The 54,933-nt window shown below is 64.7% G+C and carries 60 protein-coding genes, 1 tRNA gene and 1 pseudogene (1 of these 62 only partly in view); 25 read left to right on the top strand and 37 right to left on the bottom strand.

Annotated features, from left to right (window positions below; translation table 11 throughout):
- Window positions 1-530, bottom strand: partial view of a prenyltransferase gene (locus QA600_RS16760; protein WP_278293087.1) — the 5' portion only. It extends 355 nt beyond the left edge of the window; 530 of the gene's 885 nt are visible here — the first part of the coding sequence; the start codon lies at window positions 528-530; its stop codon lies off the left edge, out of view.
- A 37-nt stretch (window positions 531-567) separates the two neighbouring features.
- Window positions 568-2,049 (bottom strand): phytoene desaturase family protein, encoded by a 1,482-nt coding sequence (gene crtI / locus QA600_RS16755; protein WP_278293086.1) that lies wholly within the window; start codon window positions 2,047-2,049, stop codon window positions 568-570.
- 110 nt (window positions 2,050-2,159) lie between these two features.
- Here crtI and QA600_RS16750 point away from each other — a divergent pair, with 110 nt between their 5' ends.
- A complete protein-coding gene (locus tag QA600_RS16750; RefSeq protein ID WP_278293085.1) occupies window positions 2,160-2,858 on the top strand; it encodes an SDR family oxidoreductase in 699 nt (232 codons plus the stop codon).
- On the opposite strand, the gene QA600_RS16745 is transcribed toward QA600_RS16750, so the two are convergent.
- The 6 genes from QA600_RS16745 to QA600_RS16720 form a co-directional block, all read right to left on the bottom strand.
- A complete protein-coding gene (locus tag QA600_RS16745) occupies window positions 2,859-3,158 on the bottom strand; it encodes a hypothetical protein (RefSeq protein WP_278293084.1) in 300 nt (99 codons plus the stop codon). It lies immediately after the preceding gene.
- Window positions 3,159-3,296: 138 nt separating this feature from the next.
- Window positions 3,297-3,581, bottom strand: coding sequence for a translation initiation factor eIF-1A (locus QA600_RS16740; protein ID WP_083909307.1), 285 nt, complete (start codon window positions 3,579-3,581; stop codon window positions 3,297-3,299).
- Window positions 3,582-3,644: 63 nt separating this feature from the next.
- Window positions 3,645-4,157 (bottom strand): hypothetical protein, encoded by a 513-nt coding sequence (locus QA600_RS16735; protein WP_278293083.1) that lies wholly within the window; start codon window positions 4,155-4,157, stop codon window positions 3,645-3,647.
- Window positions 4,158-4,198: 41 nt separating this feature from the next.
- A complete protein-coding gene (locus QA600_RS16730) occupies window positions 4,199-5,110 on the bottom strand; it encodes a plastocyanin/azurin family copper-binding protein (protein ID WP_278293082.1) in 912 nt (303 codons plus the stop codon).
- A 6-nt stretch (window positions 5,111-5,116) separates the two neighbouring features.
- Complete coding sequence (locus QA600_RS16725) at window positions 5,117-6,229, bottom strand: hypothetical protein (RefSeq protein ID WP_278293081.1); 1,113 nt, start codon at window positions 6,227-6,229, stop codon at window positions 5,117-5,119.
- Between the two features lie 257 nt (window positions 6,230-6,486).
- Window positions 6,487-7,443, bottom strand: a complete 957-nt coding sequence (locus QA600_RS16720; RefSeq protein ID WP_278293080.1) for a succinylglutamate desuccinylase/aspartoacylase family protein — start codon at window positions 7,441-7,443, stop codon at window positions 6,487-6,489.
- Between the two features lie 117 nt (window positions 7,444-7,560).
- On the opposite strand from QA600_RS16720, the gene QA600_RS16715 reads away from it, so the two are divergent.
- The gene (locus QA600_RS16715; protein ID WP_278293079.1) at window positions 7,561-7,941 is read left to right on the top strand and encodes a Rid family detoxifying hydrolase; all 381 of its coding nucleotides are present in this window, start codon (window positions 7,561-7,563) and stop codon (window positions 7,939-7,941) included.
- A 234-nt stretch (window positions 7,942-8,175) separates the two neighbouring features.
- Here QA600_RS16715 and QA600_RS16710 read toward each other — a convergent pair whose 3' ends face one another.
- On the bottom strand, window positions 8,176-9,384 hold the full coding sequence (locus QA600_RS16710; RefSeq protein WP_278293078.1) for a DHHA1 domain-containing protein: 1,209 nt from the start codon (window positions 9,382-9,384) through the stop codon (window positions 8,176-8,178).
- 82 nt (window positions 9,385-9,466) lie between these two features.
- Here QA600_RS16710 and folP point away from each other — a divergent pair, with 82 nt between their 5' ends.
- Both folP and QA600_RS16700 read left to right on the top strand, forming a co-directional pair.
- On the top strand, window positions 9,467-11,887 hold the full coding sequence (gene folP, locus QA600_RS16705) for a dihydropteroate synthase (protein ID WP_278293077.1): 2,421 nt from the start codon (window positions 9,467-9,469) through the stop codon (window positions 11,885-11,887).
- 167 nt (window positions 11,888-12,054) lie between these two features.
- Entirely contained in the window at window positions 12,055-12,714 is a 660-nt protein-coding gene (locus tag QA600_RS16700) for a helix-turn-helix domain-containing protein (protein ID WP_278293076.1), read from the top strand.
- A gap of 39 nt (window positions 12,715-12,753) precedes the next feature.
- Here the strand turns inward: QA600_RS16700 and QA600_RS16695 are convergent, their stop codons facing one another.
- Window positions 12,754-13,476, bottom strand: coding sequence for a fumarylacetoacetate hydrolase family protein (locus QA600_RS16695; protein ID WP_278293075.1), 723 nt, complete (start codon window positions 13,474-13,476; stop codon window positions 12,754-12,756).
- 106 nt (window positions 13,477-13,582) lie between these two features.
- Between QA600_RS16695 and QA600_RS16690 the strand changes: the two genes are divergently transcribed.
- From QA600_RS16690 to QA600_RS22830, 3 genes and pseudogenes are all read left to right on the top strand, one after another.
- Window positions 13,583-14,470, top strand: a complete 888-nt coding sequence (locus QA600_RS16690) for a sulfurtransferase (protein WP_278293074.1) — start codon at window positions 13,583-13,585, stop codon at window positions 14,468-14,470.
- Between the two features lie 242 nt (window positions 14,471-14,712).
- Window positions 14,713-15,081, top strand: coding sequence for a UPF0175 family protein (locus QA600_RS16685; protein ID WP_278293073.1), 369 nt, complete (start codon window positions 14,713-14,715; stop codon window positions 15,079-15,081).
- A pseudogene (locus QA600_RS22830) lies at window positions 15,078-15,584 on the top strand (twitching motility protein PilT). The gene QA600_RS16685 and the pseudogene QA600_RS22830 overlap by 4 nt, the downstream one beginning before the upstream one ends.
- Before the next feature lie 104 nt (window positions 15,585-15,688).
- Here the strand turns inward: QA600_RS22830 and QA600_RS16675 are convergent.
- Both QA600_RS16675 and QA600_RS16670 read right to left on the bottom strand, forming a co-directional pair.
- On the bottom strand, window positions 15,689-15,949 hold the full coding sequence (locus tag QA600_RS16675) for an amphi-Trp domain-containing protein (RefSeq protein WP_278293071.1): 261 nt from the start codon (window positions 15,947-15,949) through the stop codon (window positions 15,689-15,691).
- Window positions 15,950-16,015: 66 nt separating this feature from the next.
- Window positions 16,016-17,143 (bottom strand): amidohydrolase family protein, encoded by a 1,128-nt coding sequence (locus QA600_RS16670; protein ID WP_278293070.1) that lies wholly within the window; start codon window positions 17,141-17,143, stop codon window positions 16,016-16,018.
- Between the two features lie 127 nt (window positions 17,144-17,270).
- On the opposite strand from QA600_RS16670, the gene QA600_RS16665 reads away from it, so the two are divergent.
- From QA600_RS16665 to dhaM, 5 genes are all read left to right on the top strand, one after another.
- Window positions 17,271-17,801 carry an NTPase gene (locus QA600_RS16665; RefSeq protein ID WP_278293069.1) on the top strand — a complete coding sequence of 177 codons (531 nt, stop codon included), beginning with the start codon at window positions 17,271-17,273 and terminating at the stop codon, window positions 17,799-17,801.
- A gap of 457 nt (window positions 17,802-18,258) precedes the next feature.
- Window positions 18,259-19,422, top strand: coding sequence for a hypothetical protein (locus tag QA600_RS16660; RefSeq protein ID WP_278293068.1), 1,164 nt, complete (start codon window positions 18,259-18,261; stop codon window positions 19,420-19,422).
- Between the two features lie 133 nt (window positions 19,423-19,555).
- A complete protein-coding gene (gene dhaK, locus QA600_RS16655; RefSeq protein WP_278293067.1) occupies window positions 19,556-20,560 on the top strand; it encodes a dihydroxyacetone kinase subunit DhaK in 1,005 nt (334 codons plus the stop codon).
- 8 nt (window positions 20,561-20,568) lie between these two features.
- Complete coding sequence (gene dhaL / locus QA600_RS16650; protein WP_278293066.1) at window positions 20,569-21,315, top strand: dihydroxyacetone kinase subunit DhaL; 747 nt, start codon at window positions 20,569-20,571, stop codon at window positions 21,313-21,315.
- Complete coding sequence (gene dhaM / locus QA600_RS16645) at window positions 21,315-21,701, top strand: dihydroxyacetone kinase phosphoryl donor subunit DhaM (RefSeq protein ID WP_278293065.1); 387 nt, start codon at window positions 21,315-21,317, stop codon at window positions 21,699-21,701. The genes dhaL and dhaM overlap by 1 nt, the downstream gene beginning before the upstream one ends.
- 31 nt (window positions 21,702-21,732) lie before the next feature.
- On the opposite strand, the gene QA600_RS16640 is transcribed toward dhaM, so the two are convergent.
- Both QA600_RS16640 and QA600_RS16635 read right to left on the bottom strand, forming a co-directional pair.
- Window positions 21,733-21,942 carry a hypothetical protein gene (locus tag QA600_RS16640; RefSeq protein ID WP_005556624.1) on the bottom strand — a complete coding sequence of 70 codons (210 nt, stop codon included), beginning with the start codon at window positions 21,940-21,942 and terminating at the stop codon, window positions 21,733-21,735.
- Between the two features lie 101 nt (window positions 21,943-22,043).
- Window positions 22,044-22,460 carry a hypothetical protein gene (locus tag QA600_RS16635; protein WP_278293064.1) on the bottom strand — a complete coding sequence of 139 codons (417 nt, stop codon included), beginning with the start codon at window positions 22,458-22,460 and terminating at the stop codon, window positions 22,044-22,046.
- 134 nt (window positions 22,461-22,594) lie between these two features.
- Here QA600_RS16635 and QA600_RS16630 point away from each other — a divergent pair, with 134 nt between their 5' ends.
- The 3 genes from QA600_RS16630 to QA600_RS16620 all read left to right on the top strand — a co-directional run bounded on the left by QA600_RS16630 (window position 22,595) and on the right by QA600_RS16620 (window position 26,646).
- Window positions 22,595-24,694, top strand: a complete 2,100-nt coding sequence (locus QA600_RS16630) for a cation:proton antiporter (RefSeq protein WP_278293063.1) — start codon at window positions 22,595-22,597, stop codon at window positions 24,692-24,694.
- A 197-nt stretch (window positions 24,695-24,891) separates the two neighbouring features.
- On the top strand, window positions 24,892-25,680 hold the full coding sequence (locus QA600_RS16625) for a hypothetical protein (protein ID WP_278293062.1): 789 nt from the start codon (window positions 24,892-24,894) through the stop codon (window positions 25,678-25,680).
- Window positions 25,681-25,797: 117 nt separating this feature from the next.
- Window positions 25,798-26,646, top strand: coding sequence for a hypothetical protein (locus QA600_RS16620; RefSeq protein WP_278293061.1), 849 nt, complete (start codon window positions 25,798-25,800; stop codon window positions 26,644-26,646).
- A gap of 11 nt (window positions 26,647-26,657) precedes the next feature.
- On the opposite strand, the gene QA600_RS16615 is transcribed toward QA600_RS16620, so the two are convergent.
- From QA600_RS16615 to QA600_RS16570, 10 genes are all read right to left on the bottom strand, one after another.
- Complete coding sequence (locus QA600_RS16615; RefSeq protein ID WP_278293060.1) at window positions 26,658-27,437, bottom strand: adenosylcobinamide amidohydrolase; 780 nt, start codon at window positions 27,435-27,437, stop codon at window positions 26,658-26,660.
- Entirely contained in the window at window positions 27,425-28,453 is a 1,029-nt protein-coding gene (locus QA600_RS16610) for a threonine-phosphate decarboxylase (RefSeq protein WP_278293059.1), read from the bottom strand. Before QA600_RS16610 ends, QA600_RS16615 begins: the two co-directional genes overlap by 13 nt.
- On the bottom strand, window positions 28,443-29,486 hold the full coding sequence (cobT, locus tag QA600_RS16605; RefSeq protein WP_278293058.1) for a nicotinate mononucleotide-dependent phosphoribosyltransferase CobT: 1,044 nt from the start codon (window positions 29,484-29,486) through the stop codon (window positions 28,443-28,445). Before cobT ends, QA600_RS16610 begins: the two co-directional genes overlap by 11 nt.
- A complete protein-coding gene (locus QA600_RS16600; protein WP_278293164.1) occupies window positions 29,477-30,037 on the bottom strand; it encodes an NTP transferase domain-containing protein in 561 nt (186 codons plus the stop codon). Before QA600_RS16600 ends, cobT begins: the two co-directional genes overlap by 10 nt.
- A complete protein-coding gene (gene cobS, locus QA600_RS16595; protein ID WP_278293057.1) occupies window positions 30,037-30,792 on the bottom strand; it encodes an adenosylcobinamide-GDP ribazoletransferase in 756 nt (251 codons plus the stop codon). The genes QA600_RS16600 and cobS overlap by 1 nt, the downstream gene beginning before the upstream one ends.
- On the bottom strand, window positions 30,789-31,739 hold the full coding sequence (cbiB, locus tag QA600_RS16590) for an adenosylcobinamide-phosphate synthase CbiB (protein ID WP_278293056.1): 951 nt from the start codon (window positions 31,737-31,739) through the stop codon (window positions 30,789-30,791). Before cbiB ends, cobS begins: the two co-directional genes overlap by 4 nt.
- A gap of 55 nt (window positions 31,740-31,794) precedes the next feature.
- A complete protein-coding gene (locus QA600_RS16585) occupies window positions 31,795-32,433 on the bottom strand; it encodes an HAD family hydrolase (protein WP_278293055.1) in 639 nt (212 codons plus the stop codon).
- A gap of 69 nt (window positions 32,434-32,502) precedes the next feature.
- Window positions 32,503-33,702, bottom strand: a complete 1,200-nt coding sequence (locus QA600_RS16580; RefSeq protein ID WP_278293054.1) for a Xaa-Pro peptidase family protein — start codon at window positions 33,700-33,702, stop codon at window positions 32,503-32,505.
- A gap of 51 nt (window positions 33,703-33,753) precedes the next feature.
- Window positions 33,754-34,365 carry a translation initiation factor IF-2 subunit beta gene (locus QA600_RS16575; protein WP_005556647.1) on the bottom strand — a complete coding sequence of 204 codons (612 nt, stop codon included), beginning with the start codon at window positions 34,363-34,365 and terminating at the stop codon, window positions 33,754-33,756.
- 66 nt (window positions 34,366-34,431) lie between these two features.
- The gene (locus QA600_RS16570; protein ID WP_278293053.1) at window positions 34,432-34,818 is read right to left on the bottom strand and encodes a hypothetical protein; all 387 of its coding nucleotides are present in this window, start codon (window positions 34,816-34,818) and stop codon (window positions 34,432-34,434) included.
- A 412-nt stretch (window positions 34,819-35,230) separates the two neighbouring features.
- Between QA600_RS16570 and QA600_RS16565 the strand changes: the two genes are divergently transcribed.
- Both QA600_RS16565 and QA600_RS16560 read left to right on the top strand, forming a co-directional pair.
- On the top strand, window positions 35,231-35,905 hold the full coding sequence (locus tag QA600_RS16565) for an HAD family hydrolase (protein WP_278293052.1): 675 nt from the start codon (window positions 35,231-35,233) through the stop codon (window positions 35,903-35,905).
- A complete protein-coding gene (locus QA600_RS16560; RefSeq protein WP_278293051.1) occupies window positions 35,898-36,881 on the top strand; it encodes a phosphotransferase in 984 nt (327 codons plus the stop codon). Before QA600_RS16565 ends, QA600_RS16560 begins: the two co-directional genes overlap by 8 nt.
- Before the next feature lie 444 nt (window positions 36,882-37,325).
- Here QA600_RS16560 and QA600_RS16555 read toward each other — a convergent pair.
- Window positions 37,326-37,399: transfer RNA gene (locus QA600_RS16555), tRNA-Tyr, on the bottom strand.
- A gap of 112 nt (window positions 37,400-37,511) precedes the next feature.
- On the opposite strand from QA600_RS16555, the gene QA600_RS16550 reads away from it, so the two are divergent.
- The 3 genes from QA600_RS16550 to ftsZ all read left to right on the top strand — a co-directional run bounded on the left by QA600_RS16550 (window position 37,512) and on the right by ftsZ (window position 39,587).
- Window positions 37,512-38,033 carry a zinc ribbon domain-containing protein gene (locus QA600_RS16550; protein ID WP_278293050.1) on the top strand — a complete coding sequence of 174 codons (522 nt, stop codon included), beginning with the start codon at window positions 37,512-37,514 and terminating at the stop codon, window positions 38,031-38,033.
- A gap of 199 nt (window positions 38,034-38,232) precedes the next feature.
- Window positions 38,233-38,412, top strand: coding sequence for a ribbon-helix-helix domain-containing protein (locus QA600_RS16545; RefSeq protein WP_005556653.1), 180 nt, complete (start codon window positions 38,233-38,235; stop codon window positions 38,410-38,412).
- 2 nt (window positions 38,413-38,414) lie between these two features.
- Window positions 38,415-39,587 carry a cell division protein FtsZ gene (gene ftsZ / locus QA600_RS16540; protein WP_278293049.1) on the top strand — a complete coding sequence of 391 codons (1,173 nt, stop codon included), beginning with the start codon at window positions 38,415-38,417 and terminating at the stop codon, window positions 39,585-39,587.
- 331 nt (window positions 39,588-39,918) lie between these two features.
- Here ftsZ and QA600_RS16535 read toward each other — a convergent pair whose 3' ends face one another.
- A complete protein-coding gene (locus QA600_RS16535) occupies window positions 39,919-40,893 on the bottom strand; it encodes a TIGR00269 family protein (protein ID WP_278293048.1) in 975 nt (324 codons plus the stop codon).
- A gap of 51 nt (window positions 40,894-40,944) precedes the next feature.
- Window positions 40,945-41,664 carry an alpha/beta hydrolase gene (locus QA600_RS16530; RefSeq protein WP_278293047.1) on the bottom strand — a complete coding sequence of 240 codons (720 nt, stop codon included), beginning with the start codon at window positions 41,662-41,664 and terminating at the stop codon, window positions 40,945-40,947.
- Window positions 41,665-41,843: 179 nt separating this feature from the next.
- On the opposite strand from QA600_RS16530, the gene QA600_RS16525 reads away from it, so the two are divergent.
- The 3 genes from QA600_RS16525 (at window position 41,844) to QA600_RS16515 (ending at window position 43,293) form a co-directional block, all read left to right on the top strand.
- Window positions 41,844-42,317, top strand: a complete 474-nt coding sequence (locus tag QA600_RS16525) for a DUF4442 domain-containing protein (protein WP_278293046.1) — start codon at window positions 41,844-41,846, stop codon at window positions 42,315-42,317.
- Between the two features lie 84 nt (window positions 42,318-42,401).
- Window positions 42,402-43,052 (top strand): hypothetical protein, encoded by a 651-nt coding sequence (locus QA600_RS16520; RefSeq protein ID WP_278293045.1) that lies wholly within the window; start codon window positions 42,402-42,404, stop codon window positions 43,050-43,052.
- Window positions 43,053-43,098: 46 nt separating this feature from the next.
- The gene (locus QA600_RS16515; protein ID WP_005556664.1) at window positions 43,099-43,293 is read left to right on the top strand and encodes a hypothetical protein; all 195 of its coding nucleotides are present in this window, start codon (window positions 43,099-43,101) and stop codon (window positions 43,291-43,293) included.
- A gap of 271 nt (window positions 43,294-43,564) precedes the next feature.
- Here the strand turns inward: QA600_RS16515 and QA600_RS16510 are convergent, their stop codons facing one another.
- The 6 genes from QA600_RS16510 to QA600_RS16485 all read right to left on the bottom strand — a co-directional run bounded on the left by QA600_RS16510 (window position 43,565) and on the right by QA600_RS16485 (window position 50,337).
- Window positions 43,565-44,371, bottom strand: a complete 807-nt coding sequence (locus QA600_RS16510; RefSeq protein ID WP_278293044.1) for a class I SAM-dependent methyltransferase — start codon at window positions 44,369-44,371, stop codon at window positions 43,565-43,567.
- Between the two features lie 63 nt (window positions 44,372-44,434).
- Complete coding sequence (locus QA600_RS16505; RefSeq protein ID WP_278293043.1) at window positions 44,435-45,307, bottom strand: deoxyribonuclease IV; 873 nt, start codon at window positions 45,305-45,307, stop codon at window positions 44,435-44,437.
- 45 nt (window positions 45,308-45,352) lie between these two features.
- Complete coding sequence (locus QA600_RS16500) at window positions 45,353-46,189, bottom strand: M48 family metalloprotease (protein WP_278293042.1); 837 nt, start codon at window positions 46,187-46,189, stop codon at window positions 45,353-45,355.
- Between the two features lie 64 nt (window positions 46,190-46,253).
- Complete coding sequence (locus QA600_RS16495; RefSeq protein WP_278293041.1) at window positions 46,254-47,090, bottom strand: biotin/lipoate A/B protein ligase family protein; 837 nt, start codon at window positions 47,088-47,090, stop codon at window positions 46,254-46,256.
- 236 nt (window positions 47,091-47,326) lie between these two features.
- Window positions 47,327-49,072 carry a transposase gene (locus QA600_RS16490; RefSeq protein ID WP_278293040.1) on the bottom strand — a complete coding sequence of 582 codons (1,746 nt, stop codon included), beginning with the start codon at window positions 49,070-49,072 and terminating at the stop codon, window positions 47,327-47,329.
- A gap of 128 nt (window positions 49,073-49,200) precedes the next feature.
- Window positions 49,201-50,337, bottom strand: coding sequence for a hypothetical protein (locus QA600_RS16485; protein WP_278293039.1), 1,137 nt, complete (start codon window positions 50,335-50,337; stop codon window positions 49,201-49,203).
- 222 nt (window positions 50,338-50,559) lie between these two features.
- Here QA600_RS16485 and QA600_RS16480 point away from each other — a divergent pair, with 222 nt between their 5' ends.
- Window positions 50,560-51,039, top strand: a complete 480-nt coding sequence (locus QA600_RS16480; RefSeq protein ID WP_278293038.1) for a winged helix-turn-helix transcriptional regulator — start codon at window positions 50,560-50,562, stop codon at window positions 51,037-51,039.
- Between the two features lie 100 nt (window positions 51,040-51,139).
- Here QA600_RS16480 and QA600_RS16475 read toward each other — a convergent pair whose 3' ends face one another.
- The 4 genes from QA600_RS16475 to QA600_RS16460 form a co-directional block, all read right to left on the bottom strand.
- Window positions 51,140-51,361, bottom strand: a complete 222-nt coding sequence (locus QA600_RS16475) for a hypothetical protein (protein ID WP_278293037.1) — start codon at window positions 51,359-51,361, stop codon at window positions 51,140-51,142.
- A gap of 119 nt (window positions 51,362-51,480) precedes the next feature.
- Window positions 51,481-51,885, bottom strand: a complete 405-nt coding sequence (locus QA600_RS16470) for a MarR family transcriptional regulator (RefSeq protein WP_278293036.1) — start codon at window positions 51,883-51,885, stop codon at window positions 51,481-51,483.
- Window positions 51,886-51,969: 84 nt separating this feature from the next.
- The gene (locus QA600_RS16465; RefSeq protein WP_278293035.1) at window positions 51,970-53,112 is read right to left on the bottom strand and encodes a PD-(D/E)XK nuclease family protein; all 1,143 of its coding nucleotides are present in this window, start codon (window positions 53,110-53,112) and stop codon (window positions 51,970-51,972) included.
- A gap of 75 nt (window positions 53,113-53,187) precedes the next feature.
- Window positions 53,188-54,195: a Cdc6/Cdc18 family protein gene (locus tag QA600_RS16460; protein WP_278293034.1), complete on the bottom strand. Its 1,008-nt coding sequence runs from the start codon at window positions 54,193-54,195 to the stop codon at window positions 53,188-53,190.
- A 330-nt stretch (window positions 54,196-54,525) separates the two neighbouring features.
- Between QA600_RS16460 and QA600_RS16455 the strand changes: the two genes are divergently transcribed.
- Window positions 54,526-54,933: inorganic phosphate transporter (locus tag QA600_RS16455; protein WP_278293033.1), on the top strand; the 408-nt coding region annotated here is incomplete at its 3' end.

The following is a 54,933-nucleotide window of genomic DNA, read 5'->3' as shown; positions in this document are numbered from 1 at the left end:
TGCGAGCCCGCGACGGCGGCGTACGCCGCGGCTCCGGGCATGATGTAGAGCCCGTTCGAAACCGAATCCAGTAGCGGGGTCGTCTTGAACCGCAGCGGCGGGGCGCTGTAAGCCGCGCCGAGGACGAGAAACCCCGCGATCCAGGGCCAGGCCGCCCGCGGGACGAGCGGGAACAGCGCGAGTCCGAGTCCGCCCGTCAGCGCGACCGCGGGCGGGACCGTCCGCTGACCGCGATAGCGCGCCTCGCGGTCCTCCTTCTTCGGGTTCGCCGCGTCGATCTCGCGGTCGAAGATGTCGTTGACGCCGTAGAGGAAGACGTTCGCCGGCACCAGGAAGTACAGGAAGAGGGCGATCGCAGCGGGGTCGAGCAGCTCCCCGACCGACGAGGCGCCGTAGGCGACCCCGACCAGTACGGGCCCGGCCAGGTAGAGCCAGAACCGGGGCCGCGAGAGGACGAACAGGTACGACAGCTCGTCGACGGCACCCCCGTTCGTGCCGGTCCCGCCGGCGGGGTTCGAATCGTCGGTCATCACTGCGGCGTCCCCCCTGCGACGTCTCGCATTCGGCTCACCCGTGGTCCTCGAGGACCGCCTCGGCGGTCAGTTCGCCGCTGATAAGACACATCGGGACGCCGATCCCCGGCGTCGTGTCACCGCCGACCATGTAGAGCCCGTCGACCCGCTTGGCGCGGTGGGGCGGGCGAAAGAGGGCCGTCTGCCGGAGCGTGTGCGCGAGTCCCAGTGCCGTCCCATTGTAGCTGTTGTACCGGTTCGCGAAGTCCTCGATACAGAACCGTTCCTCGAGGACGATCCGGTCCCGGAGGTCGGTCCCAGTGTGTTCGGCGAGATCGTCGAGAACCAGGTCGCGGTACTGTTCTCGCTGTTCGGGAGTGTCCTCGAGTCCGGGCGCGATCGGGACGAGCACAAACAGATTGCTGTGGCCGTCGGGGGCGACGTCGTCGTCGGTCTCGGAGGGAACACAGCAGTAGTAGGCTGGATCGTCGGGCCAGGCGGGCTCCTCGAAGATCTGATCGAAATGTTCCTCCCAGTCGGTCGGGAGAACGAGGGTGTGGTGGGCCAGCTCGTCGACGTCGCCCTCGATACCCAGGTACAGCAGGAACGCGGAGGGGGCGTACGTGCGCGACTCCCAGTAGTCGGCGTCGTACCCCTGCCGTTCCTCCGGAAGCAGCTCCTGATCGGTGTGGGGGTAGTCGGCGTTGCTGACGACCAGATCCGGTCGCAGCGGGCCCTCCGGGGTCTCGACGAGGAAGGCGCCCTCCCGGCCCTTGATCCCGGTCGCGGGGCGGTTCGTCTCGTACTCGACGCCCAGCTCCCGGCCCAGCTCGACGATCCCGTCGATGACGCCGCCAACCCCGTCCTCGGGGTACCAGACGCCGAGGTTGAAGTCGACGTGGCTCATCAGGTTGTACAGGGCAGGGGTGTTCTTCGGCGACCCCCCGAGGAAGACCAGCGTGTACTGCATGATCTGTTGCAGCTTGGGATGGTCGAAGTAGTCCTCGACGTGACCCTGCATCGACCCCAGAAGCGACAGTCCTCGAGCCTGTCTGGCGACGTCGAGATCGAGGTAGTCCCGGAGCTTCGAGCGGTCCTCGTAGACGAAATGTTCCATCCCGACCTCGTAGTTCTCGCGGGACTTCTCGAGGTAGCGCTCGAGGGCCTCGCCGGCGCCGTCCTCGTAGCTTTCGAAAACCCGCTTGGTTCGCTCGAGCTCGGGCGTGACGTCGACCTCGTCCCCGTCTTTGAAGAAGATCCGGTAGTGTGGATCGAGGTGGGTCAGCCCGTAGTAGTCGGTCGGCGTTCGGTCGAAGTGGTCGAAAAAGCGCTCGAAGACGTCGGGCATCAGGTACCACGAGGGGCCCATGTCGAACCGGAACCCGTCGCGCTCGAGCCGGCTCGCGCGTCCACCGAGCTGTTCGTTCTTCTCGATGACCTGCACGTCGGCGCCCGCATCGGCCAGATAGCAGGCCGTCGAGAGCCCGCCGACCCCAGCGCCGATCACGACGATCGACTCTCCGTCAAGCGATTGCATACATTCCCTGAACGTCGGCCCGAGTATAAACGTACGTCATCCCTGCTCGGATTTCCGGACTCGAAGGCGGTCGTCGATGGGTTCCTGTAGCTGCGCTCCATACGCCAGCCATGGACGAGCTGATAGTTCTCGTAACCGGTGGCACGCGCGGGATCGGACGGGCCGTCGCCGGCGCGTTCGCGGACAGGGGTGCGACCGTGGTCGTCGGCGCTCGGGACGGTGATGCGGTCGAGGAGACCGTCGAGGCCCTCGAGGAGCGCGGGGCGACGGCCACGGGCGTCCGGACGGACGTCCGCGACGAGTTCGACGTCGAACGGCTGGTCGAGACGGCCTCGCGGACGGGGCCGGAGGGCGGGATCGACGTGGTCGTCGCCGCGGCCGGCGTCTACCACGGCGAGGCTGGCGCAACGCCGACCGATCGGGAGTCGTACGCGGCGTTCGACGACCACTGGCGGAGCAACGGTCGAGGCGTGTTCGCGACGATCCGCGAGGCACTCCCGCATCTCAACGAGGAAGCGCGGGTGCTCGTGCCGACCGGGGCGGTCGCGCGGGAAGGCAAACCGGGGTACGGCTCGTACGCGATCTCGAAGGCGACGACGGAGGCCGTCGCACGCGGGTTCGCGGCCGACACCGACTACGTCGTGGGCTGTCTCGACCCGGGGCAGGTCGCGACCCGGCTCTCGGGTGGAAGCGGACGGGATCCCGACGACGTCGCGGAAATGTTCGTCTGGGGCGCGACCGACGCGCCAGCCGACGACCTCGACGGGGCCGTCCTCGGTCTTCGGGAGTGGAAGCAGGCGACGCGGTAGCTACTCGGCGTTCTCGTCGTCACGGGTGTGTTCCCGGCCGAACTCCGACAGCGACTCCCAGCCGAGCTCGTCGCCCAGCGTCTCGATCGCCTCGCCGACGGACGCCCGGTCCTCGAGTTCGCGCTCGGTTTCAGGGCGATCGACGATCGTTTCCTCGTCGTCGTACTCGCCCTCGAAGACGGACCGACTCGCCGTGTCGAAAAACATCGGCGTCCCCTCCGTCGTCGAGCCGACGTACTCGACGTCGTCCTCGTTGTGTTCGTCGAACTTCGCTCTCGCGCTCCCGTCCCTAATATACATACACTAACAGTTATGATCAAAACGCACAACCGTTGGCGTTGCACGGGCAAGTCGAGACGGAGCTACCGCTCGAAACCCCGGCGGCGAGGGGTGCGGCGACGCCACTGGGAGGCGGGAGGGAACTCCGCGATTAAAATTTCAGTCGATGTGACCTTCGCGGCGAAGCTGATCGGCGTCCTGGCTGGTGTAGCGCCACTCGATGGTCGCCTTTTCGTCCTGCCAGTCCCAGGGTTCGGCGACGACGATATCGTCTTGCTCGATCCAGGTTCGGTACTTCATTCGTCCCGGAATGCGGCCGAGCCGTTCCTCGCCGTCGGCACACTGGAGCTGGACGTGGTTGCCCCCGAGGTGTTCGGTCACAACCGCGAATACTTCATCGTCGTTGGGCATACGGAGGTTCCGTCGCCCGGAGTTTTCTGACACAGGCTATCTACGACGGCCATACGTTTAAATGATTGGCGAGACGCAGTGTCGTGGGTCCGAGTCTCACAGCTCTCGCTTGGAATCGGGGTTCTCGAGGTCCCACAGCAGCTCCGGCAGGAAGGCGTCGAGGTTGTCGATCACGACCCGATCGCTGACGTTCAACCCCTCACAGTGGTCGTGTGCGGAGTCACGAACGTCGACGTGGAGGTCGCCGTCCTCGCGCCAGACGCCGAGGGGAAAGACCGAACACCGGGTCGGTTTCCAGTCCTCCTCGAGGTGCAGCGAACACAGGCCGTCCTCCCGGAGGAACGCACAGGCACAGCCGTCGTCGGCGGCATGATCGTCGCGCCCCTTCTCCTCGCGGGTGACGAACTTCTCGCCGCGAAACTCCGTCGTCGTCTCGGCGAGGTTCGCCCGCTTTGCGAGCTCGAGGAGGTCGTCGCCGTACAGCAAGACGCCGTGCTGGCAGCACCAGGTGCAGTCCTCGACGCACTCGAAGGTCAGCTCGGGGTCGAACTCGACGACGACCTCGCGGCCCGGGTAGACCTCGACGCGGGGGGAAGCGTCGGCGCTCACGTGAGCGGAGAGTAGCCGAGCGCGGAAGTGTGTTCCCTTCCTCACTCGATCTCGATCGCGCCGTACATGAACCCCGCGTGGGGCGAGCAGTAGTACGGCTGCGTCCCCGGTTCGTCGGCTTCCCACTCGAAGGTCGCCCCCTCGTTCGAGATGGTCGCGTCGAACTCGTCGCCGCCGCCGCTTCGAACCTCGATGTCGTCGGTCGACGTGACCGTGTGGAAGACGCCGTCGGTGTTGACCCACTCGATCGTCGTCCCTGCGTCGACCGTGACGAACGCGGGGTCGAAGACGAAGTCGGGTTCGTCGTCCTCGCCCTGGCGGGTCTCGACCGTCACGACGTCCTCGCCGGTCATGTCGACGAACTCCTCCTCGAGGTCCTCGTCTTCATCGTCGACGTCCTCGTCGTCTTCGTCCTCGTCGACGCCTTCGGGATCCTCGTGGATTTCCTCGGCGTCCTCGAACTCCGCGTCGTCGACGTCACCGACGGCCAGCGTACCGATCATGAAGCCGACGTGGGGCTCGCAATAGTAGTGCTGGAGCCCCTCCTCCTCGGCAGTCCACTCGACGGTGTCACCCTCGGCGGAGAGCTCCTCGTTGAACTCGCCGCTCTCGGTCCGGGCCTCGAGCGAGTCCGTCGACGTCACCGTGTGGAAGACGCCGTCGGTGTTGATCCACCGGACGGTATCGCCGGGCTCGACGTCCGCGATCACCGGATCGAAGACGAAGTCGGGCTCACCCTCTTCACCCTCGCGGGTCTCGATCTCGACGACGTCCGCGTCGTCATCGGCGGTGTCTGCGTCGTCATCGGTATCCGTGTCGTCGGCGTCCTCGTCGTCGACATCGTCGGCTTCCTCCTCGTCACCGACGCAGCCGGCGAGGGCGACGAGCCCAACCGCGCCAGCGCTCGCCGCGCCGACCAACACCCGGCGACGACTCGGTGCTCGATCGTCCATCGATCGTTACTCCTCGACAGGGGTGGGCATGAACTCGCGGTCGATACCGACTTCGACGTCGCCCCAGGGCATCTCGTGGTCGCGGGTCGCGTGGTGGACAAGCCAGTAGCCCCACTGCTCGGAGTCCTGGCCGCCGTGACCGGCTTCCCAGCTGTCGGCCTCGTGTTTGTGGAAGTGCGTGAAGTCGTCCTCCTGGCCGGCGGGGATGTCGTCGGCCGTGAACTGACCGCGCCCGCCCATCCCGAAGTAGATCAGATTCTCGGCCTCCTCGACGTTCGGTTCGTCCCAGTGGAGGAATATCATCGTGTCCTCGCTGACCCATTTCCAGACGTGGGCGGGCGTCCGACCGTCGGCCTCCTGCTGGTCCTCGTTGGTCCACTCGTCGTCGAAGATTTCGATGAGTTCGTCGCGATCCTCGTCGTCGAGGTCGCCCTCACCGCCGTCGGGGGCCTCCCAGTCGACGTCGTGGCCCTCGGTGCCCTCCTCGGGCGGGGTCGGCATGAACCCGTAGTCGACCCGTGGTTCGATAGGCTCGTCGTGGAACGGGTACTCGATCTCCCGAACCGCGATGTGGGTGAGCCAGTACCCTTCGTCGCCGGTTTCGCCGCCGTGGCCCGCTTCCCAGCCGTCCGCCGTATGGCTGTGGAAGTGCGTGAACTCCTCGTCGGGCTGGCTCTCCTCGGTGAACAGCCCCTTCTGCCCGATCGTGACGTAGTCGAGCTCCGTCGCCTCCTCCGGGTTCGGCTCGTTGAAGTGAAGGCCGATCAGGTTCTCGTCGCTGACCCACTTCCAGACGTGTCTCGGCGTGTAGTTGCGCTCGTCGCCCTCGATCTCCTGTTGGTCCTCGTTCATCGGCTCGTCGTCGAAGGCGTCGATGAGGGCCTGGATGTCCTCCTCCGAGAGCGATTCGCCGGTCGGCGCCTCCTCGAGGCTCGCAAGCTCTTCTTCCTCTTCCGGCTCCTCGTCATCTTCTTCGTCGTCGACCTCCTCATCGTCCACCTCGTCGTCCTCGTCAGCGTCCTCGTCTCCTGTACAGCCGGCGAGTGCGACTACTCCTCCTGCACCGAGTGCCTGAATTACGCGCCGTCTGTCTATCGATTCCGGTCGGTTGATCGTCATACGTACTCAGCTACGAGCGATCGGTCAATATCCCCATCCCGGTCGTGTATTGCCGGTGCACACCCCCCAGAACGTATTTGTATACTGATTGGGGGCACAGTCGCGCGACCAGTTTCAGGACCAGCTCCGTCGACGGGGGACAGGGACACGAACTGTCCGGACAGGTGTCTGCCGACGAGCCGGTTCGTGGACGCTCGAGGCCCGACCCGTTCCGATCTCCGACACCAACGAGACGCGTGGCTCCTCCACGCCGCCGCTCACTCGAGCTCGGCGATTCCGGCCAGCTTCTCCCCGGCGGTGACGGCCGATTCGAGGGTCAGCGAGTAGATCACACCAGAGGTGGTGGCGGTCACGGACTGGCGTCGTTCGAACGTGGCCGGACAGTACAGCGTTCCGAGTTCGCGTCCCTCGCTCACGTGGTCACCGATCGCTACCCCCGAGGCGGGCTCGAAGAGTCCCGACCGGTCGGCGCCGACCCGTCCCCCGTCGTCGTACAGCACCGTCTGCGAGGGAGGATCGCGTGGCTCCGTGCGGAGCATGCCGACCTCGCCCAGGACGTTCTCGATACCGTCGGCGCCCCGTCGGGCCGCCTCGAGGTCGACCTGCCGGCTGTTCGAGAGCTCCGGGACGATCACCGTCGTCCCCGCCAGCCGCGCGGCCGCTCGCAACGTTCCACGGTACTCCTCGAGCGAACGATCCGGCTTCGGGTCGGTCATGAGGTAGTCGGCGCCGAACACCGACGCGAGTCGTTGGGAGTCATGTTCGCCGTTCTGAAATCGGACGTGCTCGAGCATGTCCGCGGTGCCGCTGTGGAGGTCGATCACGACGTCGGCGGCCTCGATCAGTCCCCAGAGGCTGGCGACCGCTCGCTCCTGGAGCGTGCCGTCGTCGTTTCCGGGCCACACCCTGTTGAAGTTCGGGTTGACCGCGTCGACGGCCTGGGGCGTCACGTAGGAGCCGTGATCGAACGCGAGGCTGTTGACCACCGGAACGGCGATTACGGTTCCCGCGAGTTCGGCCTCGAGCAGCCGCTCGTGGAGTCGGCGCAGCGCCGCGGTCCCGTTCAGTTCGATCCCGTGCTGTGCGGCCTGCAGGTACACCGTTGGCCCGGGCCCGCCCTCGTACCGGTGGACGGTCACCGAGACGTCCGTTCCCGATGGGAGTCGAGCGAGCGTCCGCTCGCTCACCGAGTGGGAGACGGTCTCGTGTTCCATATCCGATGGAGCCAGCGCCGCGGCTTGTAGCTTTGGTCGCGGCGGCTCCTGCCGCGACCAGCTACGTTCGCGGATCCGGAGCCGAATTTTAAGACACCCCGACCAGTATGTCGGGGCGTGAAACGAACGATCCACACCGACGACGCACCGGAGGCGGTCGGCGCGTACAGCCAGGCGACGACGAACGGCGATCTCCTGTTTACGGCCGGTCAGCTGCCGATGACCGCCGATGGGGAACTCCTCGATGATGAGTCCGTTGGCGACCAGACTCGACGATGTCTCGAGAACGTCGAGGCGATCCTCGAGTCCGAGGGCGGCTCCCTCGAGGACGTCCTCAAGATGACTGTCTTCCTGAACGATATCGACGACTTCGACGAGTTCAACGAGGCCTACAGCGAGTTCTTCGACGAGGAACCCCCGGCCCGGAGCGCCCTCGAGGTCGGCGAGGTGCCGAAAGGCGCGGCCCTCGAGGTCGAGGCGATTGCGACAGTAGAGTAACGCCCGCTCGAGCCGTTCTTGCCGGCGTTCGACTCCTCAAGAGCGACCGGTGTAGGGCTCGCACAGATCGGATCGCCCCTGCAGTGAACTCGCCGTGTCTCGAGGTGGCAAACCAGGACGAAACAACACGTGTCCGTTCTTCGAGAAGATGTGGTTGACTCCGTCGATCGCCCCGACTGCTCGAGGAAGAGACGATTTCGAGGACGGATCACCGGAATTTCGCTGCCGGTTCGCTCAGTGCTCCCGGCGAAGGTAGTCGACGACGGCCTCGGGATCGGCGTCGAGGCCGCCACCCTGGGCGAGCGTCTCGCCTCCGCCGCCGCCCCCGCCGAACTCTGCAGTGACGTCCTCGACGATCCCGCTCGCGTCCGTCTCGCCCGTCGTCGCCGCCACGACGAACGCGCTCCCGTCGACACCCGTCAGCACGACGACGTTGCCGACCCGTCCGGCGCTCTCCTGGGCTCGTTCGGACGCGTCGTTCGGGCCAACCCCCTCGACGCCGACCGTGCCGACGACCCACTCCTGGCCGTCCCGCTCCACTGCGTCATCGGCGAGGGTCTCGAGGCGATTCTCGAGCAGTCGGTCCCGAAGCTCGTCGAGTTCGGCTTCCAGTTCGGCGTTGCGCTCGGCGACGGCGCCGGCTCGTTTCGGCAGCTCCGAGACGCCGGTCTCGAGGGCGCTCGCGGCACGTGTGGTCGCTCGCGTCCGATCGGTCCTGGCCCGGATCGCGGCCGGACCGACGGCGTACTCGACGCGGACGAGGTCCGCGCCGGGGTTCGAGATATCCAGCACCGCGAGCGGACCGATCTCGATCGTGTTTCGGACGTGGGTGCCGCCACAGGCCGCGATATCCCAGTCCTCGATCTCGACGATTCGAACGGTGTCGGCCCGCTCGGCCTCGGGCGTGAGGTTGAAGACGATCTCATCGTCGGCTCTCGCCTGCTCGATGTCCATCTCCCGCCAGGTTATCTGTCGGGACTCCCAGACCGCTTCGGCGAGCATGCGCTCGAGCGAGAGCGCGTCGATCGCCTCGGGCTCGCTCGTCTCGAAATCGATCCGACACGTCTCGGTTCCGATATCGAACCCGCCGTAGCCGTGATCCTCGAGCAGCCGCCGTCCGGCGCCGTACAGCAGGTGGCTGGCGGTGTGGGCCCGCATGCAGTACGTGCGGAACTCCTCGTCGATCGAGCCGACGACGGTCTCGCCCGTCTCGAACCCGGGAGCCGACGCCAGCGTGTGGACGACCGCGCCGTCCTGTGTCTGAACGTCGATCACCTCCGCGTTCCCGATCGTTCCCCCGTCGGCCGGCTGACCGCCTCCTTCCGGGTAAAAGTACGTCTCCTCGAGTCTGACGTCGGTTCCGTCGACGGCCCGTACCCTCGTCTCGAACTCGGTTACGTAGGGCTCCGCGGCGGCGCGGCTCCCCGTCGCGTCCGGTGTCATGCCGGGAGTATCGGGGCACGCCGTCATAACCGTGCGGGGCAGTGTCAGTACTTTCATAGGGGCTCCCGGCACCACGGTTGGTATGGAATACCACGAGTCGGTCGACTACCTCGAGTCGCTGCAACGACGGCGACCGAAACTCGGGACGGAGACGACCGCGACGCTGCTCTCGGCGCTCGGTCGACCGCACGAGGAGATCGACTGCGTCCAGATCGCGGGATCGAACGGAAAGGGAAGCACGGCGCGGATGCTCGAGCGGGTGCTCCGCGAGGACGGCTACGATGTCGGGCTCTACACCTCGCCGGACCTCGACGACGTGCGCGAGCGGATCCTCGTCGACGGCCGGAAAATCCCGAAGGAGCGCGTCTGCTCGTTCGTCGTCGAGATCGAGGATGCGGTCGAACGACTTCGGGAGGCCGGGGACGCGCCGACGTACTTCGAGGTGCTCACGGCGCTCGCACTCTCACACTTCGCGGCCGAGTCGGTCGACGTCGCCGTCCTCGAGGTCGGAATCGGCGGCCGGTACGACGCGACGAGCGCAGTCGATCCGGTTGCGAGCGCGGTGACCAGCGTCAGCCTGGAGCACACCGATCTCCTCGGCGAGACGATCGAGGAGATCGCCCGCGACAAGGCCCAGGTCGCCCCCGCCGACGCCCCGCTCGTCACCGGCGCCGACGGGGCGGCCCTCGAGGCGATTCGGACGGAGACGGATGCGATCTCGGTCGGCAGCGACGGCGCGGACGTGGTCGCGACCGAACGCGGGCTGGACTCGCCCGTCGAGAGCGCGATCTCGATAACGGCGCCGGAGTGGTCGGTCGAGACGAACCTCCCCCTTCCCGGCACTCATCAGGCGACCAACGCCGGCGTTGCCGCGGTGCTGGCCGACCAGATCGCGTCGGTCGACCACGACACGATCGCGCGCGGGCTCCGTAAGGCTCACTGGCCTGGCCGCTTCGAAGTCGTCTCGAGGGAGCCGATCGCGGTGTTAGACGGCGCACACAACCCCGGTGCCTGCGAGACGCTCGCCGACCTCTTCGAGCGCTACGCGTACGACGAACTCCACCTGGTCTTCGGCGCGATGACCGAGAAGGATCACGAGGGAATGGTCGAAGCGCTCCCCGACCCCGATTCGGTCTTCCTCTGTCAGCCGAACGTTCCACGGGCCGAGTCGCTCGCGGTCCTCGCCGACGCCTTCGAGGGACGGGCGGGTCGGATCGACCGGTCGGGATCGGTCCTCGAGGCGACCGAACGCGCGCTCTTGCGGGCCGGCGAGAACGACGCCGTGCTCGTCACCGGCTCGCTGTACGCGGTCGCCGAGGCCCGCGACCGATGGTCCCGACTCCAGGTCCCCAAGCGGACGGAGACGGAGTCCGAGGCCCGATCGGTACTCGAGGGGATGGGCCTCGAGGAGCCGGTCGTCGAGGCGACCGCCGAACGGGCCGTCGGCCGGACGGTCAAAACCTACCTCCGTGATCCGCAGGCCGAGCGGATCAGCCGGACGTTCGAGGCGATCGGCGGGAGCTGTACGCTCTCGCCGACCGAGACCTCGACCCGCCGAGTAACAACCGTGCTCTCGGGAACCAACGCCCAGTTCCGGGAGCTGATCGACGAACTCGACGGCGAGGAACTCGGGCTAGCTCACGTCTCGAGTCAGCTCCGGGAAATCGTCGAGGACGACGGCGGCGGACGCGAGGACGACCGTCGACTCCCGTGGAATCTGGAGACGGCCGTCATGGGCGTGCTGAACGTTACCCCCGACAGCTTCCACGACGGCGGCGAGTACGACGCGCTCGAGGACGCCGTCGCTCGCGCGGAGGCGCTGGTCGAGGCAGGCGCCGACATCGTCGACGTGGGCGGCGAGAGCACCCGTCCCGGCGCCGACCCCGTCCCGGTCGCCGAGGAGATCGATCGTGTCGTTCCCGTTATCGAGGCGCTCGCCGACCTCGAGGTCCCGATCTCGGTCGACACGCGGAAAGCGGCCGTCGCCGACGCGGGCCTCGAGGCGGGCGCCGAGATCGTCAACGACGTCTCCGGGCTCGAGGATCCGGAGATGCGCTTCGTCGCCGCCGAGCACGACGCCACCCTCGTCATCACACACAGCCTGGATACGCCGGTCGATCCCGACCGAACGGTCGCCTACGACGACGTCGTCGAGGAGGTCGTCTACGACCTCCAGGAGACGGTCCTGCTGGCGGAACGGGCCGGCCTCGAGCGCGATCGGATCGTCGTCGATCCCGGGTTCGGGTTCGGAAAGAACGCCGAGGAGTGCTTCGAGTTACTTTCCCGACTGGACGAGTTTCGGGCGCTCGGCTGTCCGGTCATGGTCGGCCACTCCCACAAGTCGATGTTCGATCGGGTCGGCTGCGAGCCCGGCGAGCGACTCCCGCCGACGGTCGCCGTTACGGCGATGGCGGCCGAGCGCGGCGCCGACGTCGTCCGGGTTCACGACGTCGCCGAGAACGACGCCGCGATTCGGACCGTTCGAGCGACCGACGACCGGTAATTTCCGTCGCTCTCGGACGGAGCGGCCCGAGAACCGACGACGAATAGCTTATGGGACTCCCATGAGCAGTGTGGGACATGATCACCCGACCCATCAGCGACGGTTCTTCGAACAGCCACTGCGTGGTGCGCGAACGACTCCCGCACGATCGGCCCGGTCGCTAAGCGATGTCGATCACAGTCAAAGCGTACGCTGAACACGAGCACCTGGCGTTAGTGCCGACGTTGCGACGGGCCGACGACCTCGAGATCAAGGTCCTTACGCAGGCCAACACCGATCCCGGATCGCACGTCTTCCCGTTTCTCCTCGAGTACGACGACGTCGGCGAACTCGAGGGGTTCCTCGAGGCGGATCCGACCGTCGGCGACTACCATCTCGTCGACGAGGGTGAGGAGACCCACATCTACTACATCGAACACTCGGCGGAGACGAAGCTCCTGAGCCCCGTCGTCACGCAGGTAAACGGATTCATGTCCTCGGCCGAGACGAAGTGTCGAGGCTGGTTCGTCACCCTCCACCTCCCCGACCGGGAGGCGCTGACCACGATCTGGGAGTACTCCGAGGAGTACGACGTGAGTTTCGACATCGTCGAGGTATACGGCCGGGCCCGCAACGAGACCGGCGTCGCCTACGGACTCACGGAGGAACAGGTCGAGGCGCTGACGGTGGCCTACGACTGCGGCTACTTCAGTGAGCCTCGAGAGATGGCCCTGAGCGATATTGCCGACGAAATCGGACTCTCCTCGACGGCCATGAGCGGACGGCTCCGACGCGGGATGCGGAATCTGATCTCCGCCGCGCTGATGGACGGCGAGGACCTCGAGTAGGTGTCTCTCCGACGCAGTTGTAAAATAGGCGGCGAGCGACTACTCGCTCGAGTTGACGATCTCGTTTCGTAGCGTGCCGACGCCCTCGTAGGTGATCTCGACGGTGTCGCCGGGTTCGACTAGCCCCGGGTTCGCGGGGCTGCCGAAGGCGACGACGTCGCCGGGGCGGAACGTAAATCGCCTCGAGAGATAGGAGACGATCTCGTAGGGGTCGAACAGCATGAGCTCCGTGTTCGCGTCCTGGCGTCGCTCATCACCGATGTCGGTGTGCATGTCGATTTCCCGCGGATCGAGGTCGGTCTCGAGCCACGGCCCCAGCGGGCCGGAGCCGTCAAACGCCTTCCGTGCCGTTCGGCCCTGCTGGTCGAGCGCGTCGACGTCGTTCATGATCGTGTAGCCGCGGACGACGTTGGGGACCTCGTCCTCGGAAACGTCGTGACAACGCTCGTCGATCACGGCCGCGAGCTCGCCGGCATAGGTCAGCTCCTCGGTGAACTCGGGGTACTCGATGGGCTCTTCGTGGGCCAAAAGCGACGCCGGCGGCTTGATGAAGAAGTCGGGCTCCTCGGGACGCTCGTACTCCATCTGGTCGAGCGTTTCGGCGTAGTTGCGCCCGACGCAGTACATCGCCGATGGCTCGCAGGGCGGGAGGAGGTCGCCGTCGACGCCGACCTCGTACTCGTCGCCATCCGTGTGGACGACACCGTCCTCGTACTGTCCGGTTACCGGTCCGTCGGCCGTCTCGATTCTCGCGAGTCGCATTGGCGGTGGTCGTCAGTCCAGCGGCGTATGTGTACCGATCCGGTTTCGGACGTGTCGGCTCGGGCCGTGTTACCCTTTTCTCGCTGCTCGTCGGAGCACGCCTCGCATGAGCGAGTACGACACCGACGTGTTGGTTTCGGCGGATTGGGTCGAAGACCACCTCGAGGCGTTCCAGGCCGACGATCCCGACTACCGTCTCGTGGAGGTCAACAGCCCCGAGTCACCCGAGGAGGGCGACTTTCCCTCGCGGTACGACGAGGGTCATATTCCGGGCGCGATCGGAATGCAGTGGGACGAGGACCTCTCCGATCCGGATCAGCGGGACATCCTCAAAAAGGACGACTTCGAGCGGGTCGTCGGCGACCACGGCATCAGCGAGGAGTCGACGGTCGTCTTCTACGGCGACGGCTGGATCCCCAACTGGTTCGCCCTGTTCGCCTACTGGGAGTTCAAGTACTACGGCCACGAGGACGCCCGCGTCCTCGACGGCGGGAAGGACTACTGGGTCAACGAGGAGTACCCGCTGACCGACGAGGAACCAGAGTTCGACGCCGTCGAGTACACCGCGAAGGGCCCCTTCGAGAGCATTCGTTCCTACCAGGACGACGTCGACAAGGCCCGCGAGGCCGGGATCCCGATGGTTGACGTTCGATCGCCCGAGGAGTTCACGGGCGAGATTATCGCTCCCGAAGGACTCCAGGAGACCGCCCAGCGCGGCGGCCACATCCCCGGCGCCTCGAACGTCCCCGTGAAGACGAACCTGCGCGACGACGGCCGGTTCAAGCGCCCCGACGAGCTCGAGGAACTGTACGCCGATCAGGGGATCGACGGCGACGAGACGGTCGTCACCTACTGTCGGGTCGGCGAACGGTCGGCGATCGCCTGGTTCGCCCTGCACGAACTGCTCGGCTACGAGGACGTCCACAACTACGACGGTTCTTGGACCGAGTGGGGGAATTTGATTCGGGCGCCGATAGAGAAGGGGGAGAACTGAGCGGAGCGAAGTTCTCCCGAAAAACGAGCGGGGAGCGATAGCGACCCGCGAGAAGGGGCAGAACGACTGGATAGGGCGATACCTCCGGTCTCGCAGACCGTTCGCGCGGTGAAACCGCGCGAAGACGAAGTGAGGTAGTTCTCCCAAAGCCGAGCAAGAGAGAAGTTTGGACCCGGTCTCTCGATATACGGATTTCCGGCGCATTTCATAAATAGTATGAAGGCGTAGTTTGGAACAGAACAATGGCACGAATCACCGGGTCGTATCCGGACGACCTCGACCTCCTCATAGAGGGTACTGTCGAGGCTGGCGTATTTACTGGCAAGAGCGATGCGTTGCGAGAGTTCGTGCGTGAATACTTCGAGAACCACGAAAACGAGCGTATTGCGGCTGCGGTCGCCCTCTACGAACGGGAGCGAATCACCCTCGGTGATGCTGCGAGACTTGCTGCTGTCGACCGCTGGACGATGCGTGATATCCTTCGTGAGCACGGCGTTGAGCTCCGCCTCGGACTCGTCGACGAAGACGACGCAGCCTACGAGAGAGAGGCAGCGACCGAACTCGAATTCGGTGATGAGGACTCGAGTGACGAAGCGTCACGGACGAAATGACGGGTGACGATATTCCAACGAGCCCGAGCGTCCTGAACACGACTGTTCTCTCGAACTTTGCGTACATCGACCAGCTGTGGGTAGTTGCAGGTCTCTCCGGAATCTGTGCGGTTCCAGTCGTTCGTGAGGAACTCGAAAATGGCGCTGATGATCATCCGTAGCTTCAGTCAGCACTCGATACACTCGACAACGAGATTCCAGTCGCGACGGTTTCGAATACAGTCGCAAACAGAGAGGCCGTTGTCGCTGACTATCTCGATCCCGGTGAAGCGCAGGCGTTTGCCCTTGCGGACGCACACGGCGGTCGGCTACTGACCGATGATGGAGATGCCCGGTCGTTTGCGAAAGATCAGGGCCTGACTGTCGTCGGATCGGTTGGCGTTCTGTTGGCTGCAATCGATGCTGGAAAGATCGATGAAGCGACTGCTGACGAGTGGCTGTCGACGTGGATCGATGACATCGGGTACTACGTTCCGTATCGGACGATCTCGGAGTACCGGTGACCGATCCTCGAGAGGAGCGATGAGAACTGCGAAACAGCTACCGGCGACTCGAGCACTCTTCGCTCGAGTGCCGTGTCGGGCACAACGAGTCGGCTACGCTCGACTTACTCGGTGGGTTCGTCGTCGACCTCCCACTCGAGCGTGACGGTGATCTCCTCGCGGTCGCCCCCGAGCATCGGCGAGCGTTCCTCGACCTCGATCCCGTACTCGAGCGTCGAGGAGGGAGTCAGCGCCAGCGTCTTGTTGCCGACCTGTACGTCGATCGGGCCTGCGCCCTGCCCGCGGATCTCACGTGCAAGGTCCTGCAGGAGGTCGGCTGCTTCCTCGCGCGAAACGTCCTCCTCGTGGTCCGTCTTCTCTGCCATGTACGTGTACCCACCGTCCGAACTGATATACGTTGGCGACGAAGTGGCAGGGCCGATACTTCGGCCCTAGCGGAGCACGCCCTCGAGGTTCCCAGACCGGATCGCCTCTCGCGCCGAGCGTTCGAGGTCGAAGCGCTCGAACAGCTCGAGCTGGGGGACCTCCTGGCCAGGGTAGATGTAGTCGGTGCCGAAGATCAACTGCTCGGCGTGGGTCTCGAGGAACGCCTGTCCGAACGCGGGGTCCCGTGTCAGCGCGTTCCAGCCCGAGATCCCCGAGAGGTCGCCGTAGAGGTTGTCGTATCGCTCGAGCAGCGCCGGGACGCGACCGGGCTCGTCGATCTCGCCGTCGGGGTAGTCCCCGAGATCAGCCTCCTCGACGTCGGCCGCGACGTGGGCCCACCAGCCGTGGGCGTGTGCGAGGAAGTCCACCTCCGGAAAGGAGGCGACGACGTCCTCGAGTCTCGGCAGTCCGACCTCGTCCATCATCGCCTTCTCGTCGGTGTGAAACAGGATCGGGAGCTCGTACTCGGCACACAGTTCGTAGATCCGTTCGGCGCGAGGATCGTCGATCGGGACGCCGGCTTTCAGCTCGCCGAACCCGCGAATACCCCGCTCGACGTAGCGCTCGAGTAGCTCCTCGACGGCGTCCTCGCCGTAGACGATCGTTCGGGGATCGATCGTACAGAACGGGAGCAGGCGCTCCGGGTAGGGTTCGACCTGCTCGAGGATCCACGGGCTCGAGGCCGGGACCGGGTAGGCTTCGGGGGAGTCGAGCGCGAGGACGACGGCGCGGTCGATCCCGTTGTCGTCCATCCATGCGACCAGCCCATCCGCATCGAGCGGATCCCTGCCGAGCGTCGATTCGGGAATCAGGTGGACGTGACCGTCGAGCAGCGGCAGCCCGTCGGCCTCCTGTCGGGCGGCGGTTCGGTCGACGGTTTCGCCGCCCGGTTCGTCCGCCGTCGCGCCGACCGATCCCGTCGTTCCGACCGTCCCGGCAGCGACGGCACCAGCGGCTCCTTCGAGGACGCGGCGTCGAATCGGTTCCCGGGCGGACGACGTTCGGTCACCGTCGTTCGTCGAGCCCGAGACGTCCGGGGAGGGAGCGTCGTCCCGTCGCGTCGCGGCCGACGTTGCGGTCGCTTGCGAGTCAGTCCCGGTCGGGCCACTGCCGTCGTCTCGAGTGGGAGTCATAGGGATGGTCCGCCGAGCAGCGTGAAAACGCTCGGGGGGTCGGTCGTCGCGCGGACCGGTCGCTCCGCGACCGCCGGAGCCGAGCCGGTACCACTACGTCGGCGCTCGCGGTACTGCCGACAGACCGATGCCACGAAACGCCCTCGTTACCGGCCCGCCGCGAAGCGGGAAGACGACCGCGCTCGAGCACACAGTCGCCGCGCTCGAAGAAAACGGGAACGACGTGGGCGGGCTCGTCTGTCCCGAACGCCGCGAGGACGGCGAGCGAGTCGGGTTCGAGATCGTCGATCTGGCGACCGGCGAGCGGGACGTGATGGCACACGTCGACGTCGACGGCCCCACCGTCGGCAGGTACGGGGTCGACATCGCGGCGATCGATCGGCTGTCCCGGTCGGCGCTCTCGACGGCCGTCGACGACTGCGACTCTGTCGTGATCGACGAAATCGCGCCGATGCAACTCGAGAGCGATCAGTTCGTCGCGGCCACACGGGGCGCACTCGACTCGAGGACGCCGGTCCTCGCGGCGATCGCCGCCAGCGATTCGAACCCGTTTCTCGAGACGGTGCGGTCGCGCGAGGACGTCGCGATGTTCGAGGTGACCCCGGAGACCCGCGACGCGCTTCCGGCGGCTCTGCTCGAGTGGATCCGATCGGACTGAGCTCTCGACAGTACTCCTGTCCTCGGACGACTGGCCAGGAACTCGGAACTCGGCTTTGTCGGTCGAACGTTCTCTGTTCCGACCACGTCGTCCTCGAAAGCCACATCATACGCCTTACAGAAATCAGGTGGCGGCACGTCTCCCCGCCGTAAACAGCGGGTTTTGGGGGTTCTGAACCCATCATTCATACCTTCAGAACGTTCTGTGACCCGTGGAGAAACTATTACTTATTGATTGTCATGCTATCACATGACTCTCCTCGGTCGGCGTCCGAGGCGAGCACGAGAGGCAACCATGATGGGTGATACTTCGATCAGTACCGGTACTCGACCAGTAGCACAGACACACGGCGCAGCGAGTCCGAGATGGGGTGGGGCGAACGGCGGGGGCCGATCCGGTTCGAAACGCGGGATTACCGCACCGGCGGCGACTCGGTCGGAACGGAGGGTGATTGCCCGTGTCGGTTGAAGCACTGGTGGCGGACGTCGTCGTCCTCCAGGTGTTGGGCTGGCCGATCGAACTGTTGCTCGCGATGATCGTCGCCGCGTTCGCCGGCGGCGTTCTCGGCGCGGCACTCGGGTCACTCCCCGCGTTCGTGTTCACTGGGTTCATGGTGGTCGCGGGCGAGATTGCCCGGATCGCCGGGATGGTTACCCTTGACGAGGGGTTCGGGCTCGGGGATCCCGCGGGGGCCGTCACCGCCGAGATCGCCTTCGGCGCTTTCTTTGGTCCGCACATCGCCTTTGCGGGGGGCGCCGCCGCGAGCGCGTACGCCGCGAAGCAGGGGTACATGGAGCCCGGGTTCGGCGGTAACTGGGGTTACCACGACGCGAAGAATATCTTGATCGCGTTCGGCGGCAAATACGACGACGTGTTGCTCGTCGGCGGCGCCTTCGGGATCCTCGGCTTCCTGGTGTTTTTCGTCTCCGACGGTCTCAGCCTGCCGTGGGATCCGATCGCCATGGGCGTCGTGATTTCGGCGCTCGTGCACCGACTCGCGCTAGGCTACGATGCGGTCGGCGACGTTCGCGCCGACGGCCTCCTCGACATCTCGCCGTTCGAACGTGAGGACGACCACGAGACCGCGGGCGAGGCCGGCGAGCCGAATCCCCGGCTCGACGTCGAGCCCTGGCTGCCGTGGTTCTACCGGTGGTCCGGCGTCGTTATCATCGGGTTTGCGTTCGGGGTCCTCGGCGGACTCACGTTCTGGGCGACCGGCAGTCCGTACCTGGCGTTCGGGATCAGCGCCGCCAGCCTGGTCTTCCTTAACCTCGGTATCACCAACGACTTCGCCATCTTCCAGGTGCCGGTGCCCGTCACGCACCACATCACGCTCCCGGCGGCGACGGCACCGATGGCCTACGCCGGTCTGACGCTGGCCGACGCGACGCCGAGCGCCGCCCAGGCGGAGCTCCTGCTGGCCGAGGCGATCGTCCTCGGGGCGATCTTCGGCATCCTCGGTGCCCTGTTCGGCGAACTCTCCCAGCGGATCTTCTATATGCACGGTGACACCCACTGGGACCCGCCTGCGACCAGCATCGTCGCGACGACGTTCGTCATCGCGGTCCTCGCGCTCGTCGGCGTTTTCCCGACGTCGGGCTGGGTCCCGCTCCCGGTCTGAGCCAATCGGAATCCGAGTGACGGCGACGGTTCCGTCGCCCTCCTTCGGACGGCGGAGCCGTTTGTCCGCGTTTCGTTCGACGCGGCGACGAGCAAGCGTTATCGTGCTATGTGACTACAATACTCGTGGGAGTATGAAGAAGCTCATCAACGAACCGGACACAGTCGTCGACGAGATGCTCGAGGGGATGGTCACGGCCCATCCCGAACTGCGCCGGCTCGAGGGAACGGAGGTGGTCGTCCGTGCCGATGCTCCGGTCGAGGGAAAGGTCGGAATCGTCTCGGGCGGTGGCAGCGGTCACGAGCCGACCCACGCGGGCTACATCGGCGACGGGATGCTCGACGGCGCGGCCGCGGGCGAGGTGTTCACCTCGCCGACGGCCGACCAGATAAGCGAGATGATCCAGGCCTGTGACGGCGGCGAGGGGGTGTTTTGCGTCGTCAAGAACTACGAGGGCGACGTGATGAACTTCGAGACGGCGATCGAGATGGCCGAGATGGAGGCCGATACCGACGTCGGGTACGTCGTCGTCGACGACGACGTCGCCGTCGAGGACTCGCTGTACACGTCCGGCCGTCGGGGAGTCGCCGGAACGATCTTCGTTCACAAGGCTGCTGGCGCGATGGCCCATCGGGGCGCCGACCTGGCGGAGATCGAACGCATCGCCGAGAAAGTAAATGGCCGCGTCGGAACGATGGGGACGGCGCTCACCTCCTGTGTCACCCCCGAGAAGGGCGAGCCGACGTTCGACCTCGGCGCGGACGAGATCGAACTGGGGATCGGCATCCACGGCGAACCGGGCACTGAACGCACCGAAGTTATGTCGGCCGACAAGATCACCGACCACCTCGCCGAGGCCGTCCTCGAGGACCTCGAGCTCGAGTCGGGTGCCGAGGTCGCGACGATCGTCAACGGGATGGGCGGAACGCCGCTGATGGAGCTGTACGTCGTCAACCGCCGGCTCCAGGAACTGCTCGAGGATCACGGGCTCGAGACTTGGAACGCCCGGGTCGGGGACTACATGACCTCGCTGGACATGATGGGGTGTTCGATCACGGTGCTTGAACTCGACGACGAGCTGAAGGAGCTGCTCGCCTACCCGGCCGAGACACCCGGATTGACCGTGGCGGAGGGCTGAACTCCGGGATGGGCCGAGAAGCTCAGTCCGAGGCGATCCGCGAGGCGACGGCGGCGATGGCCGACCGAATGGCGGCGGAGAAGTCTTTCCTGACCGACCTCGACTCGGCGATCGGCGACGCCGACCACGGCGCGAACATGAACCGCGGGTTCCAGGCCGCCCTGGCGCGACTCGAGGACGCCGACGACGACCCCGCTACGCTGGTCAAGACCGTCGGCGTTGCGCTCGTCTCGGAGGTCGGCGGTGCCGCCGGCCCGCTGTACGGCGGGTCGCTGATGAAAGCGAGCGGGGAGCTCGAGGAGGGAGTTACCGCCGAGTCGTCGGTCGCGTTCGCCGAACGGTACCTCGAGACCGTCGAGGAACGAGGGAAGGCGTCCGTCGGGGACAAGACGATGGTCGACGCGATCACGCCGGCGGTCCACACCTACAGAAAGGCGATCGAGGTCGACGACCACGACCCCCTCGAGGCGCTCGGGAAGGCCGTCGACGCGGCCGAACGCGGCGTCGCGTTTACGACGCCGATACGCGCGAAAAAGGGGCGAGCCTCCTATCTCGGCTGGCGCTCCGTCGGCCACCAGGACCCCGGCGCAACGAGCACCCTGTACCTGCTCGAGGAGCTGTTCGCGGTCGCCGAGGAACATCTGGACGGCGACGTCGAGATCGACGCCGAAGCCGACGTCGACCCCGAAGAACTCGGGGAGCCGGCCGTCGGCGGAGACGTAGACGAGAGCGCGAACAGCGACGGGGGAAGCTGATGGTCGGGATCGTCGTCGTCTCGCACAGCGAACGAGCCGCCGAGGGGATCCGCGAGATCGCCCGGGAGATGGGCGGCGACGCCCGGATCGAGGCCGTCGGCGGCACCGAGGATGGTCGAATCGGGACGACACCGGGGCCGATCCGCGAGGCGGTCGAGGCGGCTGACGGGAACGGCGAGGGCGTCGTCGTTCTCGTCGACCTCGGGAGCGCCGTGATGAACGCCGAACTCGCCCTCGAGGAGGCCGCAGTCGACGAGGAGGTCGTCGCGGACGCACCGATCCTCGAGGGGGCGCTCAACGCGGCCGTCGCGGCGACGGCGCCGAACGCGACCGTCGAGGCGGTTCGCGAGGCTGCTGAAGAGGCGGCTGGCGTCTCGAAACTGTAGTTGTCCGTGGCCTCCGACCACCGAGCGACCGTCAGCGTTCGACCAGAAGGAAAGTTCGAGAACCGCGACGCTCGAGGGAGACCCGGTCGGTCTCGAGGTTCGCGTCGACGTAGGTCTGGATCTCGTCGAGGTGAAGCGAAGAGACGTCGACTCGGCGTCTGGGTGCCTCGACCGTCGCAGCGGCGTCGGTCGGCTCGGTTCGCTGGCTCCGGGCGTCGATCCGCAGTACGGTCTGGGACATACCTATCGATTGGGCGGACGGAACGTCAATCCGAGCCGTCCGGAGTGAAAGTGAAAGTACGGGACGGCGGATCGGGCCTCGAGTTCGACCGGCTCGACGGGCTACTCGAGGGGTTTGACCGAAACGGTCGTCGAGCCGTCGGCGCTCTCGAGCGCGACCGTCTCGACGATCGCCTCCCGCGCTCGCTCCCGCCACGCGTCGACCGCCTCGGCGTGGCGCTTTCGGACCCGTTCGGTTTCGTCCGGCGGCGCGTCCTCGCGTTCGTCCTCGAGGGTCGGGTAGTTCGCCACCGCTTCGGTCTCGAGGAGCGTCTCGGGCTGGACGTGGACGGCGCCGGTTACGCGGGTGTCGTCGGCGCGGTAGACGTGAATCCGGGCCCGCATCCGACCGTGGAAGGGGGGCGTCACGCGAAGGACCGCAGCTCCGGGATTCTCGCGTCCGTAGACGAAGGCGTCAACGGCGTCGTCTCTCGAGACGGCGATCGAGCGAATCGCCGACGGATCCGCATCGACTGTCATCGACTCCCAGTACGGATTCAGTGGTGTTAACGACGGCGGGTCGCCCTCGCTTCGGGGTCGTCGATCGAGTCCCCGGCTCGACCCGGCAATAGAATAGCTAGTCCTTGATGTGTCGGGCGGATAACGGTCAGACGATGGAGGGACAGCGGGACGCAGACGCGTCGAGTGTCGTCGCCGTCGCGGGAGAGTCGCCGATCACGATCCCGTTCGACGATCCGATCCTCATCTTCGGGCTCGCGATGGTGATCTTCCTGGTCGCGCCGCTGGCCCTCAAACGCTATCGACTACCGGGGATCGTCGGCATCATCCTCGTCGGTGCGGCGATCGGCCCGAACGGCGTCCACCTGCTCGAGCGCGACGCGACGATCCAGCTGCTCGGCGAGGTCGGGCTGGTCTACCTGATGTTCGTCGCGGGCCTCGAGATCAACCTCAACCAGTTCGTCGAGTACAGGGGCCGCAGCGTCGTCTTCGGGTTGCTCTCCTTTCTCATCCCGCAGGCCGTCGGAACGGTCGTGGGCGTCTACCTCCTCGATCTGACCCTCGCGGCGGCGTCGCTGTTCGCCGCCATCTTCGCCTCGCACACGCTGCTCGCGTATCCCGTGGTCAACCGTCTCGGAATCGCGAACAACGAGGCGGTGACCGCGACGATCGGCGGAACGATCCTGACCGACACCCTCGCCCTGCTCGTGCTCGCGGTCGTCATCGCCTCCACCGACGGGGCGCTCGACGCCGCGTTCTGGCTCCAGCTCGGCGTCGGGCTGACGGTCTTCTTCGTCGGGATCTGGCTGCTCGTCCCCCGGCTCGGGCGCTGGTTCTTTCGCGGCCACGCAGAGGAGAGTTACTTCGAGTTCCTGTTCGTGATGGCCGTCCTCTTTCTCTGTGCGTTCCTGGCCGAACTCGCCGGTGTCGAACACATCGTCGGCGCCTTCCTTGCCGGGCTCGCGCTCAACCGCCTGGTTCCCGAAACCGGGCCGCTGATGAACCGTATCGAGTTCGTCGGCAACGCCCTCTTTATCCCCTTCTTCCTGCTGTCGGTCGGGATGCTCGTCGACGCCCGCGTCCTCCTCGCGGGCGCCGACACGCTCGTGATCGCCGGCTCGCTGATCGTGATGGTCTTCACGACGAAGTACGCCGCGGCGTGGGCGACCGGACGGCTCTACGGGTACGACGACGACGAGGTCCGGAGCATGTTCGGACTTTCGGTCGGCCAGGCCGCCGCCGCGCTGGCGATCGTCCAGATCGGCTTCGACGCCGGCGTCCCCGGGTTCGGACTCGAGATGATCAACGCGGTCGTGCTGATGATCCTCGTCGTCGCCCTCGTCAGCCCCGCCGTCGTCGAGCGCTCCGGCGGCGTCCTCGCTCGGAACCGCGAGCAGCGACCCTACGATCCCGACGAGACACCACAGCGGATCCTCGTCCCGGTGTCGAGCGAGTCGCGACACGCCGAATCCCTGCTGGATCTCGCCTTCGCGGTCCGCGACGCGCGCGTCGGGGAACCGGTGCGCGCGGTCTCGGTCGTTCGCCCGGAGTCGGTCGCGCGAACCCGATCCAGGGTCGACGCGGCCGAGGACCGGCTCGAGACCCTCGAGAAGTACGCCGCGGGTGCGGAGGTTCCCCTCGAGGGTCGCGTGCGCATCGATCACAACGTCGCCTCGGGGATCGTCCGATCGGCGCTCGAGAACCGAATCACGTCGCTGGTCATCGGCTGGGACGGCGCCCGCTCGCGGGAGCAGCGGGTGTTTGGCCACACGATCGATCAGGTGCTGCGTCGAACCACCCAGCTGACGCTTGTCGGGCGGATTCACGAACCGCTCAACACGACCCGGCGGATCGTCCTGGTGCTCCCGCCGGGAATCGACCGCAACGACGGCTTCCAGGAGGCGGTACACACGACGAAGCTCGTCGCCGAGCGAACCGGAGCGCCGATCCGCGTCCTCGCGCTCGAGGACGATCCCGAACGGCTCGAGGAGCTGGTCGCCGCCGTCGAGCCGGACCGCTCCGGGGCGATCGAGTCGGTGGCCGACTGGACCGCGCTGCGCTCGCGGCTGCGCGAGGACGTGCGGGCCGAGGACCTCGTCGTCTGCGTGAGCTCCCGTCGGGACGATCCCGGCTGGCATCCCGAGCTACAGACGCTGCCGAAGCGGATCTCTACGCTCACGGAGGACAACTTCGTGATCATGTATCCGGCGACCGAGGAGCGCGAGGACGATCGACGGTTCCTTCGGCTCGCGTAGCGACCTGGGGTTGCTATCGGGTTATCCCAGATTCGTCGGGAGGAGCGCACGACAGGAGAGTGTAGTATGCCAAAACACGTGTGACTGAAAAACCCAGAAATAGTATTAGAGAGTTTGACTATATGGAGTGAAATCTATTGTTCGAATTAGTTGGCAAACATTTGAATTGATTGGCGTCTGGAGAGCATTGCTAACGGATGCCCAGAACGACTATCGTCAGGTGTTGTGGGGGGACCGTCGATCAGGGGAGCGTCGACCGCGCACTCGACTCCGTTTGCTTTACCGATCGCTACGATCGCGAAACGGTGATTCGAAGCACCGGAGAACGGATCGCACACACCGGGTACGAGGCGTATCCGGTCGACATCGTCGAAACCGACGACCGGACGATCCTGCTCGAGGGACGGCTCTACGATCGCCGCGACACCGAGGCCGCCCTCGAGAACGTGGCGGCGTGGATCGACGAGGGAAACATCGATCGCCTGTCGGAGTGGGTGGCGACGCGGGACGGGGAGTTTCTCATCACCGTCGTCGACCGCTCGAGCGGGACCACCTGGGTCGTAAACGACGTTTTCGGACGGCTCCCGACCTATCGAGCCACGATCGGGGGGACGACGATCGTCACCCGAGAGCTCGAGATCGTCCGTCGGCTCGCGGCCGCTCTCCGGGGGGAGGACGTCGGCGTCGATCGGCTCGGCCTCGGACAGATGCTGCTGTTCGGGTACCCGCTGGGCACTCGAACGCCGTTCGACGAAATCAGCCAGCTGCCGCCGGGTTCGCTGCTCGAGGTTGGGCGCGACGAGGTCACGTCGCTCCACGAGTTCCGGTTCGACCGGGAGGAGAACGACGATCGGGGCGTCACCGGGAACGCCCGCGCGTTGAAGGACCGTTTCGTCGAGGCGTGTCGCCGGCTACGACACGGTACTGGGCGACGTCGCCGAGGGAACGCTGCTCGCCGCGACGTCGGTACGGGAGGACGGCTCTAACGCAGACGAGGCGAACGTCGCCCGCGAGGTCGCCCACTCCCTCGGAGTGCCGTGGTCGTCGTACTTCGTCGACAGGTCCGAGCGCCACCGGGAGGCCCTCCTGGAGATGACGCAGGGATGAACACCGTGGGGATGGCGCTGCGTCTCGACTTCGCCGAGCAGCTCGCCGCCGACCACCCGGGAGCGGCCCTGGTAACCGGCGACGGAGGGGACAAGATCTTCCCCGACCTCACGCCGCCGACTGCGGTCGACTCGAGGACGGAGCTCGTCGAGACGCTCGTCCGAACGAACCGGCAGTTTGCGCCCGCCGAAATCGAGGAGCTGATCGACCTCGAACCGGGTCGGCTCGTCGGCTCCGTCGGCGACCGGATCGCGTCCTACCCCGAAGCGACGCTCGAGGGCGCCCACGTTCACTTCCTGATCCGCGAGCGCGGCATCAACATGCTCAACCACGGCGAGGACCGGACCCGCCACCATCTCTGGACGACGACGCCGTTCTACGCGCCGGACCTGTTCGCGGCGGCGATGGCCTGCCCGCCCGAGCAGAAGGCGGGGACCGAGCTGTACCGCGAGTTTCTCTCCCTGCTCTCGCGGGAGCTCGCCGAGATCGAGTACGTCGACTTCGGCGTTCCGATCACCTCCGCCGAGTACAGGGCCAAGAAGCTCGCCTACGGCTGGCCCGGCGCGCGGCCCGGGCTGAAAGAACGCGTCCGCTCCCTCGTGGAGTCCCAGGGTAGTGGGGGCGGGATCCACTCCCGGCAGCTGCTCGCCGAGGCCGTCGCCGATGCCGACGGGCTCGGTCGCCACTTCTCGGCCGAGGAAATCCAGCGGATCGCCTGGGACGGAAGCGGGCATCGCCCGCATCAGCGATACCAGCTGGCGACCCTCGTCGCCGCGCTCGATCCGGTCGAATCACGCGTACGACAGCCAACACAGGCTCGGCCCGTGATGCAGAAACGGCACTGAGAACGCGTCGACTACCGTTCGGGCTCGCCGTCGGCCACCTCGAGCCCGGGCTCGAGCACCTGCGCCCGAACGTCGGTCGAGACGCCGTAGGCCGCGTCCTCGAGCGAGTCGGGGCATTCTACGTCGCTGTCGGGTCTGTAGTGAGCATGCAGCGAGGCGCGAACGGCGTCGCGAACGCAGGCTCGAGTCGCCGCGCCGACGGGCGTCGCGCTCCCGGAAAACGCCGCGGGCTGGCCGTCTGGATCGTGGCCGACGATGATCGCGTCGGTCGTCGTCCCCGGAAACCCCGTCTCGGCGAGCAGCGTCGCCGCCTTCGCCTCCGCAGCGACCGCGAGGAGGTTTGCCAGCGCGCCGTCGGCGAGCCGGCGGTCGGCGTACACGACGACGTTAACGGTTCCGGCGGGCGAGTCGGCGTCCGAACCTCCGACTGTCGAGGATTCGAGCGAGCCCCCCGACGGCTCCATCGGCAGCGCCGCCGGGTTCGAGACCCCCGCGGTCGCGTACGCCGTCACCGGGCCGCAGTGTGCGCCCCGGGCGTCCACGACGTCGACACCCGTAAACAGTACGGGACCCGGACACTCGAAGCCTGCCCGCTCGAGCCGTTCGGCGGCGTACGCCTCGAGGTCCGTTCGACCCCACCCCTCGGGCACCGAGACGTTGTACGCGCAGTCGGCTCGCTGACGCCCGCCGTTCCACCCCGTCGAGAGCCACTTCGAACCCGAACGCGCGAGCCGTAAGACGCCGTCCCGTCTGCGACTCTCGAGGTGGGGACCGTCGGTCACGGCGGACACCCCAGCGCCTCGAGGAGTCGATCGTTCGCCTCGCGGTCCTTGACCGCCACCCGGACGTGGGAGTCCAGTCCCCGAAACGTCGTCGCGTCTCGGATCGCGACGCCCCGTTCGCGGGCGCGCTCGAGAACCCCCACCACGCTTCGGTCGCCGACGTCACAGAGCAGGTACGGTGCGTCTGAGGGGGTGACCTCGAAACGGGTCGAAAGTGCCTCTCGCATCCGATCGCGCTCGCGGGCGACCTGGGTGCGGGTTTCGCGGACAAACCCGTCCTGGCGCAAACAGTGGGCGCCGACGCGCGCGGCCGGAGTCCCGAGCGACCAGGTTCGCCGAGCCGTCTCGAGGTCCCCTCGTAGCGTCCCGCTCGCCACTGCGAAGCCCGCCCGGAGCCCGGGGATCCCGAACAGCTTGGTCAGCGAGCGCGCGACGACGACGTTCTCGCGGTCGAACCCCGCCGCGGAGGGCAGGTCGGTAAACCCGAGGAAAGCTTCGTCGACCAGCAGCGTCGTTTCGGCCTCGCCACAGCGGGCCGCGACGGCCTCGAGCGCGTCGAGATCGATCGCCTTCCCGGTCGGGTTGTTCGGCGTGCAGACGACCGCGAGCGCGTAGTTCGAGAGCGCGTCAGTACCGATCTCGAGCAGGTCATCAGCGTGGACGAACGCAGGTGTCGCACCCTGCAGCCGAATCTCGCGGGCGTACTCGCCGAAGCTGGGGTAGGGGACTACGGCGCTGTCGCCGGGCTCAAGGACGCACTCCATCGTCAGCCGGATCGCCGCCAGCCCGCCGGGCGTCGGGATCACGTGCTCGGGATCGCAGCCGACGAACTCGGCCGCGGCCGCCCGGTAATCTGGGTAGACGTCGTCGGGGTAGCGGCGACTTCGCTCGAGGGCGTCCCGGTAGATCCGTTCCGTCCCGTCGGGCGTCTCGGGGTTCGTGTTCGCCGAGAAATCCAGGATTTCGCGGTCGGGCTCGCCGCCGTGGGGGACCCGCTCGGCGGTGCGGATCGAGTCAGGATCCATGCGTTCCCTCCGGGCGCTCGGCCCGTTCATCGGTCGCTCCGTCGCGCTCGTCGTCGATCTCGAGTCGACGGCAGACCTCCTCGAGCCGATCCCGCACCGCACCCATCTCGCCGTCGGGGACGAGCGAGAGCGCACCGCCCATCGCGACGCCCTCCTTCGCCTCGCCCGCGCAGTAGCGAGCCATCGCGACGTGATCGTGCCCGTCGAAGCCGGGGTCGGTGACGGTCAGCTCGCAGTCGAGGCGAGCACACGCTTCGGGGAGAGCCTCGCCCTGCTCGTCGGCGACGAAGGAGGTCGTCGTGACCTCGAGCGCGGAATCGATTCCGGCGTGCCGGAGGAGGGCCGCAACCGCGACCATTTGAGTTCCGCCGGCGAGGATCACTCGAGTCCCGTCCTCGAGCGCTCCGGCTGCGATCCCGACGACGGCGGCTTGGACGGGATCGCCGACAGCCCGGATCGCTCGTAGTGGATCATCCTCGCAGTCGCCCGGGTCGAGCCCGCTCTCTTCGAGGCCGCGCTCGACGACCTGGCGCTTTCGCTCGAGGGGGTTCTCGAGCAGCGACGAGGACACTCCGGCGGGCTCGCCGAGGGCGGTCAGCGCGCCGAGGGCGGTCGTCGTTCCCCCCGGAATCGTCTCGCCGAGCAGGAGCCCCTCGTCCGAACGCTCGCGGCCGTACTCCCGCGCGCGCTCGAAGAGCCGTTCGGCCCCGGGAACGGCGACGGGCTCGCGGACGTCGGCTCCGGGCACGGCCTCGAGATCGACCGTCGGCACGGCGGTCGGCTCCGCGAGACCCGCGTCGACGACCGTCAACTCGAAGCCGACGGCCTCCCGAACCGCGCGGGTCACCGCCGCGGGCGTCGGACAGCCCGTCGGACTCACGGGTACGACGGGCGCGGCGGTCGGCTTGCCGTGGGCGAGGATCTCGGCGTCGGCCGCGGGCGTGTGGACCATCAGCTCCGGCGCGGCGCCCGCGGCGCTGATGCCGTCGATCAGCGCCGTCTCGGTCGTCCCTGCGGTCAGAACTACTCGCATCGGTCCTCCGCGATGCGGGCGTCTTCGAGTCGGTTCACGTTCACCGCCAGCCACGGGTCGTAGCTCACCTGTGTCATTGATTCCTCCGTCGTGCCGACGACGTTGACCCCGGTCGGCGCGAGATGGGGGGCGTCCTCGAGTCGGGTGTCGATACCGACCCCTAGACGGCGCTTCAGCGCCGCGGGGACGCAGACGGTCCGCGAGGCCTCGCGCTCGCCGTGGATCGCGAGGACGCGATCGACGACCGCGTCCTCGAGCAGCGGGAGGTCGGCCGCGACCGACAGCACGGGCGGCTCGATCCCGGAGTGTTCGAGGGCCGAGAGCAGGTCGGTCACGTACCCCTCGCCCTCGGTTTCGATCGTCCGGACGGCGTCGGTTCGCTCGAGATGCTCGGCCGTCTCGGGGGCGTTCGGCGAGACGACCGCGACGGTCGTCTCGATCCGGCTCGTCTCGAGGCTCGAGAGCACGCGATCGACCATCGGCGTCCCGGCGATCGGGTACAGCGGTTTTTCGTGGGGACTCTCGAGGCGGGTTCCCCTCCCGCCACACATCAGGAGAGCGTCCACGCGATCACCCCCGCGTGCAGTCCGACGACGCGACCGATCTCGGCGGCCGCGCCGAAGACGTCGCCGCTGACGCCGCCGAGGTTGCGCCGCGCCCAGTGCCAGGGCAGCCCGGCCCCGACGAGGGCTCCCGGGACGGCGACCGCTGCGGGGTGGGGCCAGAGGACCACTGCGACTCCGAGGACGAGGACTGCGGGGAGGACGAGCTTCCCGGGGGTCGCCGCCTCGGTCAGCTGGCTGCCCATCCCCTCGTGGCTCGCGGTCCCGAAGCCGGCCATCGTGGCCAGCCCGAGCCTGGCGCCGATCTCCGCGGCGATGGCGACGCCGACGGCGTCGGTTGCCGACAGCTCGGCGACGCCGAGAGCGCCGAGTGCGAGCCCCGCAACCGTGAGTGAGACGGCCAGGAGCGCCCCGACCCCGGTAGTCGTATCCTTCAGCACCTCCCGTCGGCGCTCGAGACCCCCGTGAACGACGAGGGCGTCGCCAAGGTCCGCGACCCCGTCGAGGTTGTGGATCCCTACGACGGCGTAGACAGCGAGGAGGTACCCCAGCGCGACTGTCGGCGCCGCGAGGACGTCGGCGGCCAACAGGGGAACCGCGGCCAGCGCGCCGACGACGAGCCCGACGAACGGGAACGTCGCCGGCCGTGCGCGGAAGGCCTCCCAGTCGTCCTCGCGGTGGCTGACGGGGAGTCGCGTGAGAAAGGCGAGGGCACCCCGACAGGCGCCGAGCCACGTCCTCACGCGACCACCCCCGCGGTCGACAGGAGCGCCTCGAGCGCGGCCCCCAGCGCGACCGCGAGGACGGCGGCGACCAGCGCCGCGCGGAGGACCAGGGCGACCGCCCGCTCGCCGTCCTCGAGGGTCGGGAGCGCGGCGTCGGGATTCAGATCGTAAACGCCGGGTTTGCGGAGCCGAACCGGGAGCGCGCAGGCCAGCGTCGCCATCGGCCACCCTGAGTTCGGCGACGGCGGCGTCCAAGTCCACGCTCGAGCGCGGGCGAGCGCCCCGGGATCGGCCGCGGCGACGGCGATCGCGACGGCGCTCAGCCTAGCGGGGAGCCACATCACGAGATCGTCGAGGCGCGCGCTCGCCGTCCCGAGGGGTTTCGAGGGGTAGCCGAGCATCGAGTCTAGCGTATTGACGCCCTTGACCCAGGCCGCTGCGGCGGCCGCGGCGGGCAGCGAAAACGGAGCGAGAACGGCGAACGGAAGCAAGGTCGCGACCAGCCCGTCCGCGAGGTTCTCGGCGGCGCTCTCGAGGGCCGCGCTGCGGAGTTCGGCGGGCGAAAGATCCTCGGTGTCGCGGCCGACGAGTCCGCGAACTCGGTCGCGGGCCGTCTCGAGGTCGTCCGCGGTCGCCGCGACGACCTCGCTCGTGAGCTCGAGCAGCATTCGCAGGCTGGTCGTGAGGTAGAGAACGAGTCCGGCGATGGCTGCGCCCGCAACGGGGTGGACGGCCGCCGCGGCGAGGACGAACCCGCCCGCGGCGACGGCGGGAACCAGCGGGACGAAGAGCGCGATCGGCACGCCCAGCAGCCGCTGGACGCCATCGTCGTCGCTCCAGGATCGATCGAGCGCGCCGACGAGCCGGCCGAGCCACGCGACGGGGTGGGCCGCGTTTGGCGGCTCCCCGACTACGCGGTCCAGCCCGAGGGCGAACCCGACCAGTGCGGCCGTCGTCAGCGTCATACGGGTTGGGTTGGTCGTGCGTTGTTCGCGGTCGTATTCGTCTTCGTGCTCGCGGTCACGGCTCCGCACCCTCCTCGAGGCTCGCCAGCGTTTCGGGGACGTCAGTGAGGGGGACGTCCTCGAGCAGGATCGCGGTGCCGCCGACGTCCTCGACCCCGCCGTCGGTTCGGGGGTCGTCGCCGACGTGGATCAGTTCCGATGGCGCGACGCCGAGCTCGTCGGCCGTCAGTTCGAAGATTTCGGGAGCGGGTTTGCGCCAGCCGCAGGCGACGCTCGTGACGATAGCGTCGAACCCGTCCCGATCGAGGTCGGCACGGATGAGCGTCCGGGCGACGAGTTCGGGCACGCTGCAGTTCGAGCAGATCGCTACGGGCCCGCGGGCGCGGGCGGCCGCGACGGCGTCGAGCGCTCCGTCCCGGGTCTCGACTACGGGGTCGAACGCCGCGACGACCGCGCGTCTGACGACGTTGTTCTCGAACTCGACCCCGCGGCTCGCGAGTGCGCGGCTGACGTGGGCCGGAAGCGGTACCTCCGCGTTCTCGGGGGGGTCGACGTGCGGGCTCGCGTAGGCGTCGGCCCAGTCCTCGGGGACGTCGACGCCGCGAGAGTCGAGTTCGTCGGCGACAGCCTCCGCTGGCGTCGCGGGCTGGTCGACGTCGACGAGCGTGCCGAAGAGGTCGAACGAGACTGCCACGTTCGCGTAACGAGCACAAGCTGACTTTACTCTCGCGGTCGGCGGGCCAGGTCGGCCCGGAACCCGGAGTTACTCGAGGCCGACGATGTTGGACTCGAGATCCCGCGGATAGTAGGTGAGCCACTCGGTTCCTTCCTCGGTGACCGCGATCGTATCCGAGTGGCGGTAGCCGTACGTGTCGGTGTAGAGCCCGGGCTCGATTGTCCAGACGTGACCCGGCCGCATCACGGCGTCTTCGTCGCCGTAGCTCGTGTGCTCGCTCTCGCAGTGGTCGCCCCACCCCTCGTCGATATACGGTGGTTCGTGGCCCGCGAGGCCGATGTTGTGGCCGACATGGTGCTGGGCGAGGTCGGCGACCCCCTGCTCTTCGAAGTACGCCTCGACGGCGCGGTCGACGTCGGCGATCGGAACGCCGGGACCGAGCGCGTCGATCGCGACCTCCTGGGCCTCCTTCATGAGTTCGAAGTAGTGAACCTGCTCGTCGCTCGGCTCGCCGACGAACATCGTCCGCTCGAGTTCGGAGTGGTAGCCGTCGACGTTCGCCGTCGCACCGGTCACGAGGACGTCCCCCTCTTCCAATCGTCGGTTCGCCGTGTGACCGTGGGGAAGCCGGCTCTGCTCGCCCGTGATGTAGCCCGCGCTGACGGGGCCAGAGCCGCGGGTCCGGGGAACGTAGCGGTCGCCGAGCGTATCGAGCATCGCCCGCGAGGCGTCGGTGGAGGCGCGCTGGCTCACCGTCGCGGGGCGGGCGCCGGGCTCGGTGTAGTCGGCGAGGTAGCGGTGGCCGAGGTTCGCCCACTTCGCGGACTCCCGGATAAGGTCGATCTCCGCGTCCGATTTCTCCCAGCGCAGGCGAGGGACCCAGCTCTGGCTGTCGACCTCGAGGAACTCGCTCAGGGCGGGTCCCTGGTACCCCATCGTCCCCGGCGCGCCGTCGGTGTCGGCGGCGACCCTGGTAACGTCGAGGTCCTCGAGCATCCCGACGACGGTCCCGATCGGGCGGCCGCCGGGGTAGTCCCGATAGTGCGAGATCCGATCGATCCGCGGGTTCTCTGTGACGCGTTCGACCTCGAGTCGCGGGACGGTGATCGCGATCCGTTCGTCAGTCACCGCGAGCGCGACCGGGCGCTCGGTCTGGATGTGGTCGAACCCGGTCAGGTACTCGATGCTCGTCGCGCCGAACCAGACGCCTGCGTCGGCCCTGGTCCCCTCGAGTCGCGATCGGACGTCGGACAGCCGTCGCTCGAACTCCGCCGGAGGAACGTGCATACTACAGCAAGGTGGGAGCGACGGCAAAAGCGTTCAGGCGACGGTGACGACTCAGTCGATCCGAGCGAACGCCAGGTTGCCGGAGATGTTCTTGATGTAGATGTCGACGACGTCGCCCTCTTCGGCGCCAGGGACGAAGATCGTGTAGTTGCCCTTCTCCGCGACGCCGTCGCCCTTCCGGCCCGTGCCGGTGATCTCGACGGTGTAGGTCTGGCCTTCCTCGACGGCGTCGGCCTGTTGTTGCTGCTGGCTGCTCGTCGAGCGCTTGGTCACCGGGCGGAACGCACCGCAGGCGTCACAGCGAAGCATCGGGGTGCGGTTCTCCCGGACGAGGCGGGTGTCGGGCAGGCCACACTCCGAACAGAGCACGTACTCGTCGACGTAGGCGTCGACCGCCGCGCTGAAGTCCTGCTCGGAGAAGGTCCCGTTGTACCGGCCGCGGCCGCTCTCGAACTTGCCGCTGGTCCCCAGTTCGCGCTGGACGAACCGGTGAAGGTGTTCGTCCTCGCGCGAGAGGACGTCGGCGATATCGCCGAGGTTCGTAAACCGCGTAAACGCACCGTCCTTCTGGGCGTGGGGGTCCGGAATCTCCAGTCGACTCTCGTCGCCGCCGATATCCGGAACCTCGTCCATCGCACGGTCGAGACTCGATTCGTAATCCATACTCGAGTCCAAACGTCGCTGACGTAAATCCGTTCTGCTCTCGGCGCCCGCGGCCGAATCGGACGCTCAGAGGGCGTCGCCGCCGCTCTCGCTAACCGATCCCTGCCCCTCCTCGTCGAGCCCCTCGAGGTCGCGTTCGGGGTTGGCCTCGCGGGCGTCGCCGGCCTCGCCGGTGAGTTCGCCGTAGACGGCCTCGCGAACCTCCTCGGGCGAGTCGTACTGCTCGCCGGCCAGCCGGTCGAAGACGCTGCCGAGCGACTCCGTCTCGTTGGGCATGTCGATCGGCTCGCTTCCGTATTCGGTCGCGAGCTCCTCGCTCGAGACGGGGTACTCGAGCGAGCCCAGGTTGCGCTCGACCGTCTCGAGGATCGACTCGGCCTCGTCGGCCCGTTCGGATTTGCGCTGTTCGGCCCGATCCTGTGCGCGGTCGCGACTCGGTCCGTCTTCGCTCATGCGCGGTCGTACGACGAGCCCGGACAAAAACGGCCGGCCGGCGAGGGCGGGGCCGTCCAGCTCGACTCCGCCTCGGTTTCCACTCCGCCGGGAAACCGTCACCACCACCTACCCCGACTACAGTTCGACGTCTCTATATATAACGATTTTCCACAAACCATTCGGTTCGGTAATCGGATCGCTGCGGTCCTCACTCGAGTTGGTCGTAAAAATTCGCCCTCTCAGATCTGAACTCGCCGGGACAGTCCTGGATGGTCGCTTCGCTGCGCTTCCGGGCTGTGACTCGTCCGTTCAAATTACGTCGATCGGATCTGTAAAACACATCTCCCCCGATTTTCGGCAGGTAACGAACCTATCCTCGTCTTACTCCCGACGCGGGGTTTTTGACTGACGGGACTAACTCCCGATCGTGATGAACTTCGACGCCGTCCTGTTCGATCTCGACGGGACGCTCTGCCGTCGTACGCAGGATACCGAGGCAATGTACGAACGGGTTTTCCAGCGGGCCAGCGAGGAACCCTTCGGCGACCCCGGCGACCTCTGGACGGCGCTTTCCGGACCGCCGGACCACGACGACCCGATTGGCTACTACGGAGCCGGGTTCGCCCGGGTCGCCGCCCGGTACGACCGATCCGACGCGGACGTGCTCGCGCTCGCCCGCGAACTGGTCTCGGTCATCGACGACAGCGATGTCGCGTTGCTCCCCGGTGCTGTCGAAGCGCTCGACGCCGCGGCCGCGATCGGGACGGTCGGCGTCGTCACGAACGGATCGACGGACAGCCAACGAACCAAACTCGACGCGCTCGGTATCGGCGATCGGTTCGATACGGTAGTCTGTGCCGCGGAGCTTCCGCGATCGAAACCACATACCCTGCCGTTCGAGCGCGCGCTCGCGGAGCTCGATGTGACACCCGACCGCACACTCTACGTCGGCAACACGCTGGAGTACGACGTTGCCGGGGCACAGAACGCCGGACTCGCCGCCGCGTGGCTGCGCGGCGAGACACCCGTCGGTGCGTACGATCCGGAGTACGTTCTCGAATCGCTGAGCGACGTACCGTCCATTCTGAGGAGAGACGATGCCTAACACGCAACTGGGGAACGTGTTCGAGGTCGAACCGCTCCGCGCCGCGGGCGACGCCGCGCTCGCCACCATCGACGAACCGGCGATCGACATCGAACTGATCCATCGCGGCAACCGCAAGCGGACTGCTATCGCCAGCTTTGCCGAGCGCGATCCCGTCGTGGTACAGGTCTGCGAGGAGCCGACGTGGCTCCGGACGGAGGCAGCACTGCTGGGCGAGATCATGGAGCGCACGTTCGTCCCCGTTCCGCCGGTACTCGCGACAGGCTCGCATGACGGCGTTGCGTACATACTTACGGCATTCGTGGGTGGGGCGGATCTTCACGAACGGTTTACGGCGGTCGACGCGGAGACGCGACACGAACTCGCCTCCTGGTTCGGGAAAGCGCTCGGTCGGTTGCACGAGGCGTTCGAGTTCGACGGCTACGGACGGCTCGTCCTCTCGGACGGGGTGTTCACGCCGGGCCACGGCGACTGGCCGTCGTGGTTCCGGCAGTACGGTCTCCGGGCTGTCGAGCGGCTTCCGGAGGCGTTCGATCCGGTGTGTGACGACCTGCGTGCGCTGTTCAAGGACTCACCGGCCGAAGCGGCCCCCACCGCGCGACTGTTCCCCTGGGACTTTCGTCCCGGCAACGCGCTCGTCGCCGACGGGTCGGTCACGGCCGTGCTGGACTGGGAAGCGCCACTCGCGGCCCCGCCAGCGCTCTCCGTGGCGAAATCCGAGTACCTCATGGCTGACTGGTACGTCGACGATCCCGGTCCACTCCGGCAGGCGTTCGAGGACGGATACACAGCTGTCAGACCCTACCCATCGGTCCATCCGGCACATCGTGCCGCTGCCATCGCCGAGAGTGCCGTGGACTCCGCTGGCGTCGTCACTAACCCGCGGTACCCCCCCGTCGGGAGGGCAGCGGCCCTCGCGTTTCATCGGGACGCACTGGTGGACGTGGTGTCGGACGAACGGACCGAACGAGGGTGACCAGCGGGGCCCCACAGCGCGGACACCGACTGGTTGCCAGTTCAACTCCGGATTCCTTGTCCGACTTCGAGGAAATAGATCCTCAGACAGCCGGCTCGAACGTGGTGTAATCAGCCGACGGACTGTCTACTGTAAATCGGTTGGAAGCAGATCCGCCCTCCGATTTGAACTCGCCGAGACAGTCCCGGATGCTCGCTTCGCTGCGCGCTCGGCTGTAACTTTCGAGCCTTCGTTCGCTTCGCTCACGAGGACGGGGGACAAGTCGATCTACAGTCAGCTACGAATCAACCGGAAAACCAGTCCGCCCTCCCCGATTTGAACGGAGGAAGACATTCTCCTGCTCGCTTCGCTGCGCGGGCTGTGACTTCCAGGCTCAAAATCGGCTCGGTTGGACGTGTTTTCCACTCACGGTCTCACTCCGTTCGACGGTTCGCGGAAAACCAGTCCGCCCTCCCCGATTTGAACGGGGGGCAAGTCGATCTACAGTCGACTGCTCTACCAGTCTGAGCTAAGGGCGGGCGCATCTCAACGTAGTCCCCGAGGGAGACATAAGGGTTATCATTCGGGACGGATTCGTCCGCGATGACCAGATAATTGATATAGGTGGGATGACAAGGATCGCTCGAGAGGATGAGCAAGATCACGTTCCGCGCGGACGACGACCTCGTCGCCCGCCTCGAGGAACTCGAGGCCTCCAAGAGCGAGGTCATGCGCGAGGCCCTGCGAGCGCACCTCGAGGGATCGTCGGACTCGCCCGATCGAACGGGCGAGACGGCGATCGACGACCTCGTCCGCGAGCGCGTCGACGACCTCCTCACGGAGCGACTCGCCGAGCTCCGGGCCCAGCGCCCGGCGGAGCGTGGACAGGACGTCAACGTGACGATCTCGCTCGAGGACGGCGCGCGTAACACCACCGACGCCCGCGTGTCGGCGGTGTCGGACACCGATTCCGACGCCGACCGCGGCTCCAAATCCAACTGTGCACAGTGTGGTGAGGTGGTCGATCCCGATCACGTCTACTGTCCCAACTGCGGCGAGAAAACCGCCCGACGGCTGTTCTGTGACTGCGGGGACGAACTCCGTTCGGACTGGTCGTTCTGTCCGGGCTGTGGCCGTCGGACACCGGCCGCCGACGTTCTTGACTCCACATAAGGGCTCGTGTAATACACAGAATCTCGTGTCGGACGAAAGTTTTAATGTCTTCGACAGTCTCGCATTTAGTCGCGTAAGACGGTTGTCTTACACCAGCCGGCGAACGCCGGAAACCGCCCGATGTCGGGCGGATTGGGTGTAAGACACCGTGCGTCTGACAGGGGCGCACACCGTCTTACCCCCAACGGGGAATACAACAATGGAGCGTGTGACACTGCGAATCCCGAAACAGCAGATCGAGGAGGTCGAACAGTTAGTCGATTCGGGCGAGTTCCCGAATCGGAGCGAGGCGATCCGCTCGGCCGTCCGCGAGATGGTCAACGAACAGTCCGACGGTCGGACCGAACAGACCGGCAAACGCAACTGGGCCAAGGTGTAACGATGCAGGATATCGTCCAGGACGCACTCGACAACGCCGAGGAGGAGGCCCGCGAGATGGAGGCCGAGATGGACGGTGACGAGTTCGGGGAGCCCCGAATCGTGATCGTCGGCTGTGGCGGCGCCGGCAACAACACCATCAACCGGCTGTACAACATCGGCGTCGACGGCGCCGAGACCGTCGCTATAAACACGGACAAACAGCACCTGAAGATGATCGAGGCCGACACGAAGATCCTGGTGGGCAAGTCGCTCACCAACGGGCTCGGCGCCGGCGGCGATCCGTCGATGGGCGAACGCGCGACCGAGATGGCCCAGGGCACGATCAAGGAAGTGCTCGGCGACGCGGACCTCGTGTTCGTCACGGCGGGCATGGGTGGCGGAACCGGTACCGGTGCCGCCCCCGTCGTCTCGAAGATCGCCAAGGAGCAGGGTGCGATCGTCGTCGGGATGGTCTCGACGCCGTTCAACGTCGAGCGCGCCCGCACGGTAAAAGCCGAGGAGGGCCTCGAGAAGCTTCGCAACGAGGCCGACTCGATCATCGTGCTCGACAACAACCGACTGCTCGACTACGTCCCGAACCTCCCGATCGGCAAGGCGTTCTCGGTGATGGACCAGATCATCGCCGAGACCGTCAAGGGGATCTCGGAGACGATCACTCAGCCGTCGCTGATCAACCTGGACTACGCGGACATGTCCACGATCATGAATCAGGGCGGCGTCGCCGTGATGTTGGTCGGCGAGACCCAGGACAAGAACAAGACCGACGAGGTCGTCAAGGACGCGATGAACCACCCGCTACTGGACGTCGACTACCGCGGCGCCTCTGGCGGACTCGTCCACATCACCGGCGGCCCCGACCTCACGCTAAAAGAGGCCGAGGGGATCGCCGACAACATCACCGAGCGCCTCGAGGCCTCGGCGAACGTGATCTGGGGCGCCCGGATCCAGGAGAACTACAAGGGCAAGGTGCGGGTCATGGCGATCATGACCGGTGTCCAGAGCGCCCAGGTGCTCGGCCCGTCGACCCAGAAGCAGGCCGACCGCTCCCGTGCCAGCATCGAGGGCGCCGGCGACGGCGACTTCGACGCGAGCAACAACCTCAAACACGGTGCGAAGAGCGACGGCGGCCGGAACGAACTCGAGCGCCAGAACGGCGTCGACGTTATCCGGTAGTCGGGCACACTCCTGACACACCACGAGCGGATCCCGCTGACCACGCGCGACCGGACCGACACCGACACACCACGGTTCGGTCGCGTTTGCGATCGACACACCACGCGACGGCCGTCTGACACACCACGGCTCGGCCGCCGCCACGATTGACACGATACGACGCGACCCCGCGCCGGCAACCGACACACCACACCACACCAGCCGGTCGCCGGGTATCGCTTCTCGGAGAACAACCGCCTCGAGTGACGACGCCGGATTCGAGCGGTTCGCCGCTCGAGGTGGGATTCGACTGGTGTAACTCGTGGCGCGAACGATGTCGCGTCTTACGGCCTCAGGCCAGCGACTCGAGCAGTCCGCACTTCCGACAGACCTCCCGCGTCGTCGTCGAGCCACACTCGGCGCACTCCCGGAGGTCGGGACCGTCGCCGTCGTCCTCAGCCTCGCCTGCGCGGTCGTCCGCGACGATGCCGGCCAGCTCCTCGTACCCCGAGAGAATCGAGTGGCGGGTTCCGGGGTGGTTCTCCTCGAGATCGTACAGGAGCTGCTGGATCTCGCCGCGGTAGGCCTCGCTGGCGTGGGGACACTCCGTGATGTGAGCGGGGAGGTCCTCGACGTGGGCGTACAGCGCAACCTCTTTTTCTGGAACATCGCGCAGCGGCTTCGCTCGCGGGACGAACTCCTCCTGCTCGCCGCGCTCGGAGAGCGGTCCCAGACTCGCGTCGAAGTGTTTGGCCATCTGGGCGACGTCACCCTCGAGGAAGTTCATCAGCGCGGTCTGGGCCTCGTCGTCGAGATTGTGGCCCGTCAGCAGCAGGTCGGCCTCGAGTTCCTCGGCGTACGTCGAGAGCAGATCCCGCCGGAAGACTCCACAGTAGGCACAGGCCGCCATGTTCTCGGGGTCGTCCTCGACGACGTCGTCCATTCGAATTCCGAACTCCTCCTCGTAGCTGACGACCTCGTGGCGAATGTCGAGTTCGTCGGCGAGGTCGACGCAGGCCTCGAGGCTCTTGTCGCGGTAGCCCTCGATCCCTTCGTGGATCGTCAGCCCGACGAGTTCGATGCGTGGATCCTCGGCGAACGTCTCGTGGAGGATTCGCGTGAGCACGACGCTGTCCTTTCCGCCCGAGAGGCCGACGACCCACGTCAACGGATCGTCGGGTGTCACGTCGTGTGGAACGAGGTCGTCCCGGCGAACCCGTCGGCGCACCCGCTTCTCGACCGATTCCCTGAAGTGGTGCTCGCAGAGGTGTGCCCCCGAATAGGCGGCGTGCATGATCGCCTCCTCCTCACACCGGTTGCAATCCATCGGCGGCAGTTACCAGCGAGCGCGTATGTCGGTTTCGGCTTTTCGCCTCGTTCAGGCGGGGACCGTCTCGCGTGCCTCGACCGCCGCAGCGCCCTCCTCGAGCGCCTCGAGTAAGAGTTCGACGTAGCGCTCCCGTCCCGGCGAGGAGAACAGTTCGTGGCCACCGTTGTACAGGACGACGTGCTCGGCGGGCACCCGGTGACCGATCGGACGGAGGCTGATGACGGGATCGGTGAGCGAGCAGAAGACGACGGCGTCGTGATCGATCGTCAGCAGGTTCTCCTGGGCGTGGCGCGTCTCGCGGACGAACGCGGGCGAAACCCACCGCGGAATCGTCGCGAGCTGGTGGTCGGTCGCTTTCTCGCCGAGGGCGTTCCGGTCGAACTCGCCCGCGGGGAGACAGGGGAACGTCGTCCCGATCCGCGAGGCGCCCTCGAGCAGCGGGTCCGAGTAGCGCTCGCCGTACCCCCAGAACGGGCTCAGGTAGACGTGGTTGTCCGCGCCATCCAGGGCCTGGCCGATGAGCGCGCCCGCGCTGTGGCCGAGCAGCTGGTACTCCTCGAGGTCGAGGACGTACTCGGCGATCGGCTCGAGCCAGTCGGCTTTGAAGTCGTCGATGTTCGTCGGGAGCTCGAAGGCGTGGACCCGGTAGCCGGCCTCGGTCAGCTTTCCGATGAGCCAGCTGACGTTCTCGTGGGTCCAGCGGTTCCCCCAGCCCATGACGAAGACGAGTTCCTCCTTGCCGTCCTCGTTGAAGACGCGGTGTCGCATACGGATCCGTTCGTCGGACACCGATAAAAATCTGCGCTCTTGACACGACCTGCCGGCTCCGCCCGTCGGGGCGGCGATCGGGCGTCTCGAGAAGCGACGACCGTCCGGGTCGGCGACAACTCGTGGGCAGGGAAGGAGCGTTTGCTAACGATTTTCACCGGCCGCCCTCGAGTCGGTGTATGCTCGACGCGATTCGCTCGCGACTCTACCGCCTCGGATTCAATCTCTTTCCGGCCTACCGTCGGACGGGCGGCCGAGTCACGTACATCGCCCCCGACTGGCGGGAGGTTCGGGTGGAGCTGCCGCTCTCCTGGCGCACGAGGAACTACGTCGGGACGATCTTCGGGGGCAGCATGTACGCCGCGGTCGATCCGTTCTACATGATGATGCTCCTCAAAAATCTCGGCAACGAGTACGTCGTCTGGGACAAGGAGGCCGAGATTCGCTTCAAGAAGCCGGGTCGGGAGACGCTGTACGCCCGGTGTACGATCACCGACGAGGAGATCGCCGCGATCGAGGCCGAGCTGGCGACCGACGGAACGGAGTCGGTCGACCGCCACTACACCGTCGAACTCGTCGACAGCGAGGGGACAGTCCACGCGACGGTTCGTAACACGGTGTACGTGACGACCGACCGCGAGAAAGCCGCTTGAGACGGCGGGCAGTGAACGAGGCCCGAGCTCGAGTCGAGTTCGAACTGAGAAACCGTTTTGCAACTCGAGGGCCGACTCCTCGTCATGAGCGAGTTCCCCCGCGAGGAGGCGGTCGACCGACTCGAGGCGCTGGTCGAGACCGTCGAGCGCGAGCGAACGCCCGTTCCGGTCCGCGAGATCTGGGCGTTCGGCGACATCGCGCTCGGGCTGGATCCCGTCGAACGACTCGACGTCTACCTCACCAAGGACGTGCTGATGCGCGACGACAGCACGACGGCGGACGTCGACGAGGAGTACGGTATCGAGGGCGTCGGTCAGTCGGTTCGAGCCGACTGGGCGGCCGAGTACCCCGAGTACCTGCGCGCCAACGCGAACGGCCACGCCGCCCCCGAGAAGTGTCTGGCTGCACAGCTCCTCGGCGAGGACGAACCGATCCACCTCGAGGTCTGTAACGCCGGCTTCGAGGACAACGTCACACAGCGGTTGCGCGGCGCAAAGCTTCGAGAGGATTACACGCAGCTGCTCGATCCCCGCGGCGTCTGTCTCTGGGTCGACGGCACGAGAAGCGAGGAGGCGTTTCGCAAACTTCGGGAGAGCGAGCTCGCCCTGCCGACACTGTCGGCCGCCCTCGAGATGCTCGGGATGGAGGAGGGAGAGGCTGGCGAGGCCGCCCGGGAGGTCCACGCCTGGCGCGAGCAACAGGAGGGCGTGACGGTGCGGGGCGACGTCGTCTGAACGCCGTCATACGAACTATTTTGTCGCCCCCATCGGAGGTATCGGTATGAACACGTCGTCGCTGACGACGGGACTCGATACCGCCCGTCTCGCGGTGTTTGCGAACGTCGCGCTCGTGCTCACGGGATCGGTGCTGGCGCTCGTGAACGTCCTTGATCTCTGGACCGGGATCGTCGTGGTCTGTGCCGGGTTGATCGGGGTCTACGTCTCGCTACTCGGCCGAAGCGAGGAGTCGGACTGACGAGGGTCAGCGATTGAGCGGTCGAAGCTATCGCTGTGAACCTTCCATTGGACGTATGATTTCGAACCTGTTATTTGCACGAGCAACTCTGCTGGGGAGGACGTGAGAATCCGTTAGCTTCTGTCAGTATCTCCCCGAACGCCAGCCCCTTTCAGTCCCACCCCGTGGTGGTTGGTTGGCGTTGCAGACGTATCGCCGGCTGTTCCCTTCGCTTACCCACGCAACAACCAGCCACTCACCGAACCGACACACACCGCCGTTCCACTGCCGACTACTGCGCCTCGGTTACTCGCCCGACCGTCACAAAGAACGGAATCGCTTCACGTCGACGATACGTACGCTCTTCCATCTGCTCGATCACGTCCCGGCCCATTTCCCGCCACTCGCTGCGGAGGGCGTCGTACTCCTCGTTCGTCAGGTCGCCCTCGAGCATCGTCTCCCGGTCGTCGGACAACCCAGCGCCCGTCGCTTTCCGCTGGGCGATCGTCAACGCCGCCTCGCCGTAGGGCGGCTCGATCGTCCGCTCGTGGTCGTACCGGCGGGTTTCGACCAGCTCGAGTCCAGCCTTCGTAAACGCCTCGCGGGCGTCGGCTCCCAGGGTGACGTCCGTTTCGATACCCTCGAGGTAGGCCCGTCGAGCCCGATCCTCGAGTCGCTCCTCGCTCGCGACGCTCGAGTCGACCGCGACGGCGCCGTTATCGGGTTCGACCGCTGCGACGAGATCGCTCGAGACGCGGGCGAACTCCCGGATCGCTGCCTCGGGATCTGGCAGGTTGATCAACAGTGCCTGACAGACGACGAGGTCAAAGCTATCGTCCAGGAACGGGAGCCGGAGGGCGTCGCCCGCGACGACCGGGACGTGCTCGCCGGCGAACTCGAGGAGTTCGAGATCGGCGTCGCAGCCGACGACCTCGCCCGCTGACTCCGCTGCGAGCACGCGGCTCAGCTCGCCGGTGCCACAGCCGACGTCGAGGACGCGCTCGCGGGAACCGAGCTCGAGGGGCTCGAGCGCCCGCTGGGAGTCGTCCCACATCCCCTCGCGGGTTCGCTCGAGGTAGGCTTCGGAGAACTCGCGCACGGCCTCTCGTAGTGCCAGCGGGAGTAAAAACGGGTCGGTTCCGAACGTCGTCGAATCGGGCGGTTACGCGTCCTCGCGGAGCTCCTTCGTCTTCTCGATGTTCCAGGCGAAGCCCTTCCCGTCCTCGGTGGGCGTCTCGAGGGCAAACGGCAGCTCCCGCAGGTCGGGGTGGTTGACGATCGCGCGGATGCCGTCCTCGCCGATGTACCCCTCGCCGATGAGGGCGTGTTCGTCCTTGTGGGTGCCGACGTCGTGTTTCGAGTCGTTGAGGTGGATGTACTCGAGGTGCTCGAGGCCGACCTCGTCGTCGAACCGGGAGACGGTCTCGTCGACGGCCTCGGGCGTGGTGAGGTCGTTGCCCGCGACGAGCGTATGGGCAGTGTCGATGCAGATGCCGATCTCCTCGTCCGTGCGGTCGATGATCCCCGCCAGGTGGGCGAACTCGCCGCCCAGCTTGGTGCCGCTGCCGGCGTCGGACTCGATGAGGATCTGGACGCCCTCGGGGACGTCGAGTTCGTCGATGAGACTCGCCGCGTTGTCGAGGCCGCCCTCGACGCCGGCACCCGTATGCGCGCCCAGGTGGACGTTTACGTACGGTATGCCCAGTGTCTCGGCGGCGTCGAGTTCGGCCTGCATGCTCTCCTTGGACTTCTCGCGGAGGTCGTCTTTGGGCGTACAGAGGTTGACCAGGTACGAGGAGTGGATCACCCACGGCCCCTCGAGCAGGTCGTCGCTCTCCTCGCGAAAGCCCGCCGCGGCCTCGTCGCTGATCTCGGGCTGGGCCCAGACCTGCGGTGACGTGGTAAAGACCTGTCCACAGTTGCCACCGAAGGCGACCTGGCGGTGAACCGCGTTGCGGATGTCGCCGTAGGGCGGTGTTTCGTCGTCGGAGGAGACGCGCGAGCCGGAGATCGAGACGTGTGCGCCGACCTTCATGGCTGGCAGTCAGTACCGGTTCGTGATAGGGGTAACGGACCGACGCTACGCGCTTCGGCGCTCGCGGCTCGGGGAGCGAAGCGCTTCGAGTCGGGTCTCGAGCGACGGGTGCGTCGAGCGGAGCCCGCCGGGAGCGTCGTCGGACCCCAGCGTCGGCAACACGCTCACCGCGTTCGTCGACCGGGCGTGCTTTCGCAGGTCGGTCGTCGGACAGGAGCTGCGGCGGTCGGCCAGCCGCTCGAGGGGTTCCCGCCTGTCCGTCGGTGTTTCGCGCCCGTCGTGGAGGAACTCGGCGGCGACCAGCGGAACGAGCAGCCAGGATGTCAGTCGAAGATCGTCGTTGGCGAGGTGGGCGAACTCATGGGCCAGGACGGCCGCAGTCTCATCTCGCGGCAGCGTTCGAGCGAGCCCCTTCGAGATGACGATGACGGGTTCGCCCGTCTGGCGAACGCCGAGGAGCGGATCGTTCGGCCGGGAGGTCGTGTACGCGAACGGCGCTGACGCCGGATGCAGTCTAATCTGTGGCTTCGGGACGCCGAACTGGGTTGCGAACCGCGTGGCGTCGTCGTCCAGGGCTCGCGGTTCTTCGGCGTCGATCGCCGTCACCGGAGCCGTCCCCTCGAGTAACAGTCGCCGCTCGTATCGAACGAGGTATCCGACGACGATCGCAAACGCCGGGAGCACGAGGACCGCGCTGACGGCGACGCCCCACAGGAGTCCTCGCTCGAGCCAGCCGTCCGGTGCGACGAGTGCCGGAACGGCGAGCAACAGCGCTGCCCCGGAGACCGCCACGACGGCCGCACTCGCCACCAGCACGGCACCGGCGACACCGGCGCTAAGAAGCGCCCGCACTCCGAGTCCGATCGGCGATGTCAGACGCATACGTACTGTTCAACGAAAGAGAATAATAGATGCTCCGGCTTCCCCGCTTGCAGACGGAACCGTCCTACTGCTCGCTGGCCTCGAGGACCTCCCGATCCCGAACCCAAGCGTCGGCGCCGTACTTCCGATCGGCGAGGTCGCGGGCCGCCTCGAGTTCGTCCTCGCGCCACTCGCCATCCGTCGCCCCACACCACTCCTGCAGGGAGTCGGCGACGGTCTCGACGGCGGTCTCGCGGTCGAGGCTCGTCTGCTCGCGGATGCTCGTTACCCGGTTGACGAACGTCTCCGCAGTTACGTCGCTATTGAAGACGTCGACGTGGTGGTTTGGCTCGAGGTCGTACGACAGCGAGCCGTGCTGGATCACGACGTCTCGCTGTCGGTACTGGGCGTTACCGCTGAGTTTCTTCGCGTCCGCGCCCGAACTCGCGGGTGCGACCACGTCGTGGGCCGGGTTGATATCCCGAAGATAGCAGGATGGGTAGTAGATCGACTCCTGTTCGGCGCCCGCAAAGTCGGCGTCGATCCCCATGCGGTCGAACGCCTCGAGGATCGGCTCGCAGAACAGCGCGTAACAATCCATCAGATCTCCCGGTACCTCCTCGGCGGGCGCGACGATCGTATAAGAGATATCGGCGTACCGATCGTGGTAGATCCCCCCGCCGCCGGTCTGTCTACGGGTGACGTCTATCCCCGCCCGCTCGCAGTACTCCCAGTCGACGGAGTCTGGGTCCTGGCGGTAGCCCAGCGAGAGCGTGCTCGGCTCCCAGGAGTAGACGCGAACGGTCCGGAGGTCGTCCTCGAGCGCGGTTCGTCCGGCGATCTCCTCGAGGGCCATCTGTGTCGCTCCCTCGCGGGGCGAATCGGCGATGAGCCGCCAATCGCGGTCGGCAAGCGTGGTCATGCTCGAGCGCAGGACGGCGAGGCCGAAAGCGATTGCGCAGACTTTTCGTATATGGATCGGCTACAAATGAGTGAGAGTCGGTCGAGAATTACAATCCACTAATTTGGATTGTAAGAAAACAAGCAGTCAAACCAAGCACAAGGTATGATATCGATCTGGTAATTGAGCGCGAAATAAAAGTAGGCGAAAAACAGCTACCGCTCAGGAATTTCGAACCCGAAAACTACGGCTGACCGCTACCCCACCCGCAACAGGAACTGACCGAGCACCGTAGCGAACGTCTTCGCGGTCAGCACAGGTGGAGCTCGAACATCCATGTCGATGGCGATCTTGATGAGGTAGTCAGTCAACCGCCAGAGGTTGTAGATCAGCGCTGCCAGAACGAAATTCGTGAGTCGAACTCGGTAATCGGTTGAAGACGTCCGCGGTAGGTACTCCACGATAGTCTTGTACTGGTTCTCAATATCCCATCGCCGTCGATACTGATTCACAACGTGTCTGATCTCGCCAGGAGTATCGACGCTGTCACGGTTCGTCACAAACACCGCGTAGTTCCCGTCAGCATCATCATCCCGAACTGGCACATAGAGGAAGTGTGCCGTGTGGTGGAGTTCCCCGTCTTTCCAGAATTCAACGTCAGGTTCAACCGCCATGTCCGCCTCGGGGTGCGCTTTGATCTTCTCGATGTTTTCATAATCGTCCGTGTACCTCGGAACGGGTGTGGTGTACAACAACCCGCGATCTTCGATAGCTGCGTACACATCTTCGCTGTAGAACCCACGATCAAGCAACACCTCATCGAGATCCACAAATTCCTGTGCTCGATCCAGTAACCGCTCGACGAGATCGGCTTTCGGATACGACGGAGCGTCTTCCTCTTCCCACTTTGAATTCTGCTTGTACGGTTCAACACCGAGTATGATCGGGACGTTGTCACCGACGAGCGTGATTGTGGCGTACTTGTACCCTTGTTTCTTCGGATCGTCATCGACGTACCCGTTGACCATTCGAGGGTAGTTCGGCTTCGGGATCTCCTTGTCCCTGTCTTCCCACGGACTTACGGTGAACGGGTCATCAGTGATGTCGATTGCAGCAATGGTTTTCCGATCATCGAACGGGTCATCACCACGGATCGAGTTGATGATGTTGTCCGTCGCCCCGTCGAACGCCTTCATGACCTCGTCACGGATCACGTCGATCTTCGGCATGCGATTTTCCTCGAACACCGAGTCCAAGGTGAGCTGCATCGAGTCATCATCGTCAGGCGTGGCGATTAATTTGAGCGCGCGGAGAAGCGTTGACCCGTCGCACGTCAACTCATCGTTGAGTAGGTAGCCAATCTCGCCTTCAGAATGCGCGCTCCCGTTATTCGAGCAGATGCGTGCAACTTGGTCTAAGAGCTCGATGTCTTCGTATTGACGGTTCGACGCACGACCTGTCTTGAATTCTGGTAACGCGTGTTTCCTGGCCAACTTCACTGATTTATGCGTTTTCTCGCGTTTGTACTCGCGTTTCGTTTTCTCAGTGTCTTCCTCGTCTCCATCGTCCGGGGCGGGAGTTGGGACGAGTGCTTCTGAAATAATGCCGTGTTCAACGACTTCTCGCCTGATACCGTTGGCAGCGGCTTCAATGATATCCCATGTCGGGTCGCTGAAGTTGCATTTCGCGTATGAAAGGTCCTGCTGAGACGGGGCGTCCTCTAACTTCTTGATTTGAAATCCTGCGGCTTTCACTAAACTGGAGCGCTCACTCAACTGGTCTGCGAATTCGCTTTGTGAATACCCGCGAATAAGACGGTACAGGTGTGCGCGAACCATCTCTTCCGTTCCGAAATCGACCTTCCTCTGGTCGCGGTGGTCGGTGAGGAGGTCTACTGGTATTGAAAGTTTGTTGATGACGTCCCACAGGTGGTTTTCGCGCTTGCAAAGCGTCTCTGCGTGCACGACGATGGCTTCAGCGACTGCGGGATCGTCACGCACCATAAAAATCACCGAACGTGGGGTGGACGAGGTGGTTGCACAGCTGGAGCGGGGGGCGAGTAAAGGTCGCCAGCTGGAGTCGAGTGCGCGTCATGGGCGTCAGGGTACGGAAATGGGTGTGACTGGCCGGGTTACCTCGATTCGTGATTTCCAGTTGGGGATGTGCCGCTGGTGACCCCCCATCGCTTCTGGTGGAGTAAGTGAAGGAACTGGTCGAACGGGAGCGGGAACTGCTCGCTCGTATGCCCGGTAGACTCTCTCAGGAGGTGGTTCGTCAGCGAGTAGGCGTTCACCTCAGTTGCTACACGCTCGTAATCAGCGCGTGTCAACTCCAGTTGAGACACACCTTTCGTGTGGAGTCTTGTCCGGAGGAGGCGGTTGTGAACGTTGGCGATCCACCGTTTTTTATACGTTTCTGGAACCGTATCCGACTCCAGATCCGACTTCGACACGTCGATATTCGTTACGAATCCAACGTACCCATCAGATGCCGAGTCTTCGGGGACGTACACCAGGTTCGTGGTGCATGTCGGCGTGCCGTCCACGAACACATCGACATCGTGTTCAACAGCATGTGTAGCGTCATCACGGGTTTTGATCGTTGAGATTCGTTCACGGTCTCGCGTGGTGAGTCGTGAGAAGATGATGTACGCAACGTTTTGCCGCTCGAATTCTGCGATGACGTTTCCAGCGTGAAACGCTCGGGATGCCAGGAGCGTGTCGATCTCAACGTGTTCTTTGGCTTGCTCGATGAGCGTCCGGACGATCTCCGCGTACGTTCGCGGCTCAGATTGGGTTTCGTCGCCTGGCTTGCTCAGCGGTTCGACGGCAAGGACAACTGGGACAGGCGTGTTGACAGTGGTGATCGTAGCGAAGCGCGGTGTGGGAGTCGGCGTGACTTCCACCTCGCTTGCGTCTCCTGGCGCGGTAGTGGCTTCGAGCCAGTAATCTGGATCGAGCCGGGTGATGTCGATTGCGACTGTGATTGATCCCGCGTACGTGTCGTACGCGTGCAGTGAATCAACGAGGGTATCAACGGAGGAGGTGAGTTGGTCAGCATTCGAATAACGCTGCCCTTCGACTTTTTCTGGGAATGACTCGGTGGAGTCGGTGTTAGATGCTGACTTTTTGGCTGCGAGTTTCTCACGAAGTGTTTCTACGTTCGGAGTCTGTCGTTCAGTGTTCTCACTGAAAATCCGTTCGCAGGTCAGTTCAACTACACGCTGAATGGTGTTTCGGTCGTGGTTTGAGTGGGTTGTCGGTTTCATCTGTATCTGATTTACTTCGATTTTAACCTTGGGTTCGTGGGTGCGATTTCCGAAATCGGTTCGAAACACACCAGTAAGGCTGTTAGAACCGCAGACACATATAAATTACAGAGATTAAACTACTGCATTAAAATGTAGTACATACAGTACTACACTACGAAGTTCAGTCCAAACAATATCGCAGTACAACTATTTGTAGTGAGCTTCCCACAACTCGAATAGATGGTTAAGCAAATCAGCGGGTACTTAGAGATGAGTGGCGCAATCGGACTGCTGGTTCACCTCAAGTATGAAAGCAGACGATTTAACGAATTGAAAGACCTGGTCGGCGTCAGCCCCTCAACGCTCACCACTCGATTGGAAGAAGGACGAGACTTCGGGCTCATCACAACACGAATCGGGGAAGACGAGTACGACCTCGATCAGCGCTCAATTCATCACGAGTACATGATTACCGACCGTGGTGAACTCGTCCTGGAGAAGATGGACGAGTTCGAAGTTACGTACGCGTACAAACAACTCCGCGAAGCTGAACAGAAACTCGTGGAGGGTAGAGAAAACCTCCGCGTCTGGATCGAGGATAACGAAGACGAAATCGCCCGAGCAGAAGACGAGCATTCAATACGTGACAAATACGGTGAAGACGTGACGGAACCTGCTGAAGTGGATGGTGACTACTCAGAATTCATGGAGAAGGATTGAACAGTACGTTTGTTGTGGCCAGTGAGACTTCCACTTAGAGAATGTTGGACTTTTGAACAGAGTGTCTCTGCTGATCAATAGCAGTAGGGCGTCTTACCCCTCAAGCGCTGAAAAGGCTGAGTAGGCCCTTCTTCACGAGATTCTCGCCAGTCTCAGTGAGCTCGCCGCTTGCCTTGCCTGTCCGAATAGCGCCTGGAGGAATCGTATACAATGCCCACGGCATCAGGTATGTTTTGTTGTTGAAGGAAATACCCGAGAGGTGTTCGTCTTTCAACTCAGGCGCGTAGTGGTCGTAGTTCTTTGCGCCAGTACCAACACACATCACGGTACACTCCACCGAGTTGAACGGACGGTTTTCGTGAGAGAGAACGATGACAGGGCGATCATCGTGTGCATTTGTTGGATCATTTGCCCAAGTGACTGTCCCCGTAGGAAATTTCGTCATTTCTCAAGCTCTGCCTCTAATTCTGCGATCTCGGCTTCAATCTCAGCGTCATTAATCCCGTCTGAGGCGGTACCCTCTACATCAGAACGGGGGTGGGGACTTTCTCGGGGCGAGTGGCTAAACATTCGGTTGAGTTGGTCGAGACTAGCAACATACCGGCGAAGGTCCTCTCGATCCAAAGCGTGGTAGTAACTGTCTTCGGTTTTCCCGATATGCCCGTCCTCGTGAAGACGTTTAAGAGTAGTCGTAGCGGTGCCGTCGGGGATGTCGAGGTGGTCTCTGACCTCAGAAGGTTTGTATCCGTATTCGGGATTCTTGTAGAGAAACGCTACGATGTCGGATTTCGTCGTTCCCGGCGTCAGGTCGATGCCAGAATCGTGCGTGTCAAGATGGATCGGCATTGTTTGTAAGCGGTTGTAGTCGATTGTAGGGTAAAGCAGTTGCGCTTTTATTCATTGAGATCTCAGCCGAATCCGCGAAGTCAGCTACCGATAATCAGTGAGTTGATTTTCTGGGGTAGGAACCGTGAGCGTGGTCAACTCACCGTTTTCGGCGCAGCCAGCACAGAGCGGGAGTTCTGAAGGATCGTCTTTTTCTTCGAGCTCATCCCACGCGTATGTTGACGCGCAAGCTGTACACCGCCATTCGTAGACGCCTTGCTCATCGATCAGTGAAGGGTACTTGCGGGCGAGGGTCGGAGTGAGTTTCGCGGAGGGGTAGGCATCGAAGTACTCGGTCAACTGCTGTTTTCGATACTCCGCTAAACCAGGAAGCAACCCGGTGTACCCAACGTCTTGATACGGGGCGTCACCTTCACCGCATCGACCTTGGAATGGGCAGGTACTGCACTCCCAGTCAAACACCGGCTTAGCTGGTGGGAGCTCACCATTCTCACGGTAAGCGGTTTGCGAACGCATCCATGCTACGACCCCTTCATTCCAGAACGTTTCATCGAACGGGACGTGATACGCTTTGATATCTAACGTGTCCCGAGCACCGTAGAGCAGCAATCCGTCTTGAATCGAGCGGTCGTGCTTTTCATTCAGCGCGTACAGGTACGCGTGGAGTTGGGCTTTGTGATGGGGTTTCGGCCCAGACAGGTACTCTAACGATGACGTCGTTTTAATCTCCGTCACCAGAAGCGGTTCACCCTCAGCATCAACGATCACCGGATCAGTAACCCCTCTCACCTGGACGGAGTCCTCCTCAGTTTCGATTGTAGTGTCAATCCACATCGAATTCTGCACGTACGTGTCATCGGTCGTAGCCGACTCAAGCAAGTACGGCACGACAATGTCTTCCTCGAATCTTGTCCCAACCCAGAACAAACCCTGCGGCGAGTCACCCTCCTTAGGAGCGTTCTCCTTGTAGTAACTGACCTTCCGGTGGCACTGGAGAAGTTTACTCGGGGAGTGACGCTCGGGTTCAGGCGGTGGCGACGCACCGTTGAAATACGGTCGCCCTTCCAAGATATTCTGGGTGAACTGTTGCTCTTGATACCACTCGTTGAAACTTTGATTCGAGATTGCATCCACCAAGTGCTTCCGAACGAGGTCTTCAGGCCCTCGTTCGATTACTGACGATACGACCACTCCGGGAGGGGAGTCAGGGATTGGTTCATCGCTCATAGCGTACTGATAAAGAGATTCTATGGTAATGGGCAAGCGCGTGTGATTTCCGAAATCATAGACAGATAGTGATAATCACGGAGAATACGGATGATATGTTCGCCCCTTCGTACTTCCCTTTGAGATGATCAAATTGTAGTGCTCTAGCTTTGTGAGGTAGTTCCGCACCATACGCTGCGTTTTTGGGTTCTCGACCACCTCACTGTAAATCTCAAACAGCGTACTGGGAGCGATCTCGCCGTAGTCCAGAATCGTATCGTACAGCACACGCTGGTGATCGGTCAGTTTGTCGAGCGACCGTTGTTCGATCTCTGCTTTCGCTTCCGGAACCACACCTCGAATTACCTCTGACGAAACCTCATTGTAACCGGACTGGTTGGCTGTCTGTACTGCTTTTCGAAGAATCCCGATTGCCGCACGAGCGTCACCGGCTGCCATATCCGCGATGAGTCGTAGTTCATCCGGACAAACGACATCGGATTTGAGGCCCCAGCGAACACGATCACGGAGGATAGCGACAAGAGCGTCATTCCCGTATGGATTGAACCTGGCTCGTGTACAGACCTGGAAGCGACTATTCAACCGGTTATCTAACGATGCGAAGAGATCCTGCTCGCTGTTGGCGATTAGGATCATGGTGAGTCCACGAATCCGGTACAACTCGTACAGGAGCTGTTTGTCTTCGAGTTGGTCTACTTCATCGAGAATCACGATATACGGCGACCCATCGTATTCCCGAAGGCGCTCTAATAGGACGTCTTTCGGTGTTGATTGCCGGTGAACGTCGAACGTGTGGTTGATGCCGTCGAGGATTCGGTACAGTGTTTTGAAGCGGCTGTAGTCTTCCCAGCAGTTCACGTACTGGTAGTTCAGATCAACGACGGTTTCGCGGAGTTGCTCGACGAGGAATTTGGCGAGGCAGGTTTTCCCAACACCAGATGGACCGAATAGGAACGCGGTATCTGGATTGTCTCCGTGTGTTATCGGGTTGAGCGCAGCTGAAAGCGTATTGAGTTCTGCGTCGCGGTGCTTGACCTCGGTCGGGATGAATTCGGGTTGGAGAACCCGAGCGTCCGTAATCATGGATGCGTCGACACAGTTCTTGTGCGTAATAAGTGGAAGTGTGTCATTTCCGAATTTCCGAATTATTGGTTCCAAAGTAACAGACCGCGTGATGGGTATGTGAGGATTCGAATCTTGGCCTCCTGAACGATGGTGGCTCAGAGTGGTAAATTGGTGCGTGTATTGTGAACTCAGCCTCCCTGAACCGTTCTCGGTTTCAGGTTTTCTTCTAGGCTGGACAGCCTGATAGAAGCCAAATCTGACGGATGCCTACAACAGTCCTGTGTGTGCTGTATAACTTATCCGTCTGCTACGGTAGTTATTTCACTACGGCACAATTATTATCTATCAATGGTAGAAACCCTACTCGCAATTGGGATTGTTGCGTCTATCTTTGTTGGGTTCAATATTGGTGGCTCATCTACTGGGATCGCGTGGGGGCCACCTGTCGGTGCTGGAATCGTCAAAAAGACGACGGCGGCGGCCCTCATGACGTTTTTCGTCTTTCTCGGTGGGTGGACTGTCGGACGGAACGTGATGGACACGTTGAGCGAAGGGATCATCACGATTGATCTCACGCTCTCCGCAGGTGTCGCCGTCCTCTTTTTCATTGGACTGGGCATTCTCATCGCCAATATCTTCGGGGTTCCTGTTCCAACGTCAATGACAACCGTTGGAGCGATAGCTGGCCTCGGTCTGGCGACAGGCACACTCAACTACGCGACCATTGCCGAGATCGTCGCTTGGTGGATCGTAACA

Origin of the sequence: Natronococcus sp. A-GB1, from assembly GCF_029688845.1 — an archaeon.
GTDB lineage: Archaea > Halobacteriota > Halobacteria > Halobacteriales > Natrialbaceae > Natronococcus.
The sequence above is the reverse complement of the archived record's forward strand: the minus strand, read 5'-3'. Positions and strand labels throughout refer to the sequence as shown.

Bases quoted from the DNA above. Each gene is read 5' to 3' on its own strand.
- dhaL (WP_278293066.1), top strand. From the start codon at position 20,569: ATGGGCCGAGAAGCTCAGTCCGAGGCGATCCGCGAGGCGACGGCGGCG.
- QA600_RS16695 (WP_278293075.1), bottom strand. From the start codon at position 13,476: ATGCGACTCGCGAGAATCGAGACGGCCGACGGACCGGTAACCGGACAG.
- QA600_RS16495 (WP_278293041.1), bottom strand. From the start codon at position 47,090: ATGACCACGCTTGCCGACCGCGATTGGCGGCTCATCGCCGATTCGCCC.
- cbiB (WP_278293056.1), bottom strand. From the start codon at position 31,739: ATGACGCTGACGACGGCCGCACTGGTCGGGTTCGCCCTCGGGCTGGAC.
- QA600_RS16730 (WP_278293082.1), bottom strand. From the start codon at position 5,110: ATGGACGATCGAGCACCGAGTCGTCGCCGGGTGTTGGTCGGCGCGGCG.
- QA600_RS16640 (WP_005556624.1), bottom strand. From the start codon at position 21,942: ATGTCCCAGACCGTACTGCGGATCGACGCCCGGAGCCAGCGAACCGAG.
- QA600_RS16625 (WP_278293062.1), top strand. From the start codon at position 24,892: ATGCCCAGAACGACTATCGTCAGGTGTTGTGGGGGGACCGTCGATCAG.
- QA600_RS16490 (WP_278293040.1), bottom strand. From the start codon at position 49,072: ATGGTGCGTGACGATCCCGCAGTCGCTGAAGCCATCGTCGTGCACGCA.
- QA600_RS16560 (WP_278293051.1), top strand. From the start codon at position 35,898: ATGCCTAACACGCAACTGGGGAACGTGTTCGAGGTCGAACCGCTCCGC.
- QA600_RS16630 (WP_278293063.1), top strand. From the start codon at position 22,595: ATGGAGGGACAGCGGGACGCAGACGCGTCGAGTGTCGTCGCCGTCGCG.
- QA600_RS16675 (WP_278293071.1), bottom strand. From the start codon at position 15,949: ATGGCAGAGAAGACGGACCACGAGGAGGACGTTTCGCGCGAGGAAGCA.
- QA600_RS16565 (WP_278293052.1), top strand. From the start codon at position 35,231: ATGAACTTCGACGCCGTCCTGTTCGATCTCGACGGGACGCTCTGCCGT.
- QA600_RS16665 (WP_278293069.1), top strand. From the start codon at position 17,271: ATGCCACGAAACGCCCTCGTTACCGGCCCGCCGCGAAGCGGGAAGACG.
- QA600_RS16575 (WP_005556647.1), bottom strand. From the start codon at position 34,365: ATGGATTACGAATCGAGTCTCGACCGTGCGATGGACGAGGTTCCGGAT.
- QA600_RS16685 (WP_278293073.1), top strand. From the start codon at position 14,713: ATGGCACGAATCACCGGGTCGTATCCGGACGACCTCGACCTCCTCATA.
- QA600_RS16725 (WP_278293081.1), bottom strand. From the start codon at position 6,229: ATGACGATCAACCGACCGGAATCGATAGACAGACGGCGCGTAATTCAG.
- QA600_RS16570 (WP_278293053.1), bottom strand. From the start codon at position 34,818: ATGAGCGAAGACGGACCGAGTCGCGACCGCGCACAGGATCGGGCCGAA.
- QA600_RS16460 (WP_278293034.1), bottom strand. From the start codon at position 54,195: ATGATTACGGACGCTCGGGTTCTCCAACCCGAATTCATCCCGACCGAG.
- QA600_RS16530 (WP_278293047.1), bottom strand. From the start codon at position 41,664: ATGCGACACCGCGTCTTCAACGAGGACGGCAAGGAGGAACTCGTCTTC.
- QA600_RS16505 (WP_278293043.1), bottom strand. From the start codon at position 45,307: ATGAAGGTCGGCGCACACGTCTCGATCTCCGGCTCGCGCGTCTCCTCC.
- QA600_RS16480 (WP_278293038.1), top strand. From the start codon at position 50,560: ATGGTTAAGCAAATCAGCGGGTACTTAGAGATGAGTGGCGCAATCGGA.
- QA600_RS16535 (WP_278293048.1), bottom strand. From the start codon at position 40,893: ATGGATTGCAACCGGTGTGAGGAGGAGGCGATCATGCACGCCGCCTAT.
- QA600_RS16545 (WP_005556653.1), top strand. From the start codon at position 38,233: ATGGAGCGTGTGACACTGCGAATCCCGAAACAGCAGATCGAGGAGGTC.
- QA600_RS16670 (WP_278293070.1), bottom strand. From the start codon at position 17,143: ATGACTCCCACTCGAGACGACGGCAGTGGCCCGACCGGGACTGACTCG.
- QA600_RS16600 (WP_278293164.1), bottom strand. From the start codon at position 30,037: ATGTGTGGCGGGAGGGGAACCCGCCTCGAGAGTCCCCACGAAAAACCG.
- QA600_RS16470 (WP_278293036.1), bottom strand. From the start codon at position 51,885: ATGCCGATCCATCTTGACACGCACGATTCTGGCATCGACCTGACGCCG.
- QA600_RS16550 (WP_278293050.1), top strand. From the start codon at position 37,512: ATGAGCAAGATCACGTTCCGCGCGGACGACGACCTCGTCGCCCGCCTC.
- folP (WP_278293077.1), top strand. From the start codon at position 9,467: ATGGAATACCACGAGTCGGTCGACTACCTCGAGTCGCTGCAACGACGG.
- QA600_RS16635 (WP_278293064.1), bottom strand. From the start codon at position 22,460: ATGACAGTCGATGCGGATCCGTCGGCGATTCGCTCGATCGCCGTCTCG.
- QA600_RS16515 (WP_005556664.1), top strand. From the start codon at position 43,099: ATGAACACGTCGTCGCTGACGACGGGACTCGATACCGCCCGTCTCGCG.
- QA600_RS16475 (WP_278293037.1), bottom strand. From the start codon at position 51,361: ATGTGTGTTGGTACTGGCGCAAAGAACTACGACCACTACGCGCCTGAG.
- QA600_RS16710 (WP_278293078.1), bottom strand. From the start codon at position 9,384: ATGACACCGGACGCGACGGGGAGCCGCGCCGCCGCGGAGCCCTACGTA.
- dhaK (WP_278293067.1), top strand. From the start codon at position 19,556: ATGAAGAAGCTCATCAACGAACCGGACACAGTCGTCGACGAGATGCTC.
- ftsZ (WP_278293049.1), top strand. From the start codon at position 38,415: ATGCAGGATATCGTCCAGGACGCACTCGACAACGCCGAGGAGGAGGCC.
- cobT (WP_278293058.1), bottom strand. From the start codon at position 29,486: ATGCGAGTAGTTCTGACCGCAGGGACGACCGAGACGGCGCTGATCGAC.
- QA600_RS16525 (WP_278293046.1), top strand. From the start codon at position 41,844: ATGCTCGACGCGATTCGCTCGCGACTCTACCGCCTCGGATTCAATCTC.
- QA600_RS16720 (WP_278293080.1), bottom strand. From the start codon at position 7,443: ATGGAACACGAGACCGTCTCCCACTCGGTGAGCGAGCGGACGCTCGCT.
- crtI (WP_278293086.1), bottom strand. From the start codon at position 2,049: ATGCAATCGCTTGACGGAGAGTCGATCGTCGTGATCGGCGCTGGGGTC.
- dhaM (WP_278293065.1), top strand. From the start codon at position 21,315: ATGGTCGGGATCGTCGTCGTCTCGCACAGCGAACGAGCCGCCGAGGGG.
- QA600_RS16485 (WP_278293039.1), bottom strand. From the start codon at position 50,337: ATGAAACCGACAACCCACTCAAACCACGACCGAAACACCATTCAGCGT.
- QA600_RS16500 (WP_278293042.1), bottom strand. From the start codon at position 46,189: ATGCGTCTGACATCGCCGATCGGACTCGGAGTGCGGGCGCTTCTTAGC.
- QA600_RS16700 (WP_278293076.1), top strand. From the start codon at position 12,055: ATGTCGATCACAGTCAAAGCGTACGCTGAACACGAGCACCTGGCGTTA.
- QA600_RS16465 (WP_278293035.1), bottom strand. From the start codon at position 53,112: ATGAGCGATGAACCAATCCCTGACTCCCCTCCCGGAGTGGTCGTATCG.
- QA600_RS16750 (WP_278293085.1), top strand. From the start codon at position 2,160: ATGGACGAGCTGATAGTTCTCGTAACCGGTGGCACGCGCGGGATCGGA.
- QA600_RS16610 (WP_278293059.1), bottom strand. From the start codon at position 28,453: ATGGATCCTGACTCGATCCGCACCGCCGAGCGGGTCCCCCACGGCGGC.
- QA600_RS16745 (WP_278293084.1), bottom strand. From the start codon at position 3,158: ATGTATATTAGGGACGGGAGCGCGAGAGCGAAGTTCGACGAACACAAC.
- QA600_RS16620 (WP_278293061.1), top strand. From the start codon at position 25,798: ATGAACACCGTGGGGATGGCGCTGCGTCTCGACTTCGCCGAGCAGCTC.
- QA600_RS16520 (WP_278293045.1), top strand. From the start codon at position 42,402: ATGAGCGAGTTCCCCCGCGAGGAGGCGGTCGACCGACTCGAGGCGCTG.
- QA600_RS16690 (WP_278293074.1), top strand. From the start codon at position 13,583: ATGAGCGAGTACGACACCGACGTGTTGGTTTCGGCGGATTGGGTCGAA.
- QA600_RS16580 (WP_278293054.1), bottom strand. From the start codon at position 33,702: ATGCACGTTCCTCCGGCGGAGTTCGAGCGACGGCTGTCCGACGTCCGA.